This window comes from Bradyrhizobium sp. 132 (genome assembly GCF_023074185.1).
In the GTDB taxonomy this organism is placed as follows: Bacteria; Pseudomonadota; Alphaproteobacteria; order Rhizobiales; family Xanthobacteraceae; genus Bradyrhizobium.
In genome coordinates this window covers 1-57,671 of sequence record NZ_JADPKY010000028.1, presented here as the reverse complement: position 1 = coordinate 57,671, position 57,671 = coordinate 1, and the positions used below count along the sequence as shown (strand labels likewise).

The 57,671-nt window shown below is 58.6% G+C and carries 43 protein-coding genes, 5 pseudogenes and 1 other annotated feature (1 of these 49 running past the window's edge); of the genes and pseudogenes, 19 read left to right on the top strand and 29 right to left on the bottom strand.

The features are described from left to right. From IVA74_RS03980 to bioB, 5 genes and pseudogenes are all read right to left on the bottom strand, one after another. Nucleotides 1–968 (bottom strand): annotated as a pseudogene (locus IVA74_RS03980) (adenosylmethionine--8-amino-7-oxononanoate transaminase) (its annotated part extends 65 nt beyond the left edge of the window); the annotation flags it as partial. Continuing rightward, nucleotides 965–1,597, bottom strand: a complete 633-nt coding sequence (gene bioD / locus IVA74_RS03975) for a dethiobiotin synthase (protein ID WP_247340049.1) — start codon at nucleotides 1,595–1,597, stop codon at nucleotides 965–967. The pseudogene IVA74_RS03980 and the gene bioD, both read right to left, overlap by 4 nt. After that, nucleotides 1,594–2,748, bottom strand: coding sequence for an 8-amino-7-oxononanoate synthase (locus tag IVA74_RS03970; RefSeq protein ID WP_247340048.1), 1,155 nt, complete (start codon nucleotides 2,746–2,748; stop codon nucleotides 1,594–1,596). Before IVA74_RS03970 ends, bioD begins: the two co-directional genes overlap by 4 nt. Before the next feature lie 87 nt (nucleotides 2,749–2,835). After that, entirely contained in the window at nucleotides 2,836–3,189 is a 354-nt protein-coding gene (gene panD / locus IVA74_RS03965; RefSeq protein WP_247340046.1) for an aspartate 1-decarboxylase, read from the bottom strand. A 50-nt stretch (nucleotides 3,190–3,239) separates the two neighbouring features. Beyond that, nucleotides 3,240–3,903: pseudogene (bioB, locus tag IVA74_RS03960) on the bottom strand (biotin synthase BioB); the annotation flags it as partial. A 2,408-nt stretch (nucleotides 3,904–6,311) separates the two neighbouring features. Between bioB and IVA74_RS03955 the strand changes: the two are divergent. Then, nucleotides 6,312–6,533, top strand: a complete 222-nt coding sequence (locus IVA74_RS03955) for a hypothetical protein (protein WP_247340044.1) — start codon at nucleotides 6,312–6,314, stop codon at nucleotides 6,531–6,533. Between the two features lie 2,146 nt (nucleotides 6,534–8,679). On the opposite strand, the gene IVA74_RS03950 is transcribed toward IVA74_RS03955, so the two are convergent. Next, nucleotides 8,680–9,096, bottom strand: a complete 417-nt coding sequence (locus IVA74_RS03950; RefSeq protein ID WP_247340042.1) for a hypothetical protein — start codon at nucleotides 9,094–9,096, stop codon at nucleotides 8,680–8,682. A 238-nt stretch (nucleotides 9,097–9,334) separates the two neighbouring features. Between IVA74_RS03950 and gmd the strand changes: the two genes are divergently transcribed. The 4 genes from gmd (at nucleotide 9,335) to IVA74_RS03930 (ending at nucleotide 15,751) form a co-directional block, all read left to right on the top strand. Further along, nucleotides 9,335–10,420, top strand: a complete 1,086-nt coding sequence (gene gmd / locus IVA74_RS03945) for a GDP-mannose 4,6-dehydratase (RefSeq protein ID WP_247337061.1) — start codon at nucleotides 9,335–9,337, stop codon at nucleotides 10,418–10,420. Continuing rightward, nucleotides 10,401–11,378 (top strand): GDP-L-fucose synthase, encoded by a 978-nt coding sequence (locus IVA74_RS03940; protein WP_276001279.1) that lies wholly within the window; start codon nucleotides 10,401–10,403, stop codon nucleotides 11,376–11,378. The genes gmd and IVA74_RS03940 overlap by 20 nt, the downstream gene beginning before the upstream one ends. Nucleotides 11,379–11,596: 218 nt before the next feature. After that, nucleotides 11,597–13,423, top strand: coding sequence for a glutamine--fructose-6-phosphate transaminase (isomerizing) (glmS, locus tag IVA74_RS03935; protein ID WP_247340039.1), 1,827 nt, complete (start codon nucleotides 11,597–11,599; stop codon nucleotides 13,421–13,423). A 978-nt stretch (nucleotides 13,424–14,401) separates the two neighbouring features. Next, entirely contained in the window at nucleotides 14,402–15,751 is a 1,350-nt protein-coding gene (locus IVA74_RS03930) for an MFS transporter (RefSeq protein WP_247340037.1), read from the top strand. A gap of 481 nt (nucleotides 15,752–16,232) precedes the next feature. Here the strand turns inward: IVA74_RS03930 and IVA74_RS03925 are convergent, their stop codons facing one another. The 13 genes from IVA74_RS03925 to IVA74_RS03865 form a co-directional block, all read right to left on the bottom strand. Further along, nucleotides 16,233–17,099 carry an electron transfer flavoprotein subunit beta/FixA family protein gene (locus IVA74_RS03925; protein ID WP_247340035.1) on the bottom strand — a complete coding sequence of 289 codons (867 nt, stop codon included), beginning with the start codon at nucleotides 17,097–17,099 and terminating at the stop codon, nucleotides 16,233–16,235. 407 nt (nucleotides 17,100–17,506) lie between these two features. Further along, a complete protein-coding gene (gene nifA, locus IVA74_RS03920) occupies nucleotides 17,507–19,264 on the bottom strand; it encodes a nif-specific transcriptional activator NifA (protein WP_247340033.1) in 1,758 nt (585 codons plus the stop codon). A 260-nt stretch (nucleotides 19,265–19,524) separates the two neighbouring features. Then, nucleotides 19,525–20,361 (bottom strand): SDR family oxidoreductase, encoded by an 837-nt coding sequence (locus tag IVA74_RS03915; RefSeq protein ID WP_247296043.1) that lies wholly within the window; start codon nucleotides 20,359–20,361, stop codon nucleotides 19,525–19,527. A 917-nt stretch (nucleotides 20,362–21,278) separates the two neighbouring features. Then, nucleotides 21,279–22,277: a nodulation protein NodZ gene (locus IVA74_RS03910; protein ID WP_247340030.1), complete on the bottom strand. Its 999-nt coding sequence runs from the start codon at nucleotides 22,275–22,277 to the stop codon at nucleotides 21,279–21,281. Nucleotides 22,278–22,449: 172 nt separating this feature from the next. After that, nucleotides 22,450–24,459, bottom strand: a complete 2,010-nt coding sequence (locus tag IVA74_RS03905; RefSeq protein WP_247340028.1) for a carbamoyltransferase — start codon at nucleotides 24,457–24,459, stop codon at nucleotides 22,450–22,452. A gap of 190 nt (nucleotides 24,460–24,649) precedes the next feature. Next, nucleotides 24,650–25,438, bottom strand: coding sequence for an ABC transporter permease (locus IVA74_RS03900; protein WP_247340026.1), 789 nt, complete (start codon nucleotides 25,436–25,438; stop codon nucleotides 24,650–24,652). 3 nt (nucleotides 25,439–25,441) lie between these two features. Beyond that, a complete protein-coding gene (nodI, locus tag IVA74_RS03895; RefSeq protein WP_247340023.1) occupies nucleotides 25,442–26,356 on the bottom strand; it encodes a nodulation factor ABC transporter ATP-binding protein NodI in 915 nt (304 codons plus the stop codon). Nucleotides 26,357–26,360: 4 nt separating this feature from the next. After that, nucleotides 26,361–28,073, bottom strand: coding sequence for a nodulation protein NodU (gene nodU / locus IVA74_RS03890; RefSeq protein WP_247340021.1), 1,713 nt, complete (start codon nucleotides 28,071–28,073; stop codon nucleotides 26,361–26,363). A gap of 11 nt (nucleotides 28,074–28,084) precedes the next feature. Beyond that, the gene (gene nodS, locus IVA74_RS03885) at nucleotides 28,085–28,714 is read right to left on the bottom strand and encodes a nodulation methyltransferase NodS (protein WP_247340019.1); all 630 of its coding nucleotides are present in this window, start codon (nucleotides 28,712–28,714) and stop codon (nucleotides 28,085–28,087) included. 22 nt (nucleotides 28,715–28,736) lie between these two features. Further along, nucleotides 28,737–30,095, bottom strand: a complete 1,359-nt coding sequence (gene nodC / locus IVA74_RS03880) for a chitooligosaccharide synthase NodC (protein WP_247340017.1) — start codon at nucleotides 30,093–30,095, stop codon at nucleotides 28,737–28,739. A 14-nt stretch (nucleotides 30,096–30,109) separates the two neighbouring features. Further along, on the bottom strand, nucleotides 30,110–30,748 hold the full coding sequence (gene nodB, locus IVA74_RS03875; protein WP_247340057.1) for a chitooligosaccharide deacetylase NodB: 639 nt from the start codon (nucleotides 30,746–30,748) through the stop codon (nucleotides 30,110–30,112). A 17-nt stretch (nucleotides 30,749–30,765) separates the two neighbouring features. Then, nucleotides 30,766–31,398 carry a NodA family N-acyltransferase gene (locus tag IVA74_RS03870; protein WP_018455474.1) on the bottom strand — a complete coding sequence of 211 codons (633 nt, stop codon included), beginning with the start codon at nucleotides 31,396–31,398 and terminating at the stop codon, nucleotides 30,766–30,768. After that, nucleotides 31,395–31,811: a response regulator gene (locus tag IVA74_RS03865; RefSeq protein WP_247340056.1), complete on the bottom strand. Its 417-nt coding sequence runs from the start codon at nucleotides 31,809–31,811 to the stop codon at nucleotides 31,395–31,397. The genes IVA74_RS03870 and IVA74_RS03865 overlap by 4 nt, the downstream gene beginning before the upstream one ends. A gap of 442 nt (nucleotides 31,812–32,253) precedes the next feature. Here IVA74_RS03865 and IVA74_RS03860 point away from each other — a divergent pair, with 442 nt between their 5' ends. The 7 genes from IVA74_RS03860 (at nucleotide 32,254) to IVA74_RS03830 (ending at nucleotide 42,917) form a co-directional block, all read left to right on the top strand. Next, nucleotides 32,254–33,198, top strand: coding sequence for a LysR family transcriptional regulator (locus IVA74_RS03860; RefSeq protein WP_247340015.1), 945 nt, complete (start codon nucleotides 32,254–32,256; stop codon nucleotides 33,196–33,198). Between the two features lie 1,811 nt (nucleotides 33,199–35,009). Next, nucleotides 35,010–35,729 (top strand): MerR family transcriptional regulator, encoded by a 720-nt coding sequence (locus IVA74_RS03855; RefSeq protein ID WP_247340013.1) that lies wholly within the window; start codon nucleotides 35,010–35,012, stop codon nucleotides 35,727–35,729. Between the two features lie 1,352 nt (nucleotides 35,730–37,081). Continuing rightward, entirely contained in the window at nucleotides 37,082–38,158 is a 1,077-nt protein-coding gene (gene hisC, locus IVA74_RS03850) for a histidinol-phosphate transaminase (RefSeq protein WP_247340055.1), read from the top strand. A 209-nt stretch (nucleotides 38,159–38,367) separates the two neighbouring features. Further along, nucleotides 38,368–39,396 carry an LLM class flavin-dependent oxidoreductase gene (locus IVA74_RS03845; protein WP_039799450.1) on the top strand — a complete coding sequence of 343 codons (1,029 nt, stop codon included), beginning with the start codon at nucleotides 38,368–38,370 and terminating at the stop codon, nucleotides 39,394–39,396. 360 nt (nucleotides 39,397–39,756) lie between these two features. After that, nucleotides 39,757–40,002 (top strand): hypothetical protein, encoded by a 246-nt coding sequence (locus IVA74_RS03840; RefSeq protein WP_247340011.1) that lies wholly within the window; start codon nucleotides 39,757–39,759, stop codon nucleotides 40,000–40,002. Between the two features lie 553 nt (nucleotides 40,003–40,555). Then, a complete protein-coding gene (locus IVA74_RS03835) occupies nucleotides 40,556–40,900 on the top strand; it encodes a hypothetical protein (RefSeq protein WP_247289248.1) in 345 nt (114 codons plus the stop codon). 1,279 nt (nucleotides 40,901–42,179) lie between these two features. Then, nucleotides 42,180–42,917 (top strand): outer membrane beta-barrel protein, encoded by a 738-nt coding sequence (locus tag IVA74_RS03830; protein WP_247340009.1) that lies wholly within the window; start codon nucleotides 42,180–42,182, stop codon nucleotides 42,915–42,917. A gap of 478 nt (nucleotides 42,918–43,395) precedes the next feature. Here IVA74_RS03830 and IVA74_RS03825 read toward each other — a convergent pair whose 3' ends face one another. From IVA74_RS03825 to IVA74_RS03815, 3 genes and pseudogenes are all read right to left on the bottom strand, one after another. Next, nucleotides 43,396–44,136: a LuxR family transcriptional regulator gene (locus tag IVA74_RS03825; RefSeq protein WP_247340007.1), complete on the bottom strand. Its 741-nt coding sequence runs from the start codon at nucleotides 44,134–44,136 to the stop codon at nucleotides 43,396–43,398. Between the two features lie 787 nt (nucleotides 44,137–44,923). Next, the gene (gene metC / locus IVA74_RS03820) at nucleotides 44,924–46,270 is read right to left on the bottom strand and encodes a cystathionine beta-lyase (protein WP_346730918.1); all 1,347 of its coding nucleotides are present in this window, start codon (nucleotides 46,268–46,270) and stop codon (nucleotides 44,924–44,926) included. A gap of 369 nt (nucleotides 46,271–46,639) precedes the next feature. Then, nucleotides 46,640–46,754 (bottom strand) — a sequence feature (AL1L pseudoknot). Beyond that, a pseudogene (locus IVA74_RS03815) lies at nucleotides 46,701–47,036 on the bottom strand (transposase); the annotation flags it as partial. It overlaps the preceding feature by 54 nt. Before the next feature lie 716 nt (nucleotides 47,037–47,752). On the opposite strand from IVA74_RS03815, the gene IVA74_RS03810 reads away from it, so the two are divergent. After that, entirely contained in the window at nucleotides 47,753–48,577 is an 825-nt protein-coding gene (locus tag IVA74_RS03810; RefSeq protein ID WP_247340006.1) for a transglycosylase domain-containing protein, read from the top strand. Nucleotides 48,578–48,659: 82 nt separating this feature from the next. On the opposite strand, the pseudogene IVA74_RS03805 reads toward IVA74_RS03810, so the two are convergent. The 4 genes and pseudogenes from IVA74_RS03805 to IVA74_RS03790 form a co-directional block, all read right to left on the bottom strand. Further along, nucleotides 48,660–49,304: pseudogene (locus IVA74_RS03805) on the bottom strand (FMN-binding negative transcriptional regulator). Between the two features lie 62 nt (nucleotides 49,305–49,366). After that, entirely contained in the window at nucleotides 49,367–49,519 is a 153-nt protein-coding gene (locus IVA74_RS03800) for a rubredoxin (protein ID WP_247340050.1), read from the bottom strand. A 221-nt stretch (nucleotides 49,520–49,740) separates the two neighbouring features. Then, a complete protein-coding gene (locus tag IVA74_RS03795; protein ID WP_247340001.1) occupies nucleotides 49,741–50,022 on the bottom strand; it encodes a hypothetical protein in 282 nt (93 codons plus the stop codon). Nucleotides 50,023–50,030: 8 nt separating this feature from the next. Continuing rightward, complete coding sequence (locus tag IVA74_RS03790) at nucleotides 50,031–50,342, bottom strand: hypothetical protein (protein ID WP_247340059.1); 312 nt, start codon at nucleotides 50,340–50,342, stop codon at nucleotides 50,031–50,033. 373 nt (nucleotides 50,343–50,715) lie between these two features. On the opposite strand from IVA74_RS03790, the gene IVA74_RS03785 reads away from it, so the two are divergent. After that, on the top strand, nucleotides 50,716–50,973 hold the full coding sequence (locus tag IVA74_RS03785) for a hypothetical protein (RefSeq protein ID WP_247339999.1): 258 nt from the start codon (nucleotides 50,716–50,718) through the stop codon (nucleotides 50,971–50,973). Between the two features lie 1,135 nt (nucleotides 50,974–52,108). Here the strand turns inward: IVA74_RS03785 and IVA74_RS03780 are convergent. Then, nucleotides 52,109–52,309: pseudogene (locus IVA74_RS03780) on the bottom strand (DUF2285 domain-containing protein); the annotation flags it as partial. A 1,198-nt stretch (nucleotides 52,310–53,507) separates the two neighbouring features. Between IVA74_RS03780 and IVA74_RS03775 the strand changes: the two are divergent. The 3 genes from IVA74_RS03775 (at nucleotide 53,508) to IVA74_RS03765 (ending at nucleotide 54,527) form a co-directional block, all read left to right on the top strand. Further along, nucleotides 53,508–53,741, top strand: coding sequence for a hypothetical protein (locus IVA74_RS03775; RefSeq protein WP_247339998.1), 234 nt, complete (start codon nucleotides 53,508–53,510; stop codon nucleotides 53,739–53,741). Between the two features lie 3 nt (nucleotides 53,742–53,744). Further along, nucleotides 53,745–53,966, top strand: a complete 222-nt coding sequence (locus IVA74_RS03770; protein WP_247339997.1) for a hypothetical protein — start codon at nucleotides 53,745–53,747, stop codon at nucleotides 53,964–53,966. 351 nt (nucleotides 53,967–54,317) lie between these two features. Beyond that, a complete protein-coding gene (locus IVA74_RS03765) occupies nucleotides 54,318–54,527 on the top strand; it encodes a hypothetical protein (RefSeq protein WP_247339996.1) in 210 nt (69 codons plus the stop codon). A gap of 815 nt (nucleotides 54,528–55,342) precedes the next feature. Here IVA74_RS03765 and IVA74_RS03760 read toward each other — a convergent pair. Next, entirely contained in the window at nucleotides 55,343–55,765 is a 423-nt protein-coding gene (locus tag IVA74_RS03760) for a hypothetical protein (RefSeq protein WP_247339995.1), read from the bottom strand. A 19-nt stretch (nucleotides 55,766–55,784) separates the two neighbouring features. Beyond that, nucleotides 55,785–56,006 carry a hypothetical protein gene (locus IVA74_RS03755; RefSeq protein ID WP_247339994.1) on the bottom strand — a complete coding sequence of 74 codons (222 nt, stop codon included), beginning with the start codon at nucleotides 56,004–56,006 and terminating at the stop codon, nucleotides 55,785–55,787. A gap of 573 nt (nucleotides 56,007–56,579) precedes the next feature. On the opposite strand from IVA74_RS03755, the gene IVA74_RS03750 reads away from it, so the two are divergent. Together IVA74_RS03750 and IVA74_RS03745 are read left to right on the top strand one after the other, a co-directional pair. Then, complete coding sequence (locus IVA74_RS03750) at nucleotides 56,580–57,245, top strand: hypothetical protein (RefSeq protein WP_247339993.1); 666 nt, start codon at nucleotides 56,580–56,582, stop codon at nucleotides 57,243–57,245. Nucleotides 57,246–57,298: 53 nt separating this feature from the next. Beyond that, a complete protein-coding gene (locus IVA74_RS03745) occupies nucleotides 57,299–57,553 on the top strand; it encodes a hypothetical protein (protein WP_247339991.1) in 255 nt (84 codons plus the stop codon). Nucleotides 57,554–57,671: the final 118 nt, after the last annotated feature.

Here is a 57,671-nt window from a genome sequence, read left to right as displayed (position 1 = left end):
GTCGGTGACATTCCTGGTCTTTCCACAGATCCAGGTTAGCCTTGGCGGCGGCACAGGCCACCGGATTTGCCGTATACGAACTCGAGTGCAAGAATGTGCGGGTACGGTCTTTTGAATAATGGGCATCGAAAATCTCTGCCCGGCAGAGTGTCACCGCGAGCGGCAGCGCCCCTCCCGTGAGACCCTTGGAATAGCACGCTATATCTGGCACAACATTGGCCTGCTCACAGGCGAAGATTGTTCCGGTGCGGCCCCAGCCCGTCATGACCTCATCGGCAATGAACAGAACGTCCGACGCCTCGCAGATCCGCTTCATCTCTCTTAGCACCCAAGCTGGGTACATCAGCATTCCGCCTGCCCCTAACACCAGAGGCTCGACAATAAAGGCTGCGGGATTTTCGTTCCGACATGCTGACTCAAGCGCATCGAGCGTCGCCCGCTCACGACCGCTCGCAGGAAACGGGATTGAGGTGACGTCGAACAGGAGAGATCCGTACGCCGCGTTGAAGACACCGCGGGCACCAACTGACATCGCGCCGAACGTGTCCCCGTGATAGGAGTGCTGCATGACAACGATGCGTGTTCGCTCTTCGCCTATGCCAATAACCGAGTGCCATCTTCAAGGCGACTTCCACGCTGGCTGACCCGCTGTCCGAGTAGAACACGTGGTCCAAGCCTTGGGGTGTGAGTTTCAAAAGGAGCCGAGCGACCTCCTCAGCCGGATCATGCGTGTAGCCGGCGAAAATGATTTGGTTCAGCTTGCCGGCCTGTTCCTGAATCGCGCTCACGATCTGCGGATGGCAATGGCCGTGAGTGACGACCCAACAGGATGAGATTGCATCTATGATTCGATTGTCATCCGCAGTGTAGAGATAAGCACCATCGCCACGCACAACCTTGGTCATCTCGTTGTGAAGAGCATGCTGCGTGAATGGATGCCAAATTGGCCACCTCTTGTTTGGCTTCATGGCGTGAAATCGCCGGGAATAAACGAGCCTTTGAAGACAGCCTGTAGGCTCTCTGCCGTCAAAGGAGAAATCCAGGGCAGCCGTCCTAACCAACGCACCCGCGCGATGTCACAAATTGCGCTCTCAGTCTCCGAATTTCTTTCCCCGATGAATGCGATCCCAAGAATGTCGATCTGGCGCTTTCGTAAGGCCTCTATCGAGAGCAGGGAGTGATTGATGGTCCCGAGTAGCGTGCGCGCGCAAAGCACAACAGGAAGTCGCCACCGCTCGAAGATGTCGATGTAGAGTGCACTAGAATTCAGCGGCACCATCAGCCCGCCAGCGCCTTCGATGACGAGCGGTCGCTCCCCGGTATGCGGCAGGACGAGCGAATCGGGGTCGATGCGAATTCCGTCTATTTCGGCGGCATGGTGCGGCGAGGCGGACGTTTTAAGGCGGTAACGCTCCGGAACGATCCGATCGGCCGGAAGACCGCTCAGTCGTGCGACCTGCTCGCTATCGGTCTCTCCTTCAACACCGGCCTGAATTGGTTTCCAATAATTCGCGCCGAGAAGATGGGCAAGGCCTGCCGAAAAGACAGATTTGCCGATCCCTGTATCTGTGCCGGTCACCACGATCCGCTGGCTCATCGAGATCCGCCCCTCGTCTCCTCAGCGAGGGCATCGAGCATCGCACGCACCTCATCCTCTCCGACGTTGAGCGTCAGTGAAATTCGTAAACGGGCCGTGCCGGCCGGCACCGTTAGCGGTCTGATTCCTCGGATGTCAAATCCGCGAGCCTGTAGCGCGGACGCTAGCCTCATGGCGCGGGCATTCTCGCCAACGATGTAGGGCAGGATCTGCAAGTTCGAAGGACTTCTCTCGCCTCGCGCAACCATCTCCTGATGCGTGAACGCGACAAGCTTCGCCAGCCGCTGTCGGCGCTCCGGTTCCTCCTGCAGGATCAACAGAGCCTCCCGTACGGCCACCGCCATTAACGGCGAGGGGGCGGTCGCGAAGATAAACGGGCGACAGCGATTGATTATGAAGTCGCGCAGCACGCCAGAGGCGGTGACAAGCGCGCCGGCAGCTCCCAGCGCCTTGCCGCAGGTATGAATAACCAGGAGATTTTCGCGTCCTTCAAACGGCCCTGTGAGCCCTCGCCCCTGCTCGCCGTAAACGCCGGTGGCATGAGCTTCATCCACAACCAAGAACGCATCGTGCCGGTCCGCGATCGCGAGCAGGTCCTCAAGCGGTGCGAAATCGCCATCCATGCTGTAGAGGCTCTCGACTACGATCCAGACCTGCCCCGCTCCGCCCGCGGCACGCCAGTCGCAAATTGCGCTTACGATAAACTGCGGGTCGTTATGGGCGGTGATTCGAAACGCGGCTCGGCCAGCTCGTGCTCCTTCGTGAATGCTGGCGTGAACCAGGGAATCAAGGACGAGCAGGTCATCCCGTTGCGGCAACGTTGTCAGCACCGCAAAATTTGCAACATAACCACCGCCGAAGAAGAGCGCGGTCTGCGCGCCGAAGAACCGCGCCGCTGCTGCTTCGAGGCATTCGTGCTCCTCGCAGTTGCCGCGCAGAAGCCGTGATCCGCCGGCTCCGATCGGAGTACCGGCTTCAAGCGCGGTGACGATCGCTTTTTTCATGCGCGGCGCGCTCGCCAGGGCCAGATAATCGTTGGATGAAAAGTCAATCCCGGTGCGCGGCTTGAGACTCCGCAGGCGGTTCTCGTGTTTGAGCGCATCTAAGCCTGCCGCATAGCTGGCGGCTTTACCCGCAATGATGGAATTCATTCTTCACTCGCTGAGCAAGGGTCGACGCCCCAAAACTCCCAACTGGCCGCCAACGACGGGGTCTTTACGGCGGTTAGCTTGTTGGATTCAAATCGGCACGATGCGATTTTGTCGGTCAACCAGCACAATGCGCGGCCTGAAGATTCTTGCCTCCCCCTCGTCAACTGAGGCGTATGCAACGATGCTTATCCTATCGCCGGGCATCGCCAATCGCGCCGCCGCACCGTTCACGTCTACCGTGCCGGACCCTTGCGGCGCTTCTGTCACAATCGTTGCAAAGCGTGCCCCCGTCTCGAGGTTGTAGAGTTCGACGCGTTCGTTAATCAGGATGCCGGCCGCGTCCAAAAGTGCGCGATCAATCGAGATCGAGCCTTCAAAGTGCAGGTCGGATTCAGTTACCGAGGCGCAATGAATCTTTCCCTTCATCAAGACAATCTGCATTTCTTACCTACGCTAGTGGCTTGCGCGCAGCGCGCCGTTGTTCTGATGGCTTAAGCGAGTCCAGACGTAATGCCGAGCCGTGCTAACAAACTTACATCACCGTCAAGTTGCGGGTTTTTGGTAGTCAGCAACACATCGCCGAAAACGATGGAGTTCGCACCCGCCAAGGAACATAGGGCTTGGAGTTCATCACTCATGTACTGGCGCCCGGCGGCCAATCGTACGACGCTCTTGGGCCATCATGATCCGCGCGGTCGCCACCAGGCGCACCAGTGCAATCGGATTGGGACGCTCCGCCGTGACCTTCACCGGCACCCCATTCACCTCGTTCCACAGGTTGATCGGTACACTTTCCGGATGGTTGGGAAGATTGGCGAGTAGTACCAGCATGCCGAGACGGTCATCGACGTGCTCACCTATGCCAATAATGCCGCCGCAGCAGACTTTGACCCCCACCTCGCGCACACGCGTAAGAGTGTCGATCCGATCTTGCAAGGCCCGGGTAGTGATGATGCTGCGGTAGAACTCCGGTGAAGTGTCCACGTGATGATTGTAGAAGTCGAGGCCGGCGTCGGCGAGCCGTGCGGCTTGCTTTGGCGTGAGCATGCCGAGCGTTACGCACGTCTCCATCCCAACACGTTTAACGGCGGCAATCATGTCGCAGACCTTATCGAGGTCGCGGTCCTTTGGACTGCGCCACGCCGCGGCCATGCAGCGAGCGCTGTGGTGAGCAACTCCGCGGGACTCTCGATTATGTCGCCACCGCCCGACTTGGCATCGGCGGGGCGAGATCCGCTAAGGTGTCGCACTCATCTGCGCAAACAGAGTTGCCGCTTCAGACGGCCCGAGCCCGACGATGCCCACGAAGGCTGCCGGAGGCATCGGAATGACCTGACGGGTCGGCCTCCAGAGATGCAGGCAATAGCGACTATTGTTCACATACTGCGAATGAGGAGGATGCAGCTGCATCACGCATTCCTCTTCATCCCAAAACATATCTTTAGCGAGGCACATCTCCTCCCAGTTTGGAGATCGCCGTGGCGTCGACACTGAGACATGCTCCCATCCCGGACGGATCAAGCCGATGATCTTGAGTTGGCAGCCACAAGGCCCCTGCACGAAGAAGAGACCAGAAGGGCCAGACCCTGGTGCAGTGGCGAATTGGCCCTCGCGAACGCGCCCCGCTTCCAGTCTTTCTACACTGTGCCTCCTCATGCGTCCTCCTTTTGGCCGATAGAGTTGCATCCGGCACCACTCGTCTTGTCCGAGTCGCACATCGAACGGCTGGCACCCCGGCATGGGCAGCCCCAGCTACCGCTGATCATCTGCACCGAACCTACTTGGATGAAGAACATCGGTTCTATCCGCATCGTTCACCGGGGAGTTCTCTTGGGTTTGTCTTTCGACATCTGATCGTCTCTTCAATTTTCTTGTCATTCGCGCCTTCGTTGCGAACCCGGCCTCATGCAGACAATCTGCGCAGAGATCTATGATGGCCCGTCTTGGCAAGCCGTTCCAGCAGGAGCTTCTGCTCGCCTCTTCGCCTGAACATGTCCGCAATGTATGGCGTTGAGCTCAGCAGTGCTTGGTGCAAGGTGCCAGAATTCGACTGAAACGCCTCACGCCAAAATGGCGGCGGAAGCCAATTCGCGTGGCATGATCCGGCGAACCGGCTACTTTGTCACCCAAACAAAAGTCCTGGCTTCAGCACATGATGCAAAGCGCGACGCCAATGCCTCGCCAGTTCATCGAGCGAGAGGCTTTTGATTCGACGACCTGACGGTGGGCTTTCATCTCATCCTTCTCATGTCTAGCAGTTAGCCGGCTTGCCGCCTGAGACACCGTCAATGCGTCATCTATGTGGCCGGCCCCGCGACTCAGAATGGATTCATGGTCAGAGGCTCGGACGCGCGGACCGCACTCGTTCAGCAGCCTAGCTCATTGGCCTTACGGCATGACGCAGTTTCGCAGTTCAGCTAACGGGCTGTGAGCACCAACGGAGAGACACCCGCGCCGGGGTCACAAGGCGTTGACGATCGGTGCAACCGTCCGCCCGGTGGCGATCAGAACTGCCCGTCAAGCTCATTTCTTTGCCGCCCCTCCGCGAGGCGAGCCAGCTTATCATATTCTTCAGCGACCTTGAGGAGCCTGCATCTGGATGTGTCGTCCTCGAGCGACTCCGCTTTTCTTCGGGTCGCTTCAGCACGGCTTCTCCAATGTTTGGCGTCTGAGAACAGCTTTTTTTCCTTCATGCGGAAGACGATGCAATTTTTAGATCAAGAAAATGCGACACATGCCCTACGTAAGATCCCGTAGGTTGGCTTTCGCAAAAGCACCTCATTTGCCGTTATCTGCCGACCGCTCTGTTGATGTCTGAGATGCGACAACCCGCTCGCAGCAAGCGCGGCAAAGGGCGCGAATGCGCGACTCTAGACATTAGGGCTTGAATCGTACGTAGCGTCAGATTGTAGGGTCTCTTACAGCTGGCGAGCGTGGTTGGCCGTAGAACAGCTTCCGGGCGACACAATTTCGAGTGTGTCATTTGGCGCCCAGATTGCAGAACGCCCGCCTTGTCCCTGGCGCCGCAGTGAAGTCGCCTCGGCGAATCATTGCACGTGTGGCGACGAAGCCAGGAGGGGAACCGGATTCTAAGATGCAGCAGCATCCTCGCGTTGCGGTTGCCCGATTTGACAGAGTGCTCACGCAGAAGGTTGACGTCTGGAGATCGGGGCCTCGCAGCTCAGAGTGGAATGGAAGTTGGAGGCCATACTCATCTTACGTAGCCGTGATGCGGCCGCGGCGAACCTGCAATAGCTTGCTTACGCCAAAACAGGTAGCTCCAGGCATACACCGTTGCCAGCATTCTCGCCAGAGATGCGTCGACTGGTCGCTCATGCCGAAGCCGCCCTCGGGTGCCTGGATTGCCTCCGCCGCCGCGTCCATGACGTTTTTCGTATCCAAAGACGGGCAACACGGCCTTCGGAGTAGCAATGACTTCTACAGCTTTGGCTAGCAAGCGGCCGTTCAACTGATGGCCTTGGAGCGCGCGAGGTCAGACCACAAGGAAATCTCGATCTATGCTCTGTCCGAAATGTCACACAGATAACTGGTGCGAGATCGCAATGCACGATCCCTGGAGCGGCCGACCAGTGATCAACTGCAATACTTGCGGTGAGTATGCCGAATACGATTGCCTCCAGCGCAAAACAGCGCACGCGATCATCGCAGCTACCTTGGCCCGTAACGTTAGCAAAGAGGACGAGCGAGATCCGCGGGCGGTTGCTGAAACGATTTTGGATGTGCTGGAGAATGCCGGCCTAACAATCGCTCGCGCCTCAAGATGAATGGGAGGACGCCGATCGGCGCCCGCTACAAGGCCCCGCCCATCCATCAGAGAGCATGGCCAACTGCGCCGCTCGTTCCAACAGCCATTTGATTGCCTGCAAAACCGCTGTTTTTCCCCCGGCCGACCTGGAGTAGTCGGCGTAGCAAGTCTTCAATACCAACACGATTGTAGCAAACGCGCCAATCTGGACTCGAGCCGCGATGCTCTCAATGGGACCAGGGCTGAGTACCGCTTAGGCTTCCAACGTGACGCTCGGCAACTCTTCCCACAAATATCGAACCCGCGATGATCAACCCGGCGTGGCCTGCAGCTGACGAAGCCTTTCGAGGTCGTCCATAGTTCAAGGTTATCTAGAACGGCGAAGTCACTGTTGGGTTACCTGACGGGAGTTTGGCTCTTTGACCAGGTTAACGCGCTGCCGATTAATCTCGTTTCCAATTCTGCTCAGCCGCCGCGGCACCGACAACTCCCGGGAAGCAGCCCCATTATGATGGTGACAGCGGGAGAGCTCGGCTGGATAGACAAAGCCAATTTGCACAGACTCGCCAGAGCTTCCAGCCATGGCCGATCGATTCCGTCGCCAAGGCACCTCCTATCCACACATTCAAGTAAGCTTGATTGATTTGCTTGATCACTCGTGGCCGCCGACGAGCAGTCTCACAGCTGGGGGTAGCTATGCGCGCACACTCGAGCGGACCTGAGCTGCGCCTTCCGCAGACGATTGATATCCAAAGCCACTGCCTTGGTGAAGCGCCTCCCGCCCTGCTCGTCTTGCGGCTGGCTCCTGGCAAACGAATAAGGGTTCGACATATTCACGCGATAAGCTCGGAGGGGGATTGAATCATACGTAGCGTCAGATTGTAGAGTGCACAGCTAGGGAGCACCAATGTTCGGCTGCTTCCAGCGGAGCAGGCCGACCGCTTGCGATGAGAGGTCTTCTGCCAAAGCGGCTGAGGATCGCGCTCAGCCGAAGAACGCACTTTCTGTCCTGTCCACGCAATCGCCGGCCCTATGAAGACAAGATCGCCCACATGTAAGAAGGACCAATCCAGCCTGGGAGGCTGCCAAATACGTTTGCGGGTACTGAGTTCCAAACCAGCCGCGGCGAGATTGATGCGGTATCCCGGAGCGGTCATGTGAGAGGACCCGATAGATCCAACAGGGTCTTGCTCGTCGATCACTGTGAGGGCCAATGCCGGGCCATTGTTGGTTTCAAGAATGGCGATCCGGGAGCCGCGTATATGTGCGGCGCCCCCGTTGTGACGGGGCCTCGCCAAAAGCTGTCATCGTGGTGCGCTTATCACCATTCCCGAATGCACGTCATGCCATGGTCGGACGGACGCAGCCTCGTTGAACGAAAGCAGACTAGATGAACAACAGTAATCCGAGACGAGGCCGCGCAAGTGCTAGGCATGGGTAGCGGTCATCGCGGGAGCAAGAGAGCTGCCGATAGATCCGCGAGCTGGATCTGCTCGAGGTGCAGGCCTGACGATTGCCCAAGAGCCGAACGCCGATCCGGCAATGAGGCCCATCAAGACCTGACGAGCGAGTATTGAGAAGCTCATGTGAGCGCCTTGGAATAGATGATGTGGAAGTTTATACCCGCGAGGGACTGAAGATTGATCTCGGCACCTTGATTGAGGGCAACACCGCGTTCGAACCCGATAAGCCGGCCATCCATTTCGAGACGCGCCTCTAAAGCTTACGCTGCTTTCGGCGCATTCGAGCGGGGGCACTTGGTTTAATGGCCCGGGTCGACCTATCCACTCTCCGCGAGCAGCTCATCCGACTTTTTTCTGCCGAGGTAGAACGCAGTTGATCCGTCAGCTCAGGCTGGTATCCGCAGAATGCTTGCTCAAGAACCGGACTTTGCCGACAAGAGAAGGGGCGCTCGGGACCAGCAAACCGCCAGTTTCAATGGCAGCGGCACGTGCTCGAGGCGGCTTAATTCACCCACAAGCGGGCTTTGCCTGGTCATACTACGGCCGGCCCGAAGACATGCTTGCGAGCGCGGAAAACACCCCCGGCGGAATGGTCGCCGAACCGAGCACTGACCTTGTGAGCCATATCGTCCGCCCGCTAAACGCACCATTGTTGTTGATTCCTTGGCCACTCGCGAGCAATGAACCGCCAGATGCCTTTCGCTACTGAATTCGCTCTTCGGGGGCGCAGGGCACACTAATCGTCGCGATAACCCCCTTGAGGTCCCATATAGCACTGGCCTCATTCATCCAGCGTTTTTCTGTGAACTCAAACAGCACGGAGGCAGTATGCGCGCCTTCACTTTTGCTTGCCAGATCACCAACTTGATTGTCCAGAAATGATCGACGATGATAAGTACTGCGCGACAGAGAACGAATTTCAATGCTTTGTTTGGCCGGCTTGCTCGCGGTTGCACTGGATGAACAGCAAGATTGGAAAACTCTTAGGCAATGACACGAAATGAGGGAAACTCGCTGGCTCAACGTGCGAGTTGACCACGAACGGACTGTGGAACGCTTCTCGGCCAAACGGGTCTGCTTACCTCCCATCCGCGCCGCAATTTCATTGGTCGCGCCCACGCCGAGAAACGCCTGACGAAGGCCGAACGGAATCTTCCGGACTACAAACTTTCGTATAGTCCTTCAAAACCCTTTCGATGTGGAAGGTTACCTCCGTACAGTTGAGCGCTTGATGCAATGCCTATACAGAATCCAGAACTCGGCCGTTCGAGAGCGTGACGCTTCCGCATTTCGAAGAGGCCAGACGCGATTGACGTCGTCGATCGGGGACCGACATTAGCCTGCGCAGAGCAACGATTTGTCAAACCAAGAGAGCAAACGGCGGGTCGCCCTAATCACCGGCGTGACTGGACAGGACGGCGCCTATCTGGCCGAATATCTGCTGTCGCTCGGCTATGTCGTGCACGGCATCAAGCGGCGCTCGTCCTCGTTCAACACTGCGCGGGTCGACCATCTCTACCAGGACCCGCATCTCGGGGACGTGCCGTTCCTGATGCACTACGGCGACATGACGGACTCGACCAATCTGATCCAGCTGGTGCAGCAGATCCGGCCGACCGAGATCTACAATCTGGCCGCCCAAAGCCACGTCGCGGTCAGCTTCGAGAGTCCCGAATACACCGCCAATGCCGATGGGATCGGCGTGCTGCGGCTGCTGGAAGCGATCCGCATCCTCGGCATGGTGAAGGAGACGCGGTTCTACCAGGCCTCGACCTCCGAGCTCTACGGCCTCGTCCGGGAGATCCCGCAGAAGGAGACCACGCCGTTCTATCCGCGCTCGCCCTACGGCGTGGCAAAACTCTACGGCTACTGGATCACGGTGAACTACCGCGAAGCCTATGGCATGTTCGCCAGCAACGGCATCCTGTTCAACCACGAGAGCCCGATCCGCGGCGAGACATTTGTGACCCGCAAGATCACGCGCGCTGTCGCCCGTATCGAGGTCGGGCTGGAGGAGACGCTCTATCTCGGCAATCTCGAAGCCAAGCGCGACTGGGGCCACGCGCGCGATTACGTCGAGGGCATGCACAAGATCCTGCAAGCCGACAAGCCTGACGATTTCGTGCTCGCCACCGGCGAGATGCACTCGGTGCGCGAGATGGTCGAGCTATCGTTCGCCCAGCTCGGCCGCCGCATTGCATGGCGTGGAGCAGGGGTCGAGGAGACCGGCGTCGATGAGACGAGCGGCAAGACGGTGGTGAAGATCGATCCGACCTATTTCCGCCCCACCGAGGTCGATCTCCTCGTCGGCGACGCCAGCAAGGCGCATCAGGTGCTCGGCTGGAAGCCGAAGCACACGTTCGCCCAGCTCGTCGAGGAGATGATGGCAAGCGATCTGGCGGAAGCAAAACGGGAGGCGGCCCATGGCAAGCGCACCGTTTGAGCTGAAGGGCAAAAGCGTCTACGTCGCCGGCCATCGCGGTATGGTCGGCAGCGCGATTGCGCGCCGGCTCGCGCGGGAGGACGTGCAGCTCGTCACGGTCGACCGGCGCGAGGTCGATCTCTGCAACCAGACGGCCGTGTTCGAATGGTTCGCGAAAACGCGGCCGCATGTGATCTTCCTCGCCGCCGCAAAAGTCGGCGGCATCGTCGCCAACGACACGCTGCGGGCCGAGTTCATCTACGACAACATCACGATTGCCGCGAACGTGATCCAGGCCGCGCATCAAAACGGCGCCGAAAAGCTGATGTTTTTGGGCTCGTCCTGCATCTATCCGAAGCTAGCCCCACAGCCGCTGCGCGAGAATTCGGTGCTATCAGGCCCGCTGGAGCCGACCAACGAGCCCTATGCGATCGCCAAGATCGCCGGCATCAAGATGGCGGAAGCCTATCGCAGCCAGTATGGCAGCGACTTCATCAGCGTGATGCCCACCAATCTCTACGGCCCCGGCGACAATTATCATCCCGAATTGAGCCATGTCGTTGCCGCGCTGATCCGCCGCTTCCACGAGGCGAAGGTCGCGGGCGCAAAGAGTGTCGCCGTGTGGGGCACCGGCACGCCACGGCGCGAGTTCCTTTATGTTGACGACATGGCGGATGCCTGCGTGCACCTGATGAAGAGCTATTCGGGACCGGAGCTGATCAATATCGGCACAGGCGAGGACATCACCATCGCCGAGTTCGCCCGTGTCGTCGCCGAGGTCGTCGGCTACAGCGGCGAGATTGCCTTCGACACGTCGCGCCCCGATGGCACGCCGCGCAAGCTGCTCGACGTCAGCCGTCTCGCAAGCCTCGGCTGGCGCGCGAGGACATGGCTTGTAGATGGAATGCGCCAGACCTACCGGGCCTTCTTGGCCGTATCGGGTACATCGGACAAAACGAGAGCCTCATGCAGCTGCTAACTGCTGACGGCGCTCATTGTGCGATTGCCAGACAGTTGCTTTAGGATCTCCCGGCGAATTCGACAGGGCTCCACGTTTTCTTGGAGTTCGAGCACCTCCGGGTGCCGCGTGCCCGATGGAGGGCAGGCACGGCTAGACTGGCGGATAACTAAAGCGAGCGAATTGGTCAGGCGCGCCTTGCGGGACGCTCTGTTTTGAACTTGAGGTAAACTGACTAAATGTGCGGAATTGTCGGCATCTTGGGGCGCGGTCCGGTCGCGGATCGTCTGATCGATTCACTGAAGCGACTGGAATATCGTGGCTATGACTCAGCGGGTATCGGAACGCTCAAAGGAAACCATATCGAGCTTCGACGCGCCGAGGGCAAGCTGAGGAACCTTGAGACACGCGTTCGCTGTCATCCGCTCTCAGGCCATGTCGGGATTGGGCACACGCGCTGGGCTACTCACGGCAAGCCGACGGAGCACAATGCTCATCCCCATGCAACGGACAATGTTGCAGTCGTCCATAACGGCATAATTGAGAACTTCCGCGAGCTGCGAGCGGAGCTAAAACAGCATGGCGCCTGTTTCGCCTCTGAAACAGACACCGAGGTGGTGACGCATCTCATCGACTTTTATCTGAAAGATGGCTGCTCGCCGCAGGAGGCCGTAAAAGCGTCGCTGCCGCGGCTAGTCGGCGCGTTTGCGCTTGCAATCCTGTTCAAGGGTCAACACGACCTCATGATCGGTGCGCGCAAGGGCTCACCACTTGCGATCGGACATGGAGAAGGCGAAATGTATCTCGGATCGGATGCTATCGCGCTCGCGCCCCTTACCGGCTTGATCACCTACCTTGAGGACGGCGATTGGGCTGTGCTCAACCGCAACTTCAGCGTGGTCTACGACGCACAAGGCACAGTTGTCCGCCGGGAGGTGATGAAATCTGGCGCGTCGTCGGTTCTCGTCGACAAAGCAAACTACCGCCACTTCATGGCGAAGGAAATCCACGAACAGCCAGAGGTGATCGGGCAGACGCTGGCGCGTTACGTCGATATCGCCACCGAGAGCGTGGCACTGCCGCAGGAGCTTCCGTTCGACTTCAACGAGATCGGACATATCTCGATCACGGCTTGCGGTACGGCAGGCTACGCCGGCCATGTCGGCAAGTACTGGTTCGAGCGGCTGGCTCGTATTCCGGTCGAGCTCGATGTCGCATCCGAATTTCGGTACCGTGAGGCGCCGATGCGCAAGGGAGATCTTGCTATCTTCATCTCGCAGTCCGGCGAGACGGCCGATACGCTGGCCGCGCTCCGCTATGCCAAATCGCAAGGCCTGCATACCCTCTCTGTCGTGAACGTACTGAGTTCGACCATTGCGCGCGAAAGCGGGACAGTGTTGCAGACGCTCGCCGGACCTGAAATCGGCGTTGCCTCGACCAAGGCGTTCACATGCCAGCTGGTCGTCCTTGCGGCGCTTGCGGTTGCTGCTGGCAAGGCGCGCGGTGAATTGCCGGAGAGCGACGAGGTCGATCTCGTGCGGGCGCTGATCGAAATTCCACGGCTGGTTACCGCGGCGCTTGCCGGCGAGCCGCAGATCGAGAAGCTCGCACGCGACATCGCCAAATCGCGTGACGTGCTATATCTTGGTCGCGGCACGTCGTTTCCATTGGCCCTGGAGGGGGCACTGAAGCTGAAGGAGATCTCCTATATTCACGCCGAGGGCTATGCGGCCGGAGAGCTCAAGCACGGCCCGATCGCCTTAATCGACGAGAGCGTTCCCGTAATCGTCATTGCTCCCTGCGACCGGGTGTTCGAAAAAACCATCTCGAACATGCAGGAGGTCGCCGCACGCGGCGGCAAGATTATCTTGATAACGGACGCTCGGGGAGCCGCAGAGGTATCCATGGATTCACTCGCGACGATTGTGCTGCCGGAGATGGATACGACGTTTACGTCGATTGTTTATGCGATTCCGGTGCAGCTTCTGGCCTACCACACGGCCATCCTGATGGGCACGGACGTCGACCAACCCCGAAATCTCGCGAAATCGGTAACTGTCGAATAAGGCAAGGTGATGCGACCTGGATTTTGTCGCGGTCAGATTCCGAATGCGCACAAGCCTCGGTCAGATCGAATTACGATGTGCCGCCCAGCTCCTGGCCCGATGCCACCGCATGGTTTCGCGGCGGTTCATAGCCCTCGCTTACGGAGGCTGAGCCTCATGTGCAAAATTTACGGCCAATCAGGTTGCGAGGCTGGCGTGGCCTTGCCTCCGGCAAGCAAGCAGTCGCGCAGGGCTTATCACGACATTCCGATTGCTTGGACCTGGTCATAATTCGTGACAAACATCCAGGTTTCTAATACGACGTGGAAGCCAGATGAAGCTGTTCGATTAAGCCCATTATCGCTGAGGAGGCCCGCTGTGATCCTCCCCCTCAGCGCGGGTTTTGGACCGCATTAGGACCGCAGCGCCCCTCGAAGTACGAGGCGCGCCTCGCTTCGAAGGACAACGTGGCACTTGCCCGAGCATGGCGATCGGCGCTATCGGACGGGCTCGATCACCAGCACGCTCACCAAATCTTTTCCGTAAACCTCAGGTTAAGTTGAGCAACTCGAGGCCAAATCGCTGGACATCGGGTGAGATGCTAACGCACCTCGGCTCCAATCGCAGGCTCGCGAGCTGTTCTAGCAGACATCTCACGGCAGCTCTTCCCTGCCGCTCGTATGCCATGCATCTCGTCCTTGCTTTTCATTGCATGTCGGTGCGCTCAATGAGGAATTCGGCCACGCCACAGACAACAACCTTTCCACCGAGAATTGCCCGAGGTTTCAATAGGTTGAGAGTCACTCCTGCGACGCGAGCGGAATAACGCCCGAAAAACTGTGCGAGTTTGCGGCAATTGCCGAAAATATGCCGGAAACGTCAGGCGCTTACGGGTTGGTCGATAGTGCCCTGATGGCAGATTCGCGGCCATGAAACTGCACTCGGCTGGCGTGAGATTTTCTCCGGAACCGGCCATTTCAAACCGAGAGGAAACTCGCCATGTCACCAGCGTCCATCGCGCAAGCGTCAAAGGCCAAACCGCGCATTGGCGCCATCTTACGTGCGACGAGCGGCAACTTCCTCGAGCAGTTCGACTTCTTCTTGTTCGGGTTCTATGCCAGTGCCATCGGCAACGCGTTCTTTCCATCAGGAAGCGAAACCGCTTCATTGCTTAACACCTTCGGTGTGTTCTGGCTGGGGGCTTTGATGCGACCTGTTGGCGCGATTGTGCTTGGAGCCTATATTGACCAGATTGGCCGTCGGCAAGGCCTGATCATCACGCTTTCGATTATGGCTATTGGCACCGTCATCATCGCCTTTTGTCCCGGCTATGCAACGATCGGCATTGCCGCACCCGCGATCGTGCTGTTCGGACGGCTGTTGCAGGGCTTTTCTGCCGGCGTTGAGGTTGGCGGCGTTTCCGTCTACCTCTCCGAGATTGCCACTCCGGGTAACCGCGGCTTTTACACATCGTTTCAGTCCTCGAGCCAGCAGGTTGCGATCTTTGTCGCGGCTCTTATCGGATATTTTTTGAGCGAAGCACTTCCGGCCGAAATGGTTGCCGCCTGGGGCTGGCGGATCCCATTCTTCCTTGGCTGCTTGATCGTTCCGCTTATCTTCTTCCTGCGCCGGACGCTGGAGGAAACTCCGGAGTTTCTGGTCATGAAGACCCACCCAACGGCCCGCGAGGTCTTTGCCTCCACAGTTGCGAACTGGCGCATTGTCATTCTTGGCATGATGATCGCAATGCTGACGACCACGACCTTCTATTTCGTCACAGTGTACACGCCTACGTTCGGCAAGCACGTATTGCAGCTGTCCTCGCAGAACACGCTCTTGGTGACGCTTTTGGTCGCCGTGACGAACTTCATCTGGAACCCAATTGGCGGCGCGATCTCTGACAGAATCGGTCGGAAGCCGGTCTTGCTGACCATTGCCGGCCTCGCCTTGGTGACTGTATACCCGGCGTTGTCTTGGCTTGTGACCGACCCAAGCTTTGGCAAGATGCTGCTAGTGGAGATGATGTTCTCGTTCTACTTTGGCACCTACAGCGGCGCCATGTTGGGCGCTTTGGTCGAAATCGTGCCGAAGCACGTTCGTACAACCTGCTTTTCTTTAGCCTTCGCACTCGCCGCAGCTCTCTTTGGTACCTTTACGCCGCTGGCATCGACTTGGCTGATCGATCGGACCGACGACAAGGCTTCGCCGGGTTTCTGGTTGATGTTTGCAGCTTTGCTCGGCATTATCGCCGCGCTCAGGATTTATCCGGGAAACACCAACAGAGTTGCGAAGCTGTCGCGACCCGAGGGGTCTAACCGGGCCGTAAGCGCGCAATTTACCACACGTTAGCAGCCCGCCCACGGGGGGACCTTCACGTCCAAGACTGAACTGAGCGGGGTGCGTGGCGGTCCTTGCGGTGATCTCGGTAGTCCGCGTGCCACTCTGCCGGCCGCGGGCCACTGCGGAATTCATGCAGCCTCAAGACGTGCCCGTTAAGTTTGCATGGCAGCGCACGTGGAGCTCGCGCGAGGGATGTATCTCCCTCGCGCGAGCTCTGCTCGTTTTTCACGTAACCGCAAAGTACGAGCATTATCATCGCGCCGCTCGACCACAGAACGAATCGAGCGTTGCGGTAGTGCTCAGCCATTCCCACTCAGCACCAGCGACGGCTCGTCCCGATACGGCTCGCATAGGAAGAACCGGTGTATCGCAGCTCGCCAATTCTTAGCGAGCGGTCGAAAAGCCTGAATCGTGCCTGGTACACCGAGCGTCGGGCCAATGCATGACCACGACCCGGGCTGTCGCTGGCTCCGCTCGATCAGCGGCGACTTCACGCACCGCTAGTTTGGGCGGATGAGGTACCGCGCGCAAGCTGCGCGAGCTCCGTCTCGAGCGTAGGGTTGCGCTTGAACATGGCGTCGATCAACGCTTGCGCCGGCTGCTCGGCCGCTTCCACCCACGTCGCCTTCTCCGCTCGTGCGGAGGGCGCGAAGACACGCTTGACGACCGTCGGCGACCCCCTCAGACCGCATTTGGCCATGTCATCCACGCCGGCAGTTTGAGCGCTCCATTTTACGATGGAGGCACGGGCCGCACGCAGGGCGTCGATCATTGCACCGCGGCGAATTTGATTGCTTGCCTCTAACATGCTGATGAGACAAGGAAGGTTGGAACGCAGCACTTGGACTCCTCCTTCGCAGCGCCGTTCCACATCAATCGTGCGTGCTTTGAAGTCCAACGCTTTGATTGTTGAAACATACGTAAGCTGCTGGACCCCGAGCCTCTTTGCAATGCCAGGTCCCACCTGCGCCGTATCGCCGTCGATAGTCTGCTTGCCAGTGAATATGACGTCTGGTGGGCCATATTCCTTCCCGATATTGCGAATCGCGCACGCCAGAGCGTAACTCGTCGCCAGCGTATCAGAGCCTGCGAAACTACGATCGGTGAGCAGGACAGCACGATCGGCACCGAATGTCAGCGCCTTTCGGAGAGATTCTTCGGCCGACGGCGGCCCCATTGTCAAAACAGTGATTTCACCGCCGAACTTGTCTCGTAGCTCGAGCGCAGCTTCCAGTGCGAACAGATCATATGGGTTGATGATCGTCGGCACGCCCTGCCGCATGATCGTATTCGTGACAGGATGCACGCGGATTTGTGCGGAGTCGGGGACCTGTTTGATGCAGACGATGCTGTGCATATGCTTCTCCTAAGATGTTGAGCAGGCTCCCCACGAATAGCAACTGTCATACCACCCCAGGCACTTCGCCGATGAGAGAGGAATGCAACGGCTGGCGATTGACGGTGAGACCGTTGGGACTGCGACGAGCTGCGTAAAGCGGGACGTGATCTCTCTCATCTGAGTCGCGCCATAAACGGCCCGGCCGCGATCTTGCGCGGGTTCGACACCTAATCATTTCTCATAGGGCGAATACATTGCAAGCAGACGATGACCAGCACGCGGCTGACGCGAAGATGGCTTACGCTCCGCCACGTCCAAGCAGAGCACATCGGTTTCGTATCCGCTTCATGGACCAGAGTACCGCCTCTTGCGCACGCTCTCCTACCGCGCCCGGCGATCGAGAGAGACGCGAGCCGACTCTTTATTCAGAAGCGCTTGATCTCGATACGGTGCCTTCTCAAGGCATATCCAATCTGGCGCGGCGTCAGTCCAAGCAAGCGCGCCGCCTTTGCCTGTACCCACCCGGACCTTTCCATCGCTGCGACTACGCGCTCGCGATCTGTGACCTTGGCGGCACCTATGTTGGGTCGGCCGGGTGGCTCTAGCGGCGTCAGTTCGCTACCGACCGGCTGAACGTGTGCCACAGCTTGTGTCGGCGGCATGCTCAGCCTCGCGGGAAGTGAGATTATCGGGCTCGGCTGTCGCGCCACTTGCTCCGGCCCGCACTTCCATAGCGTGGCCGACAGGCATTGCCCGTGCCGGCAGGCAAAATCGTCTCTTGCGATCGACGATCCGTGCGCCAGGGTCGCGGTCCGCTGCACACAGTTCTCCAGCTCACGGACATTCCCGGGAAATCCGCAATTCATAAGAACGTCAATCGCACTTGACTCGAAGACCAGAGCACGGCCGTTCTCATTGTTGAAGTTCTTCAAGAATCGAGCGGCGAGAAGCGGAATATCAGTGCGTCTTTCGCGCAGCGGCGGCAGTAGCAGAGGAACCACGCTAATGCGATAATAGAGATCGGCACGAAACTCCTTCCTTGCCACCGCCTCTTCAAGATTCTTGTTCGTGGCAGCAATCACGCGGACGTCGACTTTGATCGTCTGATTGCCGCCCACCCGCTCAAACTCCTGCTCCTGAAGCACGCGCAGGAGTTTCGCCTGGAACGACGCCGAGATCTCGCCAATCTCATCCAGAAACAACGTTCCCTTGTCCGCGAGTTCGAAGCGACCCTTGCGCGCGTTGAATGCGCCCGTAAACGCCCCTTTCTCGTGACCGAACAATTCGGATTCCAGCACCGTCTCGGTGAGGGCTGCGCAATTCAGCTTGATAAAGGGGCGTTTGGCGCGCGCTGAACGCTCGTGAATAGCCTTCGCTACCAGCTCTTTGCCGGTACCCGATTCGCCACGCAACAGAACTGTGCTATTCGATTTTGCGATCAGCTCGATCTTCTCAAGCATCGCGCGCAGCGCCGGACTGTCGCCGATAATTCCCTCGACTTGGACCTTCTTACGCTCCCGCCCATGAGGCTTGAGCTCGGACGACGGCTGCTTCTGCGGCCCGAACTCCTCGTCCATAAGCCGCCCGCGGTCGCGCACAAAGGTGCAATGCAGCTTCGCCGTCTGGCCCAGAAGGCTTGCGACCATCGTCACCAGGCGGAGGTCGTCCTCGAGCTGCGCATGCGTCTCGTTGTCTTCGACGCGGTCGATGCTCAGCGTACCCACAACTTTCTCGTCAATCTCTATGGGCACGCCGATGAAGGCAACGCACGTGTTACCGGCAGCGTCTAGCATCTCGACGTCCGAAGAACTGAAGATCGAATGCAGCGCTACGTTCTCGACGATGAGCGGCCGCCCCGTCGCCACAATTTGATCAATTGCTCCTTGCGGCAAGCGCCCCCCGCAACGCGCGTCGCGCCCTTCGCTCCGCCCGCCGTCTACGATGATCTCGGGCACCCCGTCATGTTCGAACAGGCATACGATGCCGCGCCGCATCTGCACGAGCGATGGCAGACGCTCGATGACGCTCGCCAGCTTGGCTTCGAGCCGGCATACGGCGGTGAGCGTGTGCGCTATTTCAAAGATCGTGCTTAGCGATTTCTCTTGCGATGGCAGAATAGAAGCGGAAGGGGCCGCGCCGGAGGTTGAGTTTGGTGTTTCGCGCGGGGAAACGCTGTCCAGCATAGTGACTTCTCCGTTCCTTTCTTGGTCCTCCCCATCACCTCGATCGGACTTGTTAGACTCGTGTTGCATGCCTGCCTCGATCTGACATCCAGCTCTCAGGGCGGGGGCGAGAGATGACGGCTCTTCATGGCACGCCGGCAGCACTTACAGTGACTAGATTTTGCGCTTTATTCTTTCCAACTCGCTGCGCGGATTCGCCCGGCCAACATGGCTTCCATCGATAAAGCTCAGTTAGCCGGGTTCGCCAGGGACGGATTCACTCACAAGTGTTGCCCGCCATTGATCGGCACTTCGGCGCCAGTGACATAACTTGCCGCATCTGAACATAGGAAGAAAATGACCTTGGCGACCTCTTCGGGTGTACCCACCCGGCGTAGTGGGATCTTTGGCACAAGATGCGCTTCCGTGTCAGGCGACAAAATGTCCGTCTTGATTTCGCCGGGCGCGATCGCATTGACGCGAATGCCATGTGAGGCGTAGTCGTGCGCCATTTCGCGCGTGAGACAAGCGAGCGCAGCTTTCGACGTGGCATATGCCGTGCCTGCAAATGGATGCACCCGCGCACCGGCGATCGAAGTCACATTGACGATCGAGCCTGAGGCCGCTTTTAGCTCATCGAACAGACCTTGCGCGAGCAGGATCGGCGCCACCAGATTCAGGTGGAACACGCTCATCCAGGTATCGACTGAGGTCGCCAGCGACGTGAGCCGGGCACCGTTTGGCGTTTTTGGTGAGTTTCCGGCATTGTTTATCAGTCCCTGCAGCGGTGCGCCGGCAAGGCGCTCCTTTATCTGAGCAATCACGCGCGGTAGCGTCCGATGATCGCTCAGGTCGACTTCGATATAGCTATCCCCCTCTGAGTCCCATGGGCAGCGCACCGCGTCGAATGGTTGGCGCGCGCAAGAAATGATGCGCCAACCGGCTTCCGAAAACAATCTTCCCGTGGCGCGACCGATACCGCGCGATGCCCCGGTCAATACCAGCGTCTTCCGCTCACGCAGCGGACGGCCCGCTCCATCGGCGTGAATTGGACCACGAGGGTCCGTTTCCGACGATTTAGCTGCGACCGCGTTGTCATCTGGTAGACCTAGATTCACACGCGACTCCCTTCCGCTCCCCTCGCCCGTGCACCTGGTGCAGGATCCGGGCCAGAGCGAAGCAGGGCACAGGTGGCGCGCTTTTACGTCGCAAATGGCAGGTTTCGAACATCTGGCCTGTTTGCTTTGCGACACCGGCAACGCCGCAGCAATGGCTGTCGTCGAGCTCCCGGGTGCCGCCCACTGCGTGCGCTACGCCTTCGAGCCAGAGGCTGGGGTTTCCATGGCGAGCTGACTGCGTCACCACTCCACGAGTGGTCTGTGGGTCATGCGCGCTAGACGAGATAGATTAGCTGCGGGCGGAGATCAGGATTTAATGGCCGGTTCGTCCAAGTTGCTCTCGGCCTGGATACGCGCGGCCGCACATACGGCTCTTGAGCAATACCGATGGGCCGCCGGCCACGCGGTTCATCACACCTCCGTCCGAAAGGACTCCGCGAGCGGAGCATGAACAAAGGCCGTCGTCCAGAAAACGAAAGCCCTGCCCAGCAAAGGCGATCCATCTACCGGACGCGCCTCCTTGCTGCTGGGACATTCTGACGTGACTGTCTGTTACGTTAGATTTCCTGGGCGACCCGGACCGCCATTGCCGTGCTTTTCACCGTCTGGCCAGCGACGGCGGACTTGGCTGGAGGATGACAGAACTGTAAGCTTTCCGCGCGACTCGACTTACACCGGAGGGCCCGAAGTGTTGCCGGGCAAGACCGCCGGCCCCGCTGGCATCGGCCTTACGCTTCTCAGGCGTTCGCCCTCCCACCGCACCGCATCCATGGTAGTGCGCCGGTCAGCCGTCGCTTGCGGGACGGAAGTCGCCATCCAACGTTCCTGCGACACGTTGCGAAACTCGACCGTGTCGAAGCCAGCAGTATCAGACCGATGATCTAGCCCGCCATTGTTCAGGCCCACATTCTGGCGCTTCAGGAAGCCGCGAAATGCTCGTAGGGATTATCGATCAGGGTCAAGCGCTCCGGATTGCGCTGGTCGAATTCAATAATCCGCGGAACGAGCAGACGGGCATAGCGCGTGAAGGCGCTGGTGGGGGGAAAGCGGATCACGGTAGCGCATCGCGCAAGAAGATACATGTCAATGAGAGCGGAAGCTCCACCTTCAATTCCCATTTCCGCACTATGCAACGGCCCTGCCCGATCGACCTGGAAACGTTTTGGTACGACGAAGACATCGGGAAACAGACCTGATAGGCGGTCGAGCACCTGTGCACTGTCCGTGCACAGGAAGACCTTTACAGGCTTTGGATATGGCAAAGCCTTGGCTTTACGGATTGCCATGCAGACCTGACGAAAGGCGAGTTCCGAATCGGCCCAGTACGGCGCATGGTCCATGATATCTTCGCCATTGCCGTGCCGAACATGAACGCCAATGATGCTATGGCCGCCAAAATGTTCCTCATACAAGGCGTCGATCCGCGCTTGAATCTCAGACCTGAGCTTGATGTTCCGAAAGATCAGTCGTTCGGCTGCCTCGCCACAACGCCACATCAGGCAGGCGTCACAGACAATGGTGTTGGCTTCGTTATCTTCTCTCGCCTGGAACAGCTCGGTCAGTTCGTCACGTTCTCGGAAGATCTGCTCATCCGGACGATTGATGCAGTCGATCGACGGCCTATTCCACCACCGCGGGAAGAACGGTCCGGGAAACGAGAGCTGGTTGATCCGGTCATCGCAAATCACCGGTACCCCAGCGATGTCCTCAACCGGCTCGAAGAACACCGGAAAGGCGTTGCTGAACGGTCGGTCGATGTAGCAGGAACCGCGCCAGTCAACGACGAGCGTCCGCCCGGTCCGCTGCGCGTACGACCAGGCTGACGCCAGCGACCAGAGACAGTCACCAAAGCCGGTACGCCTCCGAGAAATAACAAAGCGTTCCTTCGTCAAGTTATTAAACCCTTCTCGTTGCATAAGAGCAGTTTTGTGTGGCGCACCTACTCCATCTGCGATTCCGATCCTCACCGATGGACGGCTGGTCACCTGGACGCAAGGCGATCAACCCGCAACCCTCCTCCACGGCACCGCGATTGGCAGGTCATGCAAGAGGCGCCCAAGGAGCCCGCTTCCGCATTGCTCACTTTTACTACCGCGCAGTCTGTGACGGATGCAGCCGAATACGGCGCAGATCCCAGAGCCCGCGCAGTTCGTTCACGAGAGCTTCTCGCCTAGTCCTATCAGAGGTGACCCTGGCGAGAAGATCGGCAAGAACAGCTTCCTTCTCAATTTGCATCAGCATGTCGAACAGGTCATGCGAGACGCGCACGCTCTCCTGGCTGGAGTGACCCATGCGGATCTCGCAGACTGTCTCCTGGCGTTCTCGGCCCGCATGAGCGCGAACCCGGTAAAGAGATACATGGGGCGGCAGTGATACAGCGAGTGCAGTCCAGCTTTCGAGTGTTGTTGCCCGCTTCTTGACGAGGAATGAACCGATCACAAGGCCATCCAGCTCGGTTGACAAAAACGCCGTAATCGCATCGGCAACGGAATCTACGATCGGTTCGGCATTGTTGTTGAACGACGTATTAAGCAAAATCGGGACGCCAGTCAGGCCCTTGAACGCATTGATGAGTTCCCAGTAGGCGGCATTGTTCGTGCGGGAAACAGTTTGCAGCCGAGCTGTACCATCGATATGCGTGATCGCGCCCAGCAAAGCACGCTTGGATTCGCGCACGCGAACGACGAAATTCATGAAGGGATATTCTGCGCGACCATCCGGCAACTCAAAGAACGCGCCCGCATCCTCCTCCAGAACCGATGGCGCAAATGGTCGATAACCCTCGCGCTTCTTGACCATCGCATTGATCCGGTCCTTGTTCGCCGCGGGCCTCGGGTCCGCAAGAATACTACGGTTGCCGAGCGCACGAGGGCCGAACTCCGATCGGCCCTGTACCCACCCGATCACGGCGCCATCAACCATCCACTCGGCTGCTCTGGTTGCGACGTCAGCGGTCCGTTCAAACTCGAGGTGTCCGGCCCATCCCTTCAGTTCCTTTTCGATGCTATCGTCGCTGCCGACATCTGGCCCCCAATAAACCGTCTGTAGTCGCTCGCGGGGCGCAGGCTGCCCGGCCTCGTTCGACACCATCAATGCCGCGCCCAATGCGCATCCGGCGTCATGCGCAGCCGGCTGCACGAAGATGTCTTCGAACAGGCCTGAATACAGGAGTTTTCCGTTCAGCGTGCAGTTGTGGGCCACCCCGCCAGCCAGGCACAACCGTTTCATTCCGGTCGACTCACGGTAATGCCGCAGAATGTGAAACACGATCCGCTCCAGCGCCTCCTGCAACGATGCGCTCACATCTCGATGCTGTTGCGTGAACGGCATTCCCTTTCGCCGGACCTCGATATTGTGCAGCAATGCTGGGCCGATACGTTCGAGGTGAACGCGGTAGCCACCGTTTGCGCAGAGCTCATAGAATTGCGAAAAGAGCTCACGATAGCGTGCGGGATCTCCGTAAGGAGCCAGTCCCATAACCTTATACTCGTCGAACAGGCCGTAGCCGAGATATCGGATCGTCTCCAGATAGAACAGTCCGAGAGAGTTATTCTCTGGAAACGTCATAAGCTCGGTCATTTCGCTGCCTGACCCGACAGCCAAGAGACCCGACAGGAAGTCGCCACAACCGTCGATCGCGAGGACCAGGCTATCTTCAAAACCCGACATCGCCAGAGCGCTCACGGCGTGGGCCTGATGGTGGCCTACGAATGACACCCGGGAAGGATCAACTTGGGTACCGAACTCCGTGGCTAGAAGGTGCCGTAGCAGCAGATTCGCATCTAGGGGAATTGAGATTTCCGGTTGTGAGATAAACAACCGTTCGAGCATTGCATTGCAATAGGATTCAGTAGCGTAGAACGCAATACGATCGACGTCGCGAAGCTCCACACCCGCGGCTGCAAGACAGTATTCGATCGCACTGCTCGGGAGCTTGTTTGAATGTTTGATCCGGTTAAGGCGCTCCTCTTCCACGGCAGCGATCACGCGCCCGTCCTTGACAAGTACCGCGGCGCCGTCGTGCAGAAACGTGCCCGGCAGCCCAAGGGGGTTTTCATAGACCTTGTCGAGGCCGCCACTCAATCCTAGACACAGCATCTTGTTCTCCGTTAATCCTGAGAGGCCTGTTGGCCTATTTCGTATCGCTTGCTTTGGGAGTAGGCCCCGCGGGGCCGATCAGGCATCGCTAGCTGACGAGACGCATATAAGCGTCGCACGCGATTGGAAGTTCGCTAAGCCCGATATCTCATCTCGCACACGCGATGCTTCGCTTTAGATCTTATTCCTCTCACCGCATCAGGCGCTGCCGAAGGAGCACGGCCGAGACGAGGAAGGGAACTGCTGCGTAGATGCAAAGTGCGCCCACATGCAATCCGACGCTGTCAACCGGTCGACCAAGCATTGTTGGACGAATGAGATCGACCGAATGACTCAGCGGCAATAAGGCTGCGATGCGTTGAAACGAACCGGGCAACTGGCTCATTGGGAAGATCGTCCCGCTTAAATACATCATGGGCGTAAGAATAAGCGACTGGTAGAAGATGAAATAGTCGTGGCTCGGTGCAAGTGCTGAAACGACCATTGCGAGGCTCGCGAAAGTAACGCCAGTGAGGGCGATGGCTGGTAACGCATAGGGAATGGATGACCACTCTGCGTAACCCAGCGCGACGGCCACAATCGTGATCGCGGTCCCGGCGAGCAAGGCCTTGCTCGCTGCCCATGCCACTTCACCGAGGACAATGTCGCCGAGCGTAAGGGGCGTACAGAGCATTGCCTCCCAGGTGCAATTTGTCTGCATGCGAGCGTAAGCCGCATAGATCGTTTCGAAGGTTGCGGACACCATCGCGCTTGTGGCAACCATTCCAGCCGCCAGAAACGAGATGTATGAGGTGCCCTCAACACCACCTATGATCATTCCAAGGCCAAAACCGAGACCGAACAGAGAGCTCATCGGCTCGGCCAGATTCCCAAGAACCGATGCCAGAGCAACTTTCCGCCAAACCAGAAAATTGCGGCGCCATACCGCCATCCAGTTCCATGGATTAGCAGGGAGCGCCGGCGCAAAACGTTGCCACATCGTTCAGTCCTTTATCTCTCGCCCGGTTAGCCGCAAGAACACATCCTCCAGATTTGGAGGACGCTGCAGAAAGCGCAGTTCCGTGCGGTTGACAAGCCGGAGGCGCACCTGCTCTGGATCCGTGACATAGCAGAACAGCGTCTCCCCGCTCACCTCAGCGCGCTGCACTTGGGGTCTGACCAGCGGCAGCAGTTCGTGCGGGTTACCGCCGTAAATCTCGATCACTTGGCAGCCGATCTGCTGCTCGATCAGCGCGCGAGGCTGACCTTCGGCGATCTTACGGCCGTGCTCGAGCACGCACAGGCGGTCGCACAATCGCTCCGCCTCTTCCATGAAGTGGGTGGTGAGAAGGATCGTTTTGCCGCGCCCTAATAACGAGCGCAAGCGTTCCCAAATCAGGTGACGGCCGTGCGGATCGAGGCCGGTCGTCGGCTCATCAAGGACCAAGAGCTGCGGATCGTTAATGAGGGCCCGTGCCAACGTCAGGCGTCGCTTCATGCCGCCGGACAGTTCGGCGACTCGCGCGTCCGCCTTGTTCTCCAGGCGTGCGAATTCGAGCAGTGACGGCGTGACCGCTTCCACCTCAGCCGCGCTCATGGCGAAGTAGCGCCCGAAAACGAGCAAGTTTTCGCGCACCGTGAGCTGAAGATCAAGGTTATCGAACTGTGGGACAACCCCGATCCCCCGGCGCGCCAAGCGCGCCCGCGCCGGCACTGGCTCGCCGAGCACGCATATCTTACCTGCGTCGGGCGATGCAACACCCAGGATCAAACGCGCAAGCGTGCTTTTACCCGCGCCGTTTGGTCCCAGCAGACCGAAGCACTCTCCCGGCGAGACCGTAAACGAAAGAGCGTCCACGACGACCCTGTCGTCGTAGAACTTGCTCACCTGGAAAAGGTCGACTGCCGCGGTTGACATTTGCTTACGCCATCGCGACGGACGTTGTTCCCGCCGCTTCCCCGCTTGCGCGCTTTTTTGTCCAAAGCAGGCCGTCACACCATACGTGATCGACGCGTCCCCACTGGCACGCGGCGGCAGCATCCGGGAAAAAGCCGCGTCCATGCAGATTGGCGCTGGTATTGCAAAGCAGCGGAATGGCTGTGAGCTTCTCGTATTCGACGAGAAGCTCGGCCACTTCATGCTGAGAGGTTCTAGAAACGGTTTGTAGACGAGCAGATCCATCGAGATGCACGACGGCGGGAATTTTGTCCCGCCATTCTGGTCGCGTCTGGTGATCGAACAGCATGTACGGATCAGGTATTCCAGGGCTAAAAATCTCCGCGGCACGATCCTCCAGGCATATCGGCGCTACCGGCCTGAAATGCTCACGAAGTTTGACGTCGTTGAGATGATCTTTCATTCCTTCCCAGCTCGCAGCCGCGAGAATGCTTCTGCCACCCAAGGCTCGCGGCCCGAGCTCGGCACGCCCGGCAAGGAAGACCACGGGCTTGTCGCAAGCGAGGATTGCCGCAAGTTGGCCCATAGTGCAGGGCGCGCCCTCCCATTCGGGCGGGACTTCGCTGGGACGCACGGCCGGTCCGCTGTAGACCGACCATTCCAGAGCTCTAAAGCCTTGCTGTGCCGCCAATGCAGAGCAAGCAGCACCAATGGCTGAGCCGCTGTCGTTCGGAAAGGGCGGCACCCACACGAAATCGAACAGGCCTGTCGCACGAAATGCACTATTCCACTTAATATTCAGGCCACAGCCGCCGGATATGCAGAGGTTACGCGCCCCCGCAAGATTCGAATGCCGCTCCACCACATCAGCAATGGTGCGAACCAGCAGACGCTCTAGAAACACGTGAAATGACGCAAGGACGTCTTGGGCCTGTTTTTCCTTCAATCGCATTGCGCACGCATCGAAGAAGTCGTGCAGAGCTTCAAGTGGCGATTGTGAGCTGTTGATCTCTTCAAGCTCAGGACAAGCGCCCTCAGCATCCGTGGCAAAGTGGGCCTCATAAAGTTCATGAAACGTCTTAATACAATCCTCGTCGGGCGATCCCAGTGCGATATAGGCCATCAGCTTGCCGGCAATACCGAGATCCCAGCTGGTCCGGTCTGCCCGCCTGTAAGGTCCAAAGTGGTGTCCTGCCGTCGCATAGGCGTGACCTATTATCGGAAACAGGCACTCGATGAACCGGATGCCGTGGGGCTCTACATAGTAGAGGCGCGGAAAAATGCAGCCGTCCCACACCAAGCAGAAAGCAGATTGTCCGGATTTGGCAAACGAGCTGGCGCAGTATGCGGATGCTACGTGCCCGGTGACATGGGGATAGCTTTGATAGGGATATAGCTTCCCATCAAGCATGAGGCCGATCCGATCGCGGGACGTCAGGGGGCTATCGCCTTGCCGTTCGACATACGGCGCGCCCTTGAGCTTGATGGTCGTCGTCCCACTAAGGACTTCAAACTGTGACTCGAACTCTCCATCCCAGCCATCAATGACGAACTGATCAACATCGCTCGGATCCAGCCCGTGCTCCGCCAAGGCGCCAACAACGGCATCCAGGTTGTCGATAGTTTGATAACGCGGATTGTTGTTCAGCTTCTCCTGTTCGACACAAAACACCACCCGGCCGTCCTCGATCAGAGCGACTGCCCCGTCATGCGTCAACTTAATACCGCAAATGCGCATCGTAGCTCCTTTCAAGCTCGGCCGTTAGAACAAATCGAAGATCGCTCCGGATTGCGAAAGCGGACCAACAAGCAGTCTTCGTCAGCCGACTGCCCCTGGCACTGCACGCGTTCGACCTCAATGAGCGCTTCAGTCAACATCGTGATGACTGTCTCGGCGCCAGCGACATGCCCCCATCGCCTGCAGATGGCATCACGTGCAGATCCGAAGACCAGGTGCCCACCTGGAGCAAGCATCTTCACCAGCTTGTCGATTGCGGTACGCATCCGTGTCATGTCTTCGAGATAGTAGAGAACTTCGGCGACCACGATCAGATCGAACAGCTCTTCGGTCGAGAACCGCAGAATATCGGTCGCCGCCCAGCTGATATGCGACCACCTCTTGGTCCGCTGGACCGCTCGACCGATCGCTCGCGGCATAACATCGATGACCGTGAGCCGTTTGCAGTGAGGAGCAAGCTTCTCTGTGAATGCACCGGCCGCGCACCCGATCTCGAGGCCGGTTGAGACGGCGCCGTTCGACAGCGATAGCCGTAGCAATTGGGTGTGACGCTCACGTTCGAACGGATTGTCGTCAAGCCGCCATGGGTCATCGTTGGTCAGCTCCCGTTGCAACGATTGATATGTCTTGTCCACGCTCACCACTAAATCCCCTACAAAGCTGTCAGTCAGTCGCGGCGGCAATGCCATCAGACGCGATCAGCTGCGAGGGAGCGCGCGAAAGACCTGCCCTGCGAATTGAGCCAGGCGCTTCCGATCCCGGGTTAAGGCTTGGTCCATTTGTCGCGTCTTCGATCGAGGCCTTCGACTCATCGACGTCTGATGATTGCGCTACTTTGCGCGAGAGCCAGTCGCTGTTGCTCAAGGTACAGAGCGCATAGGCTTTCATCGGGAGCAGGAGGAAGATGTTGATCGGGGTGTGCAGCGAGAAGCCGATAAATCGAAGCTCGCCGGCACGGAGGGCCGCCACGCTGCATCGAACCATGGTCATCGCGACGATGGTCAGACCGGTCCACCAGGGCACGGTGCCGGTGAGCGCGAGCTGAGCGAGCGCGGCAATCGATGAGATGGCGAGCAGCAGCGGCCCGAGGTTCTGTCCGAGCACGTCGAGCGTAAGGTACCGGTCCAGGCCGGGCAACAGGTGCAAGCCCAACAGCGTGTCGCGGTAAGTGCTCCGCGCCCAGCGGAGCTGTTGCCGCAGATAGGGCAAGAGCCTGTCCGGGACCACCGTGGCGGCGATGGCGTCCGGAACGTACTCGGTTCGAAACCCTGCCTTGAGCATGAGGATCGTCAGATGGCGGTCCTCACCGAAGTCGCTCGGCTTTCCCCGGAAGAACTGCGTCTCGTACTGGTCCAGCAGCAACAGCAGCGCGGAGCGGCGGTACATGGCACACGGCCCGCAGCAGCACATGACGGCACCAAAGCGCGTCTGCGCCGCGCGCTCCTCGTTGCAAGCCAACCAGTACTCCATGTCGATCAATCGGGTCAGCCAGCTGTCGTTCCGGTTGCTGGCCGTCAATTGCCCCATGGCCGCGCCGACGGCTGGATCCTGCATCTTGCGTACGAGTTTGCTGACCACGTCGCTGGCGATTTCCGTGTCGGAATCGACGTTGAGCACGAGATCGCCGAACGACCGGCGTATCGCTGCGATCTGCGCCTTGCGCTTTCCAACGTTGCTTGGCAGCAGAATGACGTCGAACCTCGGGTCATATGCGTAGCTCGCATGGACCGGGGCCACTGCTGCGACATTTGCAGAGCCGTCATCGACGACATAAACCTGCAATCGCCCTGGGTAGTCCTGGCTTGCAAGAGACTTCAGGCAGGCCGCCAGCGTGCGCGGGTCCTCGTTGAAGCAGGGCACGATGACGTCCACGCTGGGCAGAGCACCGGCGTCGACCGAATCGTACGGCGGCAGTGAGGCGTCGGTTCGCAGCGCATAAAGCGCCTGCGCGCTCTTATGGACGCTGGAGAGCAACGCGTATGAGGCAACAGCAACGGTGCCGATGGTGGCAAGCAGGCTCATGGGAATTGATCTATTCAGTTTGTTTGAGGAAGCGACCGGATTGCAAATCCACGGTCATGCAGTGCTGGAATGAGCTTGGCGAGCGCCGTCACAGTCTGGTCGCGCCGACCAGAGTGAGGGCAGCGTTCCAACTCGTCGGGAGGGCACCCGTCGTGCAGGAGCACGATCGCCCCCGGGCGTGCCGAGGCCAGCACCGCGGCAACAATCGCCTCGCCGCCAGGACGAGACCAGTCTTGCGGGTCGACTGACCAATGCAGGGCTGCCAGTTCGGCTTTCGCCGACGCGGCGAGGGCCTCCTTGGTCCAAGTCCCATACGGCGCACGCATGTGCCGCACAGAGGCTCGCGGGCAGGCCATTCCGATGACCTTGTTCGTTGTGAGGATCTCGTATTCCACCTCATCGGGCTTGCATTTGGATAAATCCGGGTGCGTCATTGTGTGGTTTGCGATTTCGTGCCCTTCTGCGACGATGCGCTGCATCAGCTCCGGCTGACCCGCTGCATATGCACCGATCACGCAGAAGGTGGCGGGGGCCCGATGCTGCGCCAGCACATCGAGGATAGCCGGCGTGCAATGCGGGTTGGGCCCATCATCAAATGTGAGATAGACGCAGTGCTCTCCGCCGGGGTCGGCGTAGTCGCTCCGCGCTTTAATTTCGCCGTCTGCGGACGTCACAGTTCTGGCCCGTTTCGTTCAATCATCTCACCGGCCGGCCATTCGCTCATTGGCCTCGCAATCGGCAGAACGAGGCCGACCACGTCCTCCACACGCGTCGGAGGCACAGTGAGATAGATATCCGGACGAGCGGACCGGACACGGAGCCCTGGCAAAACAGTCGCCAATCCCTGTCGCCCGAGCAGCCTGGTAATATGTTTCTGCAGGGCAGATCGGACCGTGCCAAAACCGAACGGCACCCCAAGATCTCGCAATACGGGATACATCACGCGGATGGAGTGGCTGATTCCGAGCCCCTCGAGATCCGGGCGCACCCCGTACAATCCGAGTTCAGCCACAAGCAGATCGACCTCACCCACTTTTATGAAGCGGCGCAGTGCGCCGATGTGAATCGCAACACCACGATCATCGTAGCCGATTGCGCGAATCTCAGGCCTTGCGCCGGCCCAGCTTCGATGACCTTCAAAGGGCTTTGCATTGAATGCCCCGGTCGGACCATAGGTCTTCCGGAAGAAGTCGGACAACTCAATATGGTCAGCAAGTTGAAGCTCATTCTCCCAGCACAGCCTCCAACGAACTGGAGGGCGCGCCGAAGCACCTCGTGTGGATCCGGGCGCGATCATTTTCATAGAGAGTAATTCCTATTCATTATCTGGCTCCTGACGCACGCCAGCAGTTCGCTACGCTCGAAAGGCTTGCTCAAAAACTGGAGTCCCGTTTGCAGGACTCGCCTCATATCGTTTTCGAAGCTGTCTGTGAGCAGAACGGTGGGAATCGCGCCTCCGGATGCAGCCAGATGATGGAAAAGCTCAAAGCCACTCATCACGCTCGACTGCATGTCCGCGATCAAGCACGACGTGATCAAACGGCGGCCCGATTTCAAGAACTCGTCTGCGCTCTCGAAGGGTTCGGGTACGTAACCCGCCGAAAAAACCATATCTGTCAGACCTTCACGCACTGACCGATCTGCATTCACAATGGATACGACGTCGAGCGTGTGCGCAACTCGCATCAGATTCACCAAGGACGGCTTCGCTTGCATGTTCGGCACGATTTCTCCGCAGCAAGGACGCAATCGGATGCGACCAAAACACATTTGGCACCCGCAACCGAAGGGGTCCAACTGGAGGGAAATCTACGGTCAGGTTAAGCGTTCGCTCAATTCTACAGCGGTACACGGCCGGTATAGAATGGGTTGGCGAAGCCATACGATGGTTTGCTCGTCCTATACGCCCACGCACATTTGCGGATCCCCACCGTGCTAGCTCGCCGAGATAGGGCTTGCGCAACACGCGCGAAACTGCGACCGCACGGTCCAGATGTCTTGATCGATCCCTGGCGCTGGGCTGAGACGCGCTACGATTTGTAACCATTCTGATAGATCTGGCATCTCGCTAAACTATCCTTTGCTATCCTCAGTCGGTACAAATGGTAAAATCGATTGTATCGATAGAACACATTCACACGGTGGATCACTCAAGATTATGCGTTTCAAGGGCCTCGATCTGAATCTCCTCGTCGCGTTCGACGCCCTGGTGACGCAAGGCAATCTCACTGCGGCGGCAAGAAGCATCAACCTCAGTCAACCTGCCATGAGCGCTGCCGTCGCGCGGCTTCGCACTTACTTTCGCGATGAGCTATTCACGATGAGGGATCGGAAGCTTCTCCCAACGCCGCGGGCTCAAGCGCTCGCAGCCCCAATTCGCGAGGCTCTCGCTCACATTCAGCTCTCCATCATTTCTCCGGAGGGCTTCACTCCGTCTCAATCGAATCGGCGATTCAGGATCATCCTGTCCGACTTCATGACTGTCGTGTTTCTTCGAAGAATCGTGGACCGCGTCGCGCGGGAAGCTCCGACGATCAATTTCGAGTTGCTGCCGCCCTTAGAGGAACCCGATGAACTTCTCCGGCGCGGTGAAGTCGATTTTCTCATGTATCCGGAGATGTTCATGTCGAGTGCGCATCCCAAGGCGGCACTGTTCGAGGACACGTTCGTTTGCGTGGGCTGCCCCATGAACAAGCAGCTGGCGCCGCGACTTACGTTCGAGAAGTACATGTCGATCGGGCACGTGGAAGCCCGGTTCGGGGGCTCCCTGAGGCCCTCCTTTCACGAATGGCTCTTGCTCGAGCATGGTTTCAAGATACGCACCGAGGTCGCAGTGCAGGGTTTTGGTATGATTCCGCCTATGTTATTGGGCACCAACCGTATAGCGAGTATGCCCTCAAGACTGGTCAGCCATTTCGCAGACACGATGCCCCTGCGGGTCATCGAACCTCCGCTGCGACTTCTCACATTCACCGAGGCCGTCCAGTGGCCGGCCATTCATAATACTGATCCTGCAAGCATTTGGATGCGCAACATGTTCTTGCAAGAGGCATCCATGATGGTCTCTCCGTCCGAGACCAACCAATGTCACGGCCCGTTCTAGCATTGTTCGGCCGTTTGCGATCTAATCTCGGTTAACCAGATCTACGCCAGGCTCGAGGCTCCGGTCCTCGCTGGTGTTCGGATTGGCGCGTTTGAGCGTAGTTTGATCGGGTCGGCGGCGCTATTGATCTCGCGCTGGCGTGACGATCTTGCGCTTCATACAGCTCGTTCGGCGGCGCTCCGCATGACTTTCCTGACACGACGGCTGCATCGCACTGTTCTACATGAGCTGAGCTCAGAGCTCGCGAAATGATCCGGCCAGTCAGGTGAAAGAAATCTGGCTTGGCACTAAAAACCCTTGAATCGTACACCGCGTCAGGTTGTAGACCAACACCTGCGATCGAGGCTGCAAACGTGGACACTGGTAGGCACCCGCACCGCTGTTGGCCTCCGGTGGGCATTCTCCTTGCCGTCTACGGTCCCGGCGATCGCAGCAGTAATGCCAAAGCACCACATCGGATGGTGGGTGCAGGTCATCCTTTCGGATCTCGCGACCGTGGTGTTATTTTCGAAAGTGTCGTGGCGCGTGGCGCGCGGGATGCCGCCGCCATTACTCCCGAGTTGCGGCCCCTCACCGCTGACTTCGAAGAGCTACTTCGGTGCGGTAACATGATTTGCCAATCTTACCCAAAGCATCTATGTCCAGCTCGCACCCCAAAGCGATACTGTTCGAGGATGAAAGTGAGTGAGCTTCTGGACGAGCAAGCCATTACCCGCGACAGCTGGACTGTGCTGCGCAACACTGATCCGGCTCACGTCTGGATATGCGAGTTATTGCTGTAGGAGTTATGGCACGTCGTTTTTTCCCGGCGCGGCCGCGCTGCGCTGGGGGCGTGTTGACTCGTTTTGAGCGCCTCCACGTCCAACGGGTATCGGAGCGATCCTTCGAGGCTCGTCCTCAATCGCGAGTAACGTTCCGCCAACCCCGCGAGCTGCGCTTGCGTTCAGATACATACCGGGAATGGTTTTTGCGGCCCGCCTTCTCTCATCATACTGGCGCTTTGCGTCGCAGACTTGCGCCGTTGAAGAGCAGCCATCATCTGGTGGCATTCCAAAACCAGATGTTGCCATGCGCGAACAACGCCTTCGCGCCCACAAAGCCATCTCAACAGGACTAGCAGCGCGTCGAAAACGCTGCTAGGTGCCGAGCGGGCGGCCGCGCCACCCATCTGATCAGATCAGTACTTTGTCTGGGCAGCCGTTCGTGAAGCTGTGTCTCAAGAGCAAGCGGGGCTGCATGTACCTGCTTTCGCTTCGCGTGGCGATCAGACAGCAAATGGCCGCTGCTGCGGCAGCATCCAGCGGAAATTGCACAGTTTCGGTCAGGCAGTGTTGGACAAAAGGGAAGCAAACGCCGTGTTGCACAACGGCACCACACGAACGCACCTGTCACATTCTTTCGCGCACGTCGCCGCTCCGTCTCGTTTTTGCCCTACCACAGCCAAACGGCTTCGCCACGTGCAGCGAAGGTGCCGCAATGAAAGGAGCTTACTGTTGGAGAAGCCGAGCGGAGTCTACGACCCGGAGGATCTCGCGAGCTTGGGAAATCTTTTTGATCGAGCAATCGCGTCTTTACCGACATGCATGCGAACCGGCGAGAATCGCGTAGCGATCGCCAGACTTGTGATCCAACGCGCAGCGAGGGACGAATTGGCGTCGCTGGCGAACTTGATGCTTGCACTTGTCTCGGCTGATTGATTAACAGCATGCGCTCAGTGCTCCTGGGGTTCGCAGCAAGACACCATCATCTAGATCATTGAAATCACTTGATTCTCACGTGACGTCAGGTTGTAGGCTTGCAAATTGAGGACCATGACAAAAGCCACACCACGACGGCGCCGATGGCGCATTGGAGAACTTGCAGAGGCGACCGGTGTAACGGTACGCACTCTGCATCATTACGAACATACGGGGTTGTTGACGGTCGCGGAACGTACCGGTGGCGGTCACCGCATGTACGATCGTGAAAGCCTACAACGCGTCTGTCAGATACGGGCGCTGCGTGAGCTCGGCTTCTCGCTTCCTGAGATCCGCAAAGCCATCGAGGGGCGGTCGTCTCTCACGGACCTATTGCGCAACCATCTCGAGCGAATTGAAATTCAAGTCGCGCGGGCGACATTATTACGGGATCGATTGCGCAATATGACGACGCAAGGTGAGACAGAAGTTAGTGTCGACGAGCTGCCGGCCACGTTAGATGCAATGTTGCGGATTCAGGAACGTGCCCCCTCGGCCATCTGCACATGCGCCTCTAACGCTAGCCGCGAAGATCGGTGGCGCAAGATTCGGGATGAGCTACGAAGCTGCATGGATCGGGGCGAGCCGCCATGCAGTGAGCGACCAAATGCGGTCGCGCGTCAGGCCCGTTCGCTGCTGACTGAGATCGCAGGAGTTGATTCGACTGTCTCGATGATACTGAAGGTGCTGACGCGATTGACTGAACCACACAATCTCGCCGGCTGGGATGCGAGCCTCATGCGATACCTGGATCTCGCCCTCGCCGCGCTGGAGAGCCAGCTCGGAAAGAGTTGACGCACCCGGCTGCCCGGAATCGGTTGCTCAAATGTCTCTAACTGAATGAGCTGATGCTGATCCTTGTCTGACTGAGGATCGTTGGCCCGTAGCAATTCGCCTGCGAATGTGCGTTGTCGGCACTCTTGGGGACTTCGCTCTGCCAAGCTCGACGAGCACGCTTCGAAGTACTTGATCCGTACGTAGCGTCAAATTGTACCTTCTAAAAGTATCGACGCAGCGGCGGGGCGGCGGACAGAGCGCCGGCTAGGCCGATGGAGACTCCAATGATCTGCACCACTTTTGGAAGTTCCCGGTGAGAGCGCTGGGCGAGGGCAATTCGGTGGATGCACGTCTTTGGCCATTGCCGGCGACTCCGCAAACGGCACGCTCTTTAGCTCCAGGCCGCACTCGACGAAGAATGCTGCAGGGGCAGCCGATGTCGCCAAGCTCAAGGCTTCAAGCCAATCTGCCGCAGGTTGCAGGCTACGCTTATGCCCCAGTTCAAGCATGGGCAGGCTCGGTCAGACGGCGGGCACCGTCGATGCCACGCGGGTCGCTGCGGCCGAACCTCGGGCTCAATCGAAAGGGCCATTGCCACGGTTCGATTCGACTCCAAGGGAGACAATGCCGCTCCTGGGTCCATCGTTTACCGCTGGCGCGACAATACCGTCGACGTGGTCGCGCAGACCTGACCGCCCGCACCAACACCGCACGGAGCGTTGAATGATGAACCATTCTAGGCCTCGCGATTACGCGCTGGTCACGTGCGTCGCAGTCGCCGCACTCGCGGCATTTCTCGCCCTCGCGGCAATGCTATCAGAGCTGTCGTGCGCGCCCGAACGGCCGCCCGAAGAGTACGTTCCCATTCGTCTGGTACCACTGGAATGAGCATCACTTCCACAATCGTAAGGCCGACGAACATCGTGTCTTCTTCCACCTAGTGACACTGATGCGCACCTCGCTCTCGGGAGTGAGCTGCGCGGACCTCTTTAGAAGGAACGTAGCTTGTGGCAACATGTCAGGCGTGCGCAGTCTGTCTGCGGATTACGCGAGTTCAAGCCACGTTAGCAGCGCTGTTCGGCCGAGTGGACGTGGCGTTTCCTCCCCTCTTGAAACAGGTATTCGCCGGGATAACGCCGTGCGCCCGCCTGATCCGATCCGTGCTGATCACCGCGGACTTTGAGACGGGCTCGGATCCGGTGCGGCGCTTAGATCTGAGCCCGCCTATGCACCCCACCCCTCACATTTGAGCACGCCTTGCGCTTCCCGGCTCCGAACACAGCGCGCGCATCACGTAGGCTCGATGAAGGCCATCAACTGCCCTCGCCGACAAAAGGAAGAACACCAAATTGGATGCAAAACTGCAAACTATGCTTTCCTCGCTCTCGCCGGTGGCTCGCGAATTGGATGCTCTGCCGTCCGGGCGGCCCACCGCGGACAATGCTTGCGTGAAACTGAACACGAATGAGAACCCATTTCCCTTGCCAGCCATCGTGATGCGAAGCGCGATTGCAGCTCTTGAGGTGCAATACCGCTATCCAGAAGACGACAATGTCAGCTTGAGACAAGCGGCCGCAGCGGCCTATGGGATTGCCACTGATCGCGTGATGGCCGGCAATGGATCGTCTGAACTCCTCAGTCTCATTTACAGAGCCTTTCTTGCCCCGGGCGACGGCGTCGCAATGATGTCGCCCGGCTTCTCATTCAATCGCAAGCTTGCGATGTTGCAAGGGGCCCGGTTCATTGAAATTCCCTGGTCTGAACCCGACTGCTTGCCGATGGACGAGCTGCTTTTCGGTCCGGCTAAACATGCCAAGTTCATTCTGCTGGCCAATCCGAACAATCCGACCGGAACCTTCGTTCCGGTCGCTGAGATCGAGCGCCTCGTTACACGGTCTGACCGATTGATCGTATTGGACGAAGCTTATGTCGATTTCGCACCTGAGGACGGCCTACGCCTCATTGAGCGCCATTCGAATCTTCTGGTCCTGCGCACGCTTTCCAAGAGTCATTCCGCCGCTGGCATTCGCGTCGGCTTCGGTTTCGGCCATCCCGAGCTGATTGGGCGGCTTCGCAACATCCAGAATGTTTTTAACATGAATGTGGTCGCTCATGCCGTAGGCATGAGCGTCCTTGCGCATCGCGACGCCTACGAGGAGAACCATCGCCACGTCAGGTTTGAGCGTCAGCGCGTAGCGGCCGCCCTCTCGGAATTTGGGTTCTCCGTAACGCCTTCCCACGCGAACTTCCTCCTCGCCCGTGTGCCGGTAGGCCAGGGTGGCAGATGGTGGCAGGCGGCGTTGCAAGACCAGAGCGTCCTCGTTGCCTTCTTTCCGGATCCCGGCCTGGAAGAGTGCATTCGGGTTAGCATCGGTACAAAGCGCCAGATGGATGCGTTTCTTGCGGCTGTCGGCAGCATTCTTAAGAAAGTGGGATGCCGTGGCTAGTGAACCCTTCCACTCAGGTCACAGATCCCCGTTCGTCATCGAACAGGACCCACACATGATGCAGTTTCGCGACCGGCCTCAGTCAGTCATTGTCCGGTCGGCGCATTGCGAGCTGCTGAGAACGGCTTCGCGGCATATGCACGCCAGCGAGCGCTTCTTGAACCCCAAAAACCTAGCGGACTCCGGTCCTCTCTATAGGAGATAACTGAGTGAGAAACGTTCTTCCCTCAAACCTGACCTGCGGCATTTTTGATCATCTTGACGAGGACGGTCCCGATATCGCCAGGCAATACGCGGACCGCCTCGCGCTGGCGGAGGCCTACGACCGGCTCGGTTTCTATGCCTATCATCTGGCAGAGCATCATTGCACCCCCCATGGACGCGGTCCATCGCCGAACTTGTTTCTGTCAAGCGTCATACAACGCACACGGCGACTTCGCGTTGGTCCGTTGGTCATGCTGCTCAACCTCTACCACCCGTTGCGGGCATTCGAGGAGATCTGCATGTTGGATCACCTGAGCAGCGGCAGAGTCGAGGTCGGCCTTGGTCGCGGCTCCCTCCCGATCGAACTGAGCTATTTTGGGGTTGGAGCCGATGTTGCCTCTAGCCGTTACGAGGAAGCTTCCCAAATCTTCGTTAACGCGATGAATGGCGGCCCGCTCTCGTACAAAGGGCAACATTTTGCGCTGAGCGACGTTCCTTTGACGCTTTCACCTCACCAGCGTCCTTGTCCCCCGACATGGATTGCTACAAATCGGCCAGAGTCCGCGCATTGGGCGGCGGCGAATGGCGCTAATCTGGCGTGCATGGGACCCTCTTCTGCCGTTCGCAAAGTAACAGATCGCTATCGCGCTCATGGAAACGCGAAGTATGACACCAACGGTTCAGCACCATTTCTCGCATTACTCCGCATGGTCGTAATTGCCAGCTCTGAGGCAGCCGCCCGCTCCCTCGCCGCGCCAGCCTACGAAACCTGGCTCAAGAGCTTTAAGTTCTTGTACGACCTCAATGACATCCCGCCTCCATCCAACCTGCCCCTAACCTTGGATGCCGCAATTGAGAGTGAACTGTGCGTTGTCGGATCCCGCGCTTCGGTGCGCCAAACTCTTCTCGATCACGTGGAAGAGGCAGGCGCCAACTATCTCCTTTGTCAGCTCGCCTTTGGATCTCTGTCACTGGATGCCTGCCTCAACACAGCAACTGCGATTCACTCCGAGCTCATGGCGGCGGAGCACTGATGGTGAGCCGATTCCAAGCAGTTCGCCCTTGACCATGCAATAAATGGCAACACCGAGGCCCATGAGCACCGCAGCCGGATGCATTTGTCAGGCCGCTCTTATGGCTCAAGTGGCTCTTACGCGCATGAGACCCTTTCGACTACATCACCAAGGTGTAGTCTCGAGGGCAATAAATGCCGCGTCTCCCATTTTGCATGTGTTGATATTGCCCGCGCAGTGGTTTGCTTGGCCAGGTGAGTTGGCTCACGCTCATCCCGCTTTGGCGCGCCAGTTCGTCGATCGCATTTCACACGAATCCAAGATGTGGCTTATCGCACGGGCGGGCCTGTCGTGACGCGGTCCCGGCAGCGCTTCGACCAGATGGACGAGATCGCGCGTAAGCTCGAGATCGTGCTGGCGGAGTTGGCTTCGCTGCGCATTCTGCTGGCTGCGCACGGAATTAGCACCCCTCCGCCTCTGCATGAGGACTACCTCACTGTTCAGCGATACGCAGCGATGAACCACATAAGCCCCGAAGGGGTGCTCTCTCGGATCCGCCGCGGCAAGCTGCGCGCGGAGAAGCGCGGTGGCCGCTGGTGGGTGAAATGCACGGTTTGCACAGCATAGCCGTGCAGTGGCGAGGACAGTTATGGTAGCCGAAACGAACCAATGAGATACGGAATCCAGCACGTGAAAATGATCTGCGCGTTTAAGTTGCCGCCCTTTCTGCGCTCGACCCGATGACCAATGGAGAATCAAGAGATGATCGAGGTCAACGTGGCGCACGACCAACACACCGTCGCGGGATCGGCAGGCTCGATGTCGATGCACCCAGGCAATCACAAAACGCGCGCGTGGCAGAAGTCCAACTCCGATGCCGCTGCATGTATTGTGGCAAATGGGAAGCGGCGCATACCCTCCGTTTTGCACGTGAGCCACCGCACGCTACCGAGTTACGGCTTGGAGCGCAGGAAAGAGAAGTGCCTTGCTCGCAAATCGCACCTTGCGAGTTCCGCTGAGCATATCTTGAACGTCCGTCTCACGCGGGCTGGGGTGTAGCAGCCGACATGTATCCCAGTCATTCGCCTGTTCAGGGTCGCCTCGCGCGCCGGTGCGAGACGCGGACAGGTCTAATTTCGCTGGGATAGTTCGAGATTCAGGCTGGAGAAGGAGATGGCCAATGATGTCACCAAGGCTAATGTCAGTCCTCGGGTCGACGGTAGCAGTCGAGCGTATATTCTGGAAATTTCGAGAATTGATCGATGGCGATAGCGCGATCTCACCTGAAGTTCGAGAGACGCTTCATGTAATCCTAGATGCAAAGCTTCTTTCCGCAAAAGATAAGATTATGAGCGACGCGCGCGCCGCGATTGACGCAACTCCTGATTTGCCGCAGGCGGCCCGCGATCGAGCATACCGGTCGCTCGACTTTGCAATGAAGATGTTCATGACCAGTGAACCGCGCCGCGCTGAGGATCCTTTTAACGAAGTTGGTATCTGCAGCGCTCATCCCAAGACGCGTTGATGCAGGACCCGCTCCAGCGATCGGCGCCTCACTGCCGCCGTACGACCCGGTCAAGACCGGTGCTTTGCCCAGCGTGGATGTCATCGTGCCCTGCTTCAACGAGGGACCGGCGTGCGCTTGCCGCCTGCCTGAGGTCTCTCGCAAGCCAGGGCTTCCGGCAGTTCTGCTCCGCCGCCGCTCCGAGTTCCCGCACGCCGTGGTTCCTAATGCGGCAGGCCTTGCTCAAGCAAGGAAATTGCCGATCTGCCACAAGAGGGCGAACGCCGGGCGCCGTCAGTTCGTCGAGCACAAAATCGGGCGGCGGCGTGGAGGGCACGCGCGTGCAGTCCGTCCCAACAGCGCGGTGCAAGGTGCGACTGGTGGCCGATTTGACCCGAGACACTGACGGTGACGACGGCGAGCCGGCCGTTCAGGGATGATCGGATCGGCAGCCGTGTATTCGCGACCGGCCCTGGACCTTGCAACGTACGTTTGTGTGATCTTAGCATGCGCGGAAGCCATTGCCGGACCGAATTCTAACAAGCGCTGGTGCACACCATCGACAAGGAGCACCTTTCACTCTCCTGCGGCATCTACGCCGGTTCAATGCCCGTGTCCATCTGCACTGGGCCAGAAGGCTGATCCAGAGCCACCGCACGACTTCGAATTTCATCTCGCGCAGGATCAGCGCCGCATCGCCTACCTAAACCGAGAGGTTTCCAAGGTTAGCCTCCCCTCCTAGAACTCGATCCGCGATAGTCACTACAGCGGATGCATCATGAAACCTGACGAGCGCCTCGCCGAGGTCCTGGAGAATAGCGCGTGTTTTGATCATGAGGCATCGGAGGTGTGGGCGCAGTGCCTGTCACCCACTGAGCGGCTGGCGTATATTCGAAAGCATCGCTCTCACTTCCGGTTCGCAGATTACGATGACGTGATATCTGTTGTACGGGGTCGGCGCTTCACCGGTTGCTCATCGCAGCTCCTTCGGTGGCGTCACAGGATAAGAGCAAGGGCGTTGCAAGGCGCTTTGCTCTTTTCGGTTGCGGTGTGGCTGGGCCTCGTGTGGGTTGCGGTGTGCTTCATCCGCTGAGATCAGCAGCACGCTTTTCGCCGACGCCACGCGATCTGGTTCGCACGCGAAAGAGCATTGCGAAGCGTGATCCGCAACGCCGCAACCTGACGCAGGGTTCGGTTCAAGCATTCCTTTCCGACGAAATGTTGCGGTGCAGCTACAGCTATCCGTGCGGATGTTGTTAAGACGCGCGAGGCTCGGGGCACTCAAGACATGAGAGTAGAAATGAAGAACTTGTTGCTCGCGACTGCAAGCATTGTGGCGCTCGGCGCGATTGCGCCCGCATTCGGCGCGGATCTGGCTGCCCAGCCCGTCCAGCCTCTTTATAGCAAAGCTCCGCAGCTTGTTGAGGCTATGATCTATGACTGGAGCGGCTACTACGTCGGCTTGAACGGCGGCTTTGGCTCAAGCGCGAATTGCTGGGACTTCAATGGCGGCACACCTGAGGGCTGCCATGATGCGACCGGCGCTACTGTGGGTGGCCAGATCGGGTATCGAAGGCAGACGGGCCAGATCGTGCTTGGTGTTGAAGGCCAGGGGAACTGGGCTGGTTTGACTGGCTCGAATGACAGCGTCGCGTTTGCGGATATCAACCAGACCAAGATTGATGCGTTCGGCCTGGTAACAGGGCAGATCGGTTATGCCGTAGACAACGTATTGTTTTACGCCAAAGGTGGTGCCGCAGTGACGAGCAATACCTATCAGATTAGCTCGACCCTCACGGGCGCGCAGCTTGGGAAGAGCGACCACATTCTTTGGGGTGGTGCGCTGGGAGCTGGGATTGAGTACGGTTTCGCGCCGAGCTGGTCGGTCAGCCTCGAGTACGACCACCTATTCATGCAGCCCGGAGCGGTGCACTTCGCCGCGCCCGCAGGCGGAACCGATCGCGTCCGCCAGGATTTCGATCTTCTGACTGCCCGGCTCAATTATAAGTTCGGCGGCCCGTTTCTTCTGAAATATTGATCAGCAGTACGAACGAGGAATCGAAAGCCCCGGCCCATGGCCGGGGCTTGTTTTTGCAAGTGCAGGCTTGCTGCATCAAGCGATACCGTTATCCCAGGCGACTAGGTTGCCGCAACCCAGGCCCGAAAACCGCTCCCATATTGATGGGTGGCGGCATCCACAACCAAGCACGCTTGCGAAGATCACTGTGATCGCACGCGCGTCATCGATACGCCGAATAGTCTACCGTCATGGCCAGTCCACGTCGGATTTAGGCGATCGTGCGAACCTCTCCCGCCTCGAAAACTCGACCAACCCTCGGCGGGATACGCATCTATGCCCCCGAAGACGACGAGACGACAGGCTTGTCAGCTATTCGCGGCGACAGCATCTTCTGCACCTTGGGCTGAACGTGTCCTCGCTGTCGTGTTGCCACGCTGGTCAGATCGCTCGCTCGTGACTTCGACATAGGTCGGTACGGGGCAGCGGCGCCGAAACGTCAGATTAGACCGGGGCGAATCGCCTTGGCAAGGCAATGGGTACGGCTGTTCGTCTCTAGCTTTCGCATCGCGTTCTTCAGGTGAAAGTTCACCGTATTCTCGCTGACTCTCAGGATGACTCCGATTTCGCAGGATGATTTCCCCTCTTCCACCCAGCGGAGGCAATCCTTTTCTCGTTCGGATAGGGCCACTTTCATATGGCATTTGCCCTCCGATGAGGGCGCGATTTCTGCAAATGTATGATGGGACTGCCAAGCCAATGCGTTGAGACGACTGAGGCGATACTCAGGGTCGACATCGTCGAAGCTGGATGCAAAGGATACGACTGATAGCTGTCCAAATGGTCCGAACAGTGGTACGGTTACGCCGTGCTTCAGACCCGCCTCTTTGGCCTCGTTCAACACACGCATTTCGCCGGGTTGCAATTGATATTTGTGAGCGAGTTGATCCCATAGAAACGGCGCCGACTGCATCGTCGTACGCCGAACCACAGGATCGATGGCATTGTATCGGCGTTCAGCATAGCGCTCGCGCCACGCGGAAGGAAAGTTCACTGTCACGGCGGCTGGCAGATACTCTGGCCGGCGGGTCGGCTCCGCGTCCGTCAGCGCTCCGTAAGCGACTTGACTGAAGCCCTGTTCGCTTGAGCAGCTCACAAGCAGATCGAACAACACCTCGGGAGATCGACTGTTTTGCGCATTCGATGAAGCAAAATAGGTCCATTTGGTGCCTCCCGCCACCGACTTAGGCAATCCGGTGCTGCGTCTTTTGAGTGGATCGATTTGGGCAGGGCCCTGCCCACTTCAGCCTCCTCTTGCTTCGAAGTGCTCGACCGAACGCGACAGTCATACTTCTCGTCATGAGCTGCAATCGAGTTGGCTGAGATTGGGTAGCTGCTCGATAGATAACATTGTGCATGCGCCTCTTCCGGAGGAGGCGGACCTGAAGCGTCCAGAAAATGTCGTCCCAGCTGAGGCGGCAGGAGCACTGCCGCAAACCAGGAGTGCTGGAGAACTGGGCGCCACGTTCACTGCTACAATTCGGACATTCGTCGCAAGAGACACAACCTTGTTGGTGCTAGCTGAAGAATGTATGTCGCATCGGCAAGTACGCGAACGATCGTTTACGCCTTGGATCAGCCTCCGCGCCTCTGCTCCGGGGGCCAGCCGAGCTAGTGTAGACCCGGCGCCCGCGTCATAGGGCACAGAGGCAATTAGACGCAGAAATGGCATGCATCCGCTGCGATACCCGTTTGCGGTCGCGCCGTACCGAACGGAAAGCCGGAGATTCCCGGTTGCGCGGTCGCCTATTGCCAAGCGCTCGTGTTCAAAAGCACCCGGACACGTTTGGGTAAGCGAATCATCCGAATACGGCAATGGCCTGCGGCTTAAATGAGATCCAACCGACCGCACACATGGGCGTTGTGCTCACGCACATTGACAGACAGAAGCCGTACGCATGGTTGCGATAGCGCCCCCAAGCGTCGCTCTTATCGGCCTCCTCACACCATCAATACTGCCCTTGAAATCACCCGTCTCTGCTCTCATCCTGGTAAGCAGCGTCGCTCACGGAGTGTTCGCAGGCGGCTTGCAGCGCCTGATGCATGTCCGCAATGAGATCACTCGGCCTCTCGATGCCGGCGTGAATACGAATCAACGGTCCATCAAATGAAACCTTAGCTTCCGTTCGTGGAGGATCATCGACAGGCAGCACAAGGCTTTCGTACCCACCCCACGACAATCCGATTCCAAAAAGGCGCAGTTTCTGGAAGAAAACCGAAAGCTGGGCCTTGGGCATAGCCTTCAGAACGACGCCGAACAGGCCACTTGCACCCAAGAAATCCCGCTTCCAAATATTGTGGCCGGGATCGTTTGGGAGCGCAGGGTGTAGAACCTGGCCCACTGCCGGGTGGTCTTCCAGGCTTTGAGCCAGCTTGATGCCATTTTCGCAATGCTGCCTCATGCGAACGGCAAGTGTGCGCAGTCCACGAAGAGCTAAATAGATGTCATCTGGCCCAGCAATCTCCCCGAAATGATGAGCGCTTGGCTGCAGGAGCGGCCACGCTTCCTTGTTAGCGGTAGCAATGCCCAGAAGGGCGTCGGAATGACCAACGATATACTTTGTCGCGGCATGGATCGAAATGTCGACGCCATGGAGAAAGGGTTTGAAATAGAGCGGCGTGGCCCAAGTGTTGTCCATGAGCACGAGCGCACCCGAATGGTGCGCGATCGCGCACAGCGCGGGAAGATCCTGTACCTCAAACGTCAGTGACCCCGGGGACTCCAGGTACACAGCTCGCGTTTTTGTTCCAATCTTCGCGAGTAAATCCGAAGGTTGTGTGGGATGGAAGTACTCCACTTTGACCTTAAATCTAGTTAGAACCTCGTTCGCGAATATCCTGACCGGTTCATAGACGTTATCGCAGATCAAAACATGATCCCCGGCCTTCAGGATCCCGAGAAGCGCGTGGGAGCACGCAGAGAGCCCCGAAGGGAACAAGATCGAACGATACCCGCCTTCCAGTTCACAAATGGCAGCCTCGAGAGCGCGAGACAGCGGTGAGCCGAATCGTCCGTAGTTCGTCACTGGATTCTGCTTGCGCCTATCCCACTCTTCGAGGGTTTCCGAAACGATCGTGGAACCCCGATAGACAGGAACATTGACCATCCCGGCGTGTTCAGCCGGCGCGCGACCGAGATGAGACAATTGCGTGTTGGGCTCTGGCAAGCCTTTATCCGAAGGGATCCGATCCATACCTCTCCTATCTGGGATCGCGCCGCTTAATGCGCAGCGAATGCCCACAACGTGCAACTCATCTCCGGCGCGCCCACTCGAGAACTCTGCGTCGACGCCCTCTTCGTCATCATATCCCAACGTTAGAGCAGCTCTCCTCCCGCATCGAAAGCGCGGTCAACCGCACAGTGAGACCGTGCCGGACCGTGCTCCTGAAAGTCGGTGGTCAGCTTCATGCAGATCTACAGTGGGTCCATCACTACAGCAAAGGTTGGGCCAGACGCGCGGGGTGCGGGCTGCAGGCGGATTAACCAGGCTGATCGAATGACTCGGCACCAGGCGCATTTCTTGTCGGACAAAAGACGCTGCATGTGGGCTCCTCGCCAAATCGGTTAAATCGGGACGATCTTGATGTGGGTTGACAATTGCACTTGTTATGAACTCGCGCGTTGGCGTTGTTTTTTCCTTGGCCGGATCGCGCCGCTTGGCCGCATCGGCGTGGTAGGTCGAGGGGGCGCATCGGCAGGACCTTGCAGATCGGCTCGCCTCCATGCGCCCACGATGATCATCAAGAGGCGATCATGGCTTGCACCGGCGGTCGAGCTCCGCCATCGCAAAATAGGCGCTTGCGTTGCGTAGGATCTCGTTGGCCTGCCGGAGCTCGCGGTTCTCCCGTCAGGGCCTTCAGCTTCTCGGCCATCTCAGTCGGAACGCCGGTCCGCTGCCCGCTCTCGATCTCGGCCTTCTTGACCCAGTCACGAAGCGTTTGCGGTGTGCCGCCGATCTTTGCCGCAACCGATCTCACCGCCGCCCGGCGCGAAGGATGCTCGCCGGAGAGATCCAGAACCATCCGAACCGCTCGGGTCCGGACCTCGGGTGACAACTTGTCCGTCGTCTTGCTCGTCATGGCTCCATCCTCTCAGGAGTTGGGAGCCTCCGACAAACCCGGGGCGGTTCAAACCGATACCTGACTGAATCTAGAGCTGGACCTTAACACCACTTGAATCGTACCTAGCGTCAAGTTGTACTAACTACCGGTTCGATTCTCCGAACCCGAGACACATTCCGGCCTCAAGGTGCAGGCGCGGGACATTGAGGATCTGCGAGGCGTGCTTGAGATGATGGTGGCAGCTCTTATTGTCCTTTCGATTGTCGCCGCCGGTGGGGCTGGCTACGGCGTCCGTACTCGGCGCTTTCGCATCCGACGAGAGCGCGCGCGGCTGCATATGGCTACGGCCCACTCCGCAGAGAGTTGCAGCAGTCATCCGCCGTCGCGCAACTCGCTCGAGCAACCCGCCTGCTGGCAACCAGAACCAGATCTTGCGGACCAGAAGCGCTCGACAATAGCCCGCGAGGGCTAAACAATTCACACGGGCTCACCTCTCACCTGCAGAATTCGCTGCCGGCGCCCTCGGCAAGGTGCAGCTGATGCGCGAGTTCTTACGTTGTGCTGCGGCGTGTCGCGGCTGCAGAACTACGACAGATGCTTTGTCTGGCGGGGACGTCCGAACGGAGCGGCGTGCCGCAGGCAGCACGCGTTTCGAGGCGCTAAGTTCAAAACAATTTGAAACGCAAGTGAGTCAGATGATACCGCGAAGAAGAACCCCAATCCCAGATCGTATGATGGCTGGAGCCACGCGTGGCTCGTCGATTATGCGCGGTGCAAGGCTTGTTCGCCGATCCTTGCGCTGTACGATCATCGATCCGCTTTCGGAGGCCTTAACATTCGGGCTCATCAGCCTCATAGTGTTAATGATCGTGGCAAACCCCGTTTTTCAGAAAACAGGTGATCAGGATTGGAGCCAGGGCGACGATCCCACACCCTGTCTGCCGGAATGTCGCACGGGTCTGACCAGCGCTTGCGCGACCTACAGCTCGATTTCGGTGAAGGAGCTTCCGGACGTCCTAGTCAAGGCGACATTGGCAAGCGGGGATCGCCGCTTCTATAGCCATTTCGGCATTGACCTTACCGCGATCGCGCTCTCATTGCATGCCGCCCCGGGCACAAAGGCCGTGCGCTCGTCCATTACCCAGCAGGTTGCGAGAATTCTATTCCCCTCAGATCAACCAAATTTGGAGGTCAGGATACAGGAGGCGCTTGTCGCAATTTGGCTCGAATGGCGGCTCAGCAAGGATGAAATCCTGAAGATCTACCTAAACCGTGTGCAGATCGGAGGCGGCATCTTCGGCGTCAGTAAAGCTGCGCAGAGTTATTTCCAGAAGCAGGTTCAGGATATCGAACTTGGCGAAGCAGCCTTGCTTGCCGGCCTGATAAATGCGCCACTAGATCTACCTTCGCATGTTGCTCTTCCGAATGCGCGTGAGCGTGCAAACCTGATTCTGGACACCCTCCTCGAGACCGGGCTCATCACCAATGATCAGCTGTTCGCGGCAAAGCAACACCCGGCACGCCTGACCTTCATGGATCAGGACGCATCGCCGAATTGAAGCGATCGAGGTGAGCGTGATCTCGCGGAAGATGATTGCCACTGCAGCCAACGAATGGAGGATAGCACAGCTGATTGACTGGCTATGAAGCCTGCTCCGCGTTGACGGCTGCGGCCAGCATTGCCTCGCCCATCACATTGTTCCCCTGTGCCTTTAGGGCATAGCCGGCGCCGACAATATCTCGGACCTCCTTGTTCTGGCTGAGCTTCGACTTGCCTATGAGGCGTGTGACCTCGATCTCGACGCCGACGATCATCTTGAGCATCGCGTCGATGTAGTCCTTGGGGCTGTCGGTCATCTTCCAAGGATCGGCCTGTTTCGCCTCATGAATGCGCGTCAGGCGCGCGACCATGCCGCGGACATAACGCTCATCATCGCGGATCGTGACACGTCCGTACACATGCGTAACCATGTAGTTCTAGGACGGGACCTGCTTCTTGGAGTCGACCTTGCTCGGATACCAGTTTGGCGCGATGTAGGCATCCGCGGCGCGGAAAACGATCAGAACCTCATCGCCCGTGGCGAGATCCTGACAAAAAGGGTTCGCACGAGCGACATGCGAATGAAGCACGCCCTGCTGACCTTTGTGCGCATGCAGCTCGAAGGGAATATGATTCGCGTCAAGCCCACTCTTCCCGTTGGTAAAGAGGATGCCGAGCGGATTTTTTTCAATGAGATGGCGAAGTACCTCGGCGCGAGCCTCAACGAAGTGCGGAGGGACGTACATGATAACTCCTTTGGTATTGTGGGACGCCGTGCACCATAGGGTCGCGCAGAATCCGGTTTGGTTCAGACCTCGGTCATCTCGAATTCACTTTTGCCAGCACGACAGTCGGGGCAGATCCAATCTGCGGGCACGTCCTCCCAGCGGGCGCCGGGCGGAATGCCCTCTTCAGGCCATCCGTCTCGCTCGTTGTAAATGAGCCCGCACAACGCACACATCGAGGTCTTGTAGAGAGGCGCGTCGGACGCGATCTCGGTGTTCACGTGAGCACTTTCGTTGCTCATGACAGCTTCCATATTCGTCGGGCAGAGTTCATGAGGGCGATTTAGGGCGAGTCTGGCCTATCCAACTTATAGCTGCATTTTTGCTGGTGCGATCGCGATGGGATAGATCAGGCCGGGGTAGATGTTGCCGGTGTAGCTGACGAGCGAGAGGCTGATCAGCGGAACGAAGCCGCCGAGTATGCCAGTGCCGATGGGATACGGAAGCGACAGCGAGGTATATCGCAGCCGCGCCGGAAAGAGCTCGACGAAAAACGCGGCATTCGCCCATACACCAGCACCACTACCAAGACGAGTTGCGCCAGGATTAGCGGGGTGACGGCCACGTAGTTGTGCGCAGCCGTGGCGCTTGCAACGCCCATGTAGATGGGAATGTAGAGCGCGGCGGCGAGCAGAAGTCCGGTGACGATCAGCGGACGATGTCCGATGCGGTCTGACAAGACCCCGCTCACGACACCAGGGGCGTACCGATGGCTAGGGCAATGGCGACGCAGACATTCGCCGTCAGGAAATCCACCTTGAGAACGCTCTGCAGGAAATACAGCGCGTAGAATTGCCCGGTGTACCACACGCATCCCAGACCCGCCGTCGCGCCGAAGAGAGCATACAGCGCATAACCAAATCCTTGTCTCGTGCCGAAACTTTCGCGAACCGGCGCGCGCGAGACCTTGCCGGCCTGGCGCATCTGCTCGAAAACCGGCGACTCGCTCAGCTTGAGACGAAGATTCATCGAAAACACGACGAGAAGTGCGGACAGCAAGAACGGGATACGCCACCCCCAAGCACGGAAACCTTCCTCCCCGAGCGTTAGCCGACACGCCAGCACGACCAGAATTGCAACGAAGATGCCATCGCTTGGTAAGAAGAAGTGCCTCGATGGACCTTCAGAAATTCTCGATCAGAAAATCAAAGATCTGCCTGCAGGCCCCTATAAAATCAGCTAAAGGCGGTGATGGCGCATATTGATGCCGCCATCAAGCACTACAAGCGAGGACAATCCGAGCCAGACCAAACACTATTCACCGATGTTGTCTTTCGCTGCAATCAAGCTTTTGAGGGTTAAGGAAGCTTACCGAGTGCTCGCTGGCAAGGACCGTCGCGTATCGCGCCCCACAAAATCGAGGAGTTTCTCGGTGAGGCTGATCTACTTCGAAAGAAAGTGTTGGATCAATTTACGCGTTACCGGACCGAATGGCGCAACCCATTCCACGCACGACTACGCTCTCGATTTCGACGAGGACGAAGGCCTGATGGCAATCGTATCTGTCACGGTCTTCGCCATCGTTCTTTGCGATCAGATCGACGGGAAACTTCCTTTTGACACTGCGGCGGACCCACGAGCGCCTGCCGCCACCCCGACGACCCGGCAGGCACACCGCTGCTTGACTTAGTTACGAGCGCCCCTCTCAGATTTGCTCAAGGACATACAGATGACCCTTTGGTTTCTCGCGATCAATTGAGACCGCATTATCTTCGTACGGTGGGCACTATTGCGGGCTATCTCGTCAGTGCGCTGCGCGGCGTGCCAGGTGTTAGGGTCAAACAGAGCCAACTGTTCTCTGACAGAGAGGCTGATATCGTCGTCGAGCGATCAACGGGAGTGAGCTCTACGGAGAAGGTAATCGTTGAGTTGAAGGTTTCCTCCTCAGGGAAGTCCCTTCCGAGGCGCTTCCTTCGACGTAGCGCGGTCGAAAAAGCCGCTTACTTCTTGCACCTGCCCGACGTGACGGGAGCCGTCGTATTTCTATATTCCGGCAGCAATAAAACGTATGAGATTGCCGATACAACGGAGGCGCCGATAGAGAAGATGCGAATAGTCGGCGCGGCTTCGGATACAAAGTTAGTGAGCCCAAGAGATTAGAAGTGCACCGTCTGTTTGGCATGGGCCTCGGGCTTCTCGTTGGCATAAATGCGGTGCTCTTCACGGCTATGATTTTCTCGGAATGCCGGCTCACAGCCGCGATTGCCGGCGAGCGGTCCGCCGAGACGCCGGAATGCAGGGAGATAACGGCTCGGATCATCGAGCGGGAAACACGCATTTCGATCACTTCTCGGCCTCCGGCGGCAGTGTCTTTTTCAAGAAGCCGGACAGGGTCTTAATCTGCGATCCAAAGTTTGTGAACGCGAGCGGCTTCCCGTCAAATGATTGGTTTGCCCTCGCCGCGACGGCAGGAAGCGCGGTCACGGGTGTCGATCCGAAAAAACTGCAGGCGGCGGCTCATCGATGCCAGAATCGGGTGTCAGGCGTTCACCAGAGACGGCGGAGGCGTGGTCGTGGATGTGGCAATACCGCTGCGAAAGCATTGAACTGGTTCAACGCAGGTCCCAGCACACCGCCGCGTTGTTGCCCGCGAAATAGCCAGAGCCTGCCCGAATTGGTTAACGGGTTGTTAATCGGGGTTCGGCAGGCTTACCATCAGCGCTGCCGATCAGCCCCCCAGCCACAGGTAGCGCAAAGCGATGGCCGGCGGCAGCGATGCCCGCCGGCCATTGTCGTGACCTAGCCCTTTCAGCAGCCGAAGGCCATCCTTGCCGCAGCAACCGACGGTACCCACTGTCAGCGACCCATTTCGCGCGCTCAAGATGGCTTTCGAACGCGGGCCGAGCGCGCGCTGGCTCACGTTCCGGGTCAATGCGCAAGATGATCCGCGATACCTCGCGCCAGTCAGCGCCTTCCGCATCGGCATCAAGCATGCGGAGATAGGTGATGCGGTGCTGTTCATCATAGAAACATGTGCTTCCTTCCGATCATTGGTTGCAGCGCCGGGACCATTCTCGGTCTTTGTGTCGCCCGGGTGGGCGCCGGCACGGGACTAAGGCCGTTGCGAAAGGTGGCTGATTTATTTCCCGCGCGATCCGGGTTGACGTGATCGGTATGCGCGCCGGCGTACCCAATTCGGCCCGCGGTAGGGCTGGTCATCCGGCGTTCTTGTGAAGCGCGCCGGGCGAGTACCGAGGCAGCGCCGCTGAGACATTCGATGCAGCCCGCGGCCGCTTCCAAGCCGCTAGGGAAGTTGCCAGGATAGCCAAATCGCCCCCGCGTTCGGGGTCCGCACCTACCGCAGCGCGGGGCCGTAGGACTGCCGGCACTCGACAGCCCGGTCATGTTGCACACCGGTTATTGATCCGGCCAGCCCAACATGCAGGCTTGGGATGGGCCGGCGCCGACGCCAAACACGCGCCCAGCTGGGACCGCGGCGCCTGCGCGCCGTAACGGAAGTTCAATGCCAATGTGGAGCATCTCTCGGCGGATCGCGGCCGCCACCTGAGCCGATAAAACAAGGCGGGCCCGGTATTCCTAGGAACCCGGGCCCACAACCTCAGCAACGTCATGGCGGCGCCGTTCGGCTGCGTGTTGGGTTCTAAGCGCCCTTGTCTCAAACCGCCTTGAGCAAGGTCAAAGAGTGCCCTTCTGGCAGTCGGGCTGGTCATCGGTCGACTTGATGCTATCGGCTACAAGCGGATGCAATTCAACCTGATGGACCAGGCGAGCATAGCTTCGCCTAACAGTGGGCACGAACCAAGCAGATGCGTCCTCCCATGCCGCAAAACAACAACCATGAACCATTTAGAAAAGATTGCCGGCTGTTCCCGATCGTTAAGTGATCGTAAACCATGCGATGGCAACAAACCGCATGGAAACCGAACTCCCGCCTGAAACGATACTGCGAGACATCCGTCGGCAAGAAAAGCGCAGGTCGCTTTTTAAGCACTATCACCGGCAATTTCTCGATCGTCTTCGTGACCGCGATTGGGTGTCTTCGTTAAAGCTTCCCGACAGCCCCGGAACGACGCTCGCTCTTTTACGAAACGGATGGATGGAGCGACGCTCAACGGGCAAAGGCGTCGAATATCGTATGACCGAAGCCGGTCTGTTGGAGCTTAGCCGGCCGCGATAACTCAAAGGCGCAGTGGAGGCAACGCAGTGTCAACAGCCATGGAAATGATCGTCGGCGGCTATGTGAAGGTGCGGGACCGACGAGCCTTGACGGACCTGCTCGCGCATCGGCGCAAGATGCTGGGCGAACTACACGCTGTCTGCGGCATCGATCCCGCGAACGCTGTTCAGGCCGTCCAAGACGAAATAACAACTATCGAAGCCGGCCTAGAAGAACTCAAGCCGCCGCCCGGCTCGCTCCCCGTAAACGAGTGGAGCTAGGGCGTGCGCGTTAACAAGATCAATTGGGAGAAGATCGGCCGCATGACAGAGCCCGGCCGTTACAAATGCTTCTTCGGCTATCTAACCGTTACGTCAGACGACATCGAAGTGTGGACGCGCTATCCCGACGCGACGTTCACTTTGATTGTGGGGCCAACGACTGAGCAATCGGTGGGCGAAGATTACCGTTTAGGCGCGTTCGACATCGGCGATCCACAACAGTAGGCGGTTCGCCGTCGGCGATGCCTATCAGGCTGCCGCTTGCGCCGACCTCGCCAAGGCGCTAGGCCCGGATCTAGACCGCCTCGCCGGTACATCGCTGGACAAGGGCGGCGAACTTGATGCACTCGCGGCGATGCCAGCAGACGACCGGGCTTCGCTGATCCGATGGGCGGCCGCCGGCGAGATTGCCGCCTTTGCGGTCCAGCTGGCCGGTTGGTTCAGCGAGCGCGCACTCCGTGGAGAAAGACGGCGCCGGATACCCCATCGACGCCGCTGATCGTCATGGTTGCAATGCTAAGTGAAGCCTCGCCAATCAGTTGGGGCAACATGGTTCGGGCATTTCGCGATACTGTCATGGCACTCACTTTTCTTGTAGTCGCGGGCAGCAACATTTTGTGGGATTTCATGAATAGCTACCTCGCCTGCGGCCTTGCACTGACCGCTTCAATCACGGCCGGCTTTTGCGTCGAGCGCGACTTCATCAGGCGGCCCAATCGCGAGATGGCCCGCCTCCACCGCGAGCATTCGGCAGAAGGACCAATAGGCCGGCGCGGCTGGGAGTAAGGCCAGCTCGGCTTACGAAATACGGCTCTTGTGATTGAGACGCTGCATTCCCGATCGCGGCGAGATCAGCCCTGAGCTATTCCGGGCCGCTTATCGCATGGGTCTTGAGGGGCTGGTATCCAAGCATCGCGATCGGCCTCGCCGTGGCGGCCGGCAGAAGCACTGGATCAAGGTGAAGAACCGCAGCCACCCGGCGACGGGACGGGAGCTATAGATCGGCAGCACGGCTGTTCCAGAATTAACCTGATCTCGCTGCATCAAGCTTAATTCTGCAACTCGATTGCAGCATCGCTGCGAAGCGTTACCTTCTGAGCGCCGGACATTGCCCGTCTGGCTCCACCCAAGGCGAAGTCGTCGCACCACCATATTCGACGCGGCGCTTCGTTTGATTGCAGGCGGTTTCGTTTGGAAAAGCAGCCGGACCACGAACCGCTTGATCTCGTCGAGATGCGTCGGCAACTCACCGTACTGCGTTCGCAACATTCCGAAAATCTTGGAATAGCGTCGCTGTTGAACCGCTTCCTCGTGAAGATCGCGTTTCTGTCAGAGCCGAGGGACGTCGCGCACGTCCAACATCTGCGGTCTGAGTTCGCACGAACGCTACAAAAGGTTGAAGCGATCGCCTCGCGGTCCCCATCTGCGAAGCCATCAGGCGCCGTCAAGCAGCCCAAGTAACACTAACCACAGACGTCCTTGCGCCTGCCGCCGGCGGCGCCGATGCTGGATGCAGTCGCGAAGTCGTCCTCGTCTCGCGTACCGGCGGCTTCGCGGCTAGGGGTCGCCGCCACAAGCGGCGGCCCCGCCCATGATCAGATCTAGGGAGCGCGCCGCACCGCTCGGGGTACAAACGGCAGTCTCGGAGAAAACGACTTGGCGATCGCGAGAACCGCGGCTTCGTCGGTTTCGAGTGCGATCTTCTGGGCGAGCATCACATCGCCAACTGCCAACGCCCGTTCGGGGAGAAAGCACCATCCCACCTTAGGCTCCAATTTTTCATCCAGCTCCAAAACATTGCTCATGGTGCACTGATGAATTCGGTATCGACGGCCGGTAAGAGAACCAGTGACTTCAAAAAAGCCATTGACATCAAATTGCGCGCGCTGTTCTGGAGATAACCATTCCCGCAAAAGACGGCGTGCACGCGCTTCCGGGCCATTTTGCTCGTTGAAGCTCCGATAGAGCGCGCGCAGGGCGCGCAAACGCGCGCCCTGCGCGACGTTGCGTCCGAACAAAAACATCTTCGGTGCTACGACGGTTCTAACCGCCGACTAAGTGCGGATAGAACAGCGTTTCCTTCGCTGTTGGATCAAATGTCCGTATCAGCTTGAGATCGCCGGCCGGGGTCCGAGTGGCAGCGGTAAATCCCCGGCCGGTAAACATCTTGAAGCGCCGCTCGGCCTCGGCGAGCCCCTTGGGGTCGTCTTCCTCAAAAAAATGTCTGCTGTCGCCTGTGCTGTCCATTACGATCTGGGTAGCCATGGAAGAGAACTCCGCAACGCCTAGCCTCTGATGAAGAACAAACCTCGCTGCGATCAATAGTGTTCCTGGTCTCGGCAAATTTCATTGTGCCTTCTTGTTAGTCAGCGGTCGTCTACGAACATTCTATCGTCGCGACGCTACCCGCGCCAAGGGGCTAGGTTCTTGGACTATGTTTCAACACGTCGCGCACCAATCGTCAGGAAATGGAACGAGCAGCCACGGCCCGTCCTCAATGTTATCGTTTGCAGCTACGGGTCTGCCGGTCGCGAGGGGCTCGGCTGCGAACTCTTCGACCTCAGCGGTACTCGCCGCGTTACGCTCGGCGCAGCTTAAATCGCTTTGCATGAATAAAACTTCCCACCGGGGCACGATCGAATTTGCAGCGTCTTCGAAAAATATGGATCAAAAAGTTCGGCACGCGACAAAATATCAGGCCCCCTTGGCAAGCGATAGGAGCGCGGACCTGTCCTTTTGCATCCTAGTCGAGCGCGCCATCACGCGTTGCAGTGCAGCCAACAGCCATCTCTCATTCTTTGAGCGCCGTCGCTCCATCAAACTTTGCGGGCGGCGATCATGGCCTGTGAGGGCGGCTCAACGGGGTTCTTGCGCCGCGCGCCGTACCTCCCTGCCGCGCAGCGCACGGCCGAAGCAATCGCTGCTAACCCGGAGAAGTTTGACCGCGCTATCGCGGCGGAAATCGGCGTCAGTCACCCAACCGTAGCGATAGCCCGTCGATCAACTGGAAAGCAGTTACCAGTTGAAAAACGAACCGGCCGCCACTGCAAGCAACGGAAGGCGCCGACCATGTCAGCTGCGCAGGTTGAGGCATTCTCGGTCGATGAACTCGACGCCCGCGGCCGTGCTGTCGTTGCCTATACTGCAGCGAAGCTTCAAGCGCGGCTTGCGAAGGCGAAGGCCCACGACGAACTGATCTGCGCCGCCTACCGCGCGCAAGGCGATGCGCTTAATATCGAGGCGCAGGCAAAGCGTCGGCTTGCCGACGAATACGACGCAGCGCAAGCGCGGGGTGAAGTTGCGCGTCTTGGAGATAATCTGCCTAGAGTTACCACCCGGAACGCTAGCAAGCCGACAGCGGCCGACGTTGGTATCTCCCGCCAAGAATTCCACGAGGCGCGCCAGATCAGGGACGCGGAAAAGCGCCACCGCGGCGCGCCGCTAGGCCGCATTAAACGGGGAAAACCACCGCGGGAGAATTCCTCGCGCCAATCACGAGTGTAATGTCCGTCGGTGCAAAACCCGGCCGCCTCCGGAGTGTTGCAGGGGAGCTGCTATTGGCAATCATTTTGATCCTGGCTCTCGCCGGCGCGATCGTCCTTCTAGCGATCCGCATCGTCATCGGCTGGATTTCCCCGACCGCCGGTAAACAGTTCTCCCCGGCGATCGACATAGCCGGGACGTTCTTCCTGAAACTGATCGTCGTGGTTGCCGCGGTCGCGATCTTGGCCGTCGTCGGCTTCGCGCTGATGACCTCCACCAAGTACAGCAAGCGAACCACGACATCGATATCAGACGCCACTTCGGGATAGAACGTCGCCTGACGATTACCTAGGGTCTGTTGGGATTCATCTGGAGTTTATCGCGGCCGCGGCCAGATAGATCATTGAAGTGAAGCTCTGGTCGGTCTTGTCGGCGCGCATTGCGATG

Excerpts from the sequence above, each read along its gene's own strand:
- bioD (WP_247340049.1), bottom strand. The coding sequence starts at position 1,597 with ATGAGCCAGCGGATCGTGGTGACCGGCACAGATACAGGGATCGGCAAA.
- IVA74_RS03970 (WP_247340048.1), bottom strand. The coding sequence starts at position 2,748 with ATGAATTCCATCATTGCGGGTAAAGCCGCCAGCTATGCGGCAGGCTTA.
- panD (WP_247340046.1), bottom strand. The coding sequence starts at position 3,189 with ATGCAGATTGTCTTGATGAAGGGAAAGATTCATTGCGCCTCGGTAACT.
- IVA74_RS03955 (WP_247340044.1), top strand. The coding sequence starts at position 6,312 with ATGCACGATCCCTGGAGCGGCCGACCAGTGATCAACTGCAATACTTGC.
- IVA74_RS03940 (WP_276001279.1), top strand. The coding sequence starts at position 10,401 with ATGGCAAGCGCACCGTTTGAGCTGAAGGGCAAAAGCGTCTACGTCGCC.
- glmS (WP_247340039.1), top strand. The coding sequence starts at position 11,597 with ATGTGCGGAATTGTCGGCATCTTGGGGCGCGGTCCGGTCGCGGATCGT.
- IVA74_RS03930 (WP_247340037.1), top strand. The coding sequence starts at position 14,402 with ATGTCACCAGCGTCCATCGCGCAAGCGTCAAAGGCCAAACCGCGCATT.
- IVA74_RS03925 (WP_247340035.1), bottom strand. The coding sequence starts at position 17,099 with ATGCACAGCATCGTCTGCATCAAACAGGTCCCCGACTCCGCACAAATC.
- nifA (WP_247340033.1), bottom strand. The coding sequence starts at position 19,264 with ATGCTGGACAGCGTTTCCCCGCGCGAAACACCAAACTCAACCTCCGGC.
- IVA74_RS03910 (WP_247340030.1), bottom strand. The coding sequence starts at position 22,277 with ATGCAACGAGAAGGGTTTAATAACTTGACGAAGGAACGCTTTGTTATT.
- IVA74_RS03905 (WP_247340028.1), bottom strand. The coding sequence starts at position 24,459 with ATGCTGTGTCTAGGATTGAGTGGCGGCCTCGACAAGGTCTATGAAAAC.
- IVA74_RS03900 (WP_247340026.1), bottom strand. The coding sequence starts at position 25,438 with ATGTGGCAACGTTTTGCGCCGGCGCTCCCTGCTAATCCATGGAACTGG.
- nodI (WP_247340023.1), bottom strand. The coding sequence starts at position 26,356 with ATGTCAACCGCGGCAGTCGACCTTTTCCAGGTGAGCAAGTTCTACGAC.
- nodU (WP_247340021.1), bottom strand. The coding sequence starts at position 28,073 with ATGCGCATTTGCGGTATTAAGTTGACGCATGACGGGGCAGTCGCTCTG.
- nodC (WP_247340017.1), bottom strand. The coding sequence starts at position 30,095 with ATGAGCCTGCTTGCCACCATCGGCACCGTTGCTGTTGCCTCATACGCG.
- IVA74_RS03870 (WP_018455474.1), bottom strand. The coding sequence starts at position 31,398 with ATGAAAATGATCGCGCCCGGATCCACACGAGGTGCTTCGGCGCGCCCT.
- IVA74_RS03865 (WP_247340056.1), bottom strand. The coding sequence starts at position 31,811 with ATGCAAGCGAAGCCGTCCTTGGTGAATCTGATGCGAGTTGCGCACACG.
- IVA74_RS03860 (WP_247340015.1), top strand. The coding sequence starts at position 32,254 with ATGCGTTTCAAGGGCCTCGATCTGAATCTCCTCGTCGCGTTCGACGCC.
- IVA74_RS03855 (WP_247340013.1), top strand. The coding sequence starts at position 35,010 with ATGACAAAAGCCACACCACGACGGCGCCGATGGCGCATTGGAGAACTT.
- hisC (WP_247340055.1), top strand. The coding sequence starts at position 37,082 with ATGCTTTCCTCGCTCTCGCCGGTGGCTCGCGAATTGGATGCTCTGCCG.
- IVA74_RS03840 (WP_247340011.1), top strand. The coding sequence starts at position 39,757 with ATGGACGAGATCGCGCGTAAGCTCGAGATCGTGCTGGCGGAGTTGGCT.
- IVA74_RS03835 (WP_247289248.1), top strand. The coding sequence starts at position 40,556 with ATGATGTCACCAAGGCTAATGTCAGTCCTCGGGTCGACGGTAGCAGTC.
- IVA74_RS03830 (WP_247340009.1), top strand. The coding sequence starts at position 42,180 with ATGAAGAACTTGTTGCTCGCGACTGCAAGCATTGTGGCGCTCGGCGCG.
- IVA74_RS03810 (WP_247340006.1), top strand. The coding sequence starts at position 47,753 with ATGGCTGGAGCCACGCGTGGCTCGTCGATTATGCGCGGTGCAAGGCTT.
- IVA74_RS03800 (WP_247340050.1), bottom strand. The coding sequence starts at position 49,519 with ATGTGTGCGTTGTGCGGGCTCATTTACAACGAGCGAGACGGATGGCCT.
- IVA74_RS03765 (WP_247339996.1), top strand. The coding sequence starts at position 54,318 with ATGGCACTCACTTTTCTTGTAGTCGCGGGCAGCAACATTTTGTGGGAT.
- IVA74_RS03760 (WP_247339995.1), bottom strand. The coding sequence starts at position 55,765 with ATGTTTTTGTTCGGACGCAACGTCGCGCAGGGCGCGCGTTTGCGCGCC.
- IVA74_RS03755 (WP_247339994.1), bottom strand. The coding sequence starts at position 56,006 with ATGGCTACCCAGATCGTAATGGACAGCACAGGCGACAGCAGACATTTT.
- IVA74_RS03750 (WP_247339993.1), top strand. The coding sequence starts at position 56,580 with ATGGCCTGTGAGGGCGGCTCAACGGGGTTCTTGCGCCGCGCGCCGTAC.